Here is a 57671-nt window from a genome sequence, read left to right as displayed (position 1 = left end):
TCTAGAAAACGTTTTATCTAATATTAAAAATGGCTCTATTATCATTTTTCATGATAATATCAAAGCCATTCCCCGTGTCAAATATGCCCTACCTAAAACGATAGAGTTTTTGTTAAAAAACAACTATCAGCTTGCGAGAATAGATTAAGATTTACCTCGGGCAAAAGTGACTTCGGATTCGTAATACTTACCAACACTAACACTAAAATAACCCAGCGCATTATTGTTCAGATTTGAAATAGGATTGGACGGTGAAGCCGCACCAGGATTAATCATCTGAAAGCTATTCCAGTAATTGTAGGCCCCTACATCGATACACTGACGGAGAATACGCACCCGATCACCAACTTTTAGATCCCTATCGCGGTCTATAATATCATGCTGTATTTCAAGCCCGTTATTAAATTTATCGCTAAAAACATCAATAAACCGTAATTTACCACTATTTACCGACATTTTATACTTATAATAATTACCTTTTTCTGGTGGGTCAATGAATACAAGCGTTGGGTAATAAATTGTGTCTGTAAATATAACCCGCTCCGATAGCCCTATAGAATCTACATCTACATAACTTGGCACCTTTGATGTTCCAACGATTTCCCTTCCATCGGCTGTCCGTACCTGCAACTGGTATGTGACCTTCTCTTGTAAACGCAAGCTCTTATTGGTATAAACGCCATCTTTCCCCGCTAAAAAGGTGTAAGTGCGATTATTCTGCATATTTGTAATGATCACCTCCGCGTCAGTTATCGGTGAAAACAGAGAGTCTTTGATGCTTACGACCTTTTGAATACTAATTTCATGCTGTTGATCCGAGACCATTAGGTCGGCTGTGATAACCAACTGACCTGTATTTTCTGGCAACTCCAGATCGATCTTATCTTCGCATCCCCATAGTGTGACTAGTGCAACAACGATGGCACCCAATATCTTCTTCATTCTTTTTTAAAATTTAAAGTTCCAAGTAATCGATGGTATAGTCCCAAATAATGCTATTCGATAAATCTCAGTGACATTGGATTGCCCTTCTTTTTCTCTGAAGTCAATCAAATAGGCATTTTTTCTATTATATGCATTGTATAACCCAAAAGATAAGCTGGAGTAACTATTCTTTGTTCGCTTGATATCATACGTTGCTGCCAAATCTAGGCGGTGATAAGCAGGCATCCGCTGGCCATTCCTTTTATCATAGTAAAAAATTGCACGGTCGTCAACAAAATATTTACCCGCAGGCATGGTAACGGCATCCCCTGTATAATAAACGAAATTAGCACTAAGGTTCCACTTCGGATTTAGTTGATACTGTCCTACAAGGGCTATATTATGGGTTTTATCCTGACGAGCGTTAAACCATTCACCATTATTGATCTGCTCGAATTGCCTTTCACTTTTCGATAAAGTATAACTAAGCCAACCACTGAATCGTCCTAATCTCTTTTTTAGGAACCATTCGATTCCGTAAGCTCGACCTTTTCCAAACAACAATTCTCCTTCCAACAATTCATTTGCCTGCAAATCGGCTCCGTTTCTATAATCGATCTGATTTTTCAAATCGCGATAATAACCTTCCACAGAGAATTCATATCTGTTGGAGGCGAAATTCCGAAAGTAGCCAAGTGAATACTGGTTGGATAACTGGGGCTTAATTGTATTGTTACTCAATACATATTGATCAGTTGGCAGACTGCTCGTCGTATTACTCAATTGATGCAAATATTGAACATTTGTGTTAAAAGATGCCTTTAAAGTGGCTAAATTGCTGATAGCGTAATTCAGCGATACACGAGGTTCCAGATAAAAGTACTTTTTCGCAATTTTGTTATTACCCACGTAAGTAGAGTCTACCACCTCTCCATTATTATCGAATGCATAGAAAGTTCCTGGCCCCAAAGTGGCATAAGCAGAAGCCCGCAGCCCGTAATTTAATTTTACGCGGTCTGTGACGGACCAGTCATCTGTTAGATAAGCTGCTACATCGGCACCTTTTCGATGTTGAATCTGTAATGAATTCACTTTCGAATCCTCGCCGGCTTCGATACTTGCTGGTCGGACCTCTTGTAATGCTCCCTGTAATCCAAATTTTAAATTGTGACCGTCAGAAAGGCTGTATTGAAAGTCTTGTTTAAAATTGTAATTATAGATATCAGAACGAATTTTAAAATTGCTATCGTCCTCAATTTTAACCTGATAATTAAATTTGCTAAAAATGAGCGTTGTATTGCTGAACAGTCTATTGTTCCAAACATGGTTCCAACGCATTGTGCCGGTAGCATTTCCCCAATTGAAATCAAACAAATCATGATAAGCCATAGCATCCTTGCCAAAATATCCTGAGAGATAAAGGGTATTTTTATCATTGATCCGGTAATTTAGTTTTGCATTGAGGTCGTAAAAAAATAATGCGCTCTTCTTTATGTTTTCATCATTTGAAAGTTTTAAGAAAAGGTCTGCATAAGTACGCCTGCCGGAGATCATAAATGAACTCTTCCCCTTTTGGATTGGCCCCTCCACTTTAAGTCTTGAAGCGATAAGCCCCAAGCCCCCTTCTACATTGAAATGCTGGTTATTTCCATCTAGAGTTGTTATTTCCATTACAGATGATATTTTACCTCCATATTGTGCAGGAACACCTCCTTTATAAAAATTGACATCTTTAATTGCATCTGAATTAAATGTCGAGAAGAAACCAAACAAATGGGAACTGTTGTAAACAGGGGCTTCATCCAGTAAAATGAGATTTTGATCACCACCGCCACCTCGCACATAAAAATTGCTACTTCCTTCTCCACCACCTGTCACTCCTGGAAATAACTGAATAGTTTTTAAAATATCTTTTTCTCCAAAAAGCACAGGAACTTTTTCAATTTCTTTTGGACTGAACTGGGTAAGGCCGGGAGTCAAATCTTTAATTGATTTTCGCCTACTGCCTGTCACTGTTACTTCCGCTAGTTGATTTTCCTCTGGAACCAGCTGAACAATATACGTTGAATCCCTATCAAATTGAACAGAAAAGGCCTTTGTCTTATAACCAACAGACGAAACTTCCAGAGGTCTGCTCCCATCTCGGATCGAGAAACTAAAAAATCCATATTTATTTGAAGCTGTAGATTTCTTTTCCATATCATTCCTTATGACAGCACCAATAATATTTTCACCACTGATACTGTCCCTTACAAATCCGGAAATAGATTTAGATTGTTGACTATACGCTTGCTGTACGCAAAACACAAGGGAGGAAAAACAAAAAACAACCTTTATAGGTCTAAACATAATCAAGTAAAATCAAAAATTTTGCTGAAAATAATAAAAAAGCCTTACAATTCGTAAGGCTTAATAATAAGTTTATAATTTGTTAGTTAAGGTCTCTGTTTAGCAAAAATAGTAATTTATTCATTTAAGCCAAATATTTATTATTTTTTATTCTTATTTTTTTCCGATTCACCAAAATACCCTTTGAAAAAAGCCATCTGATACACTATGGACCTAGACCAGTACTCCCAATTATGCCCACCTTCGCTTGTAACGAAAGTATGATTTATATTATGGTACATCAATTTATCGTGCAGTGCAACATTCACAGCATAGAAAAAATCTTCCTTACCACAATCTATCATTAAACGAAGCTTATTATTAACCAATTTTGGAACCATATTGATAACCACACGGCTATCCCATTCTTGTGGTACATCGGCATAATTCCCAATACGGTCTTTAATTTCCCAGTTCATCGGAAAAGGCCTAAAATCTACTCCGCCGGCTGTGCTGCCTGCTGCACCATATATATCCTGATGCTTAATCGCTAATGACAAAGCACCATGTCCGCCCATACTCAACCCTGTTATTGCCCTTCCATCCCGGGTTTTAATCGTCGAATAATGTTGATCTATGTACTCAACTAACTCCTTAGACACGAAAGTTTCATATTGATAATTCTTGTCGTTCGGCATATCCCAATACCAGCTTCCAAAACCACCGTCAGGACATACCACCACATAACCATATTGATCTACTAATGCACCCATACTCGAGTTCTTAATCCAATTACTATAATTGCCTGAATATCCATGCAACAAATACAGCACTGGGTAATTGATTTCTTTAGAATAATTTTGAGGAAGAATGACCACAGTCTTAATCCCTTTGTTCATGGAATGGCTTGGAACAGATAGGGTATCAACTTTGGCGGCATAACATACCGTAAAGGAACAAAAAAAAAGAATGAGGACCGTGAGCACCGGAGCGCCCCTTCTCTCACGGAAAAACCAATTTTTAGCGACATCGGCGATACGAAATCGATCATTTGAATTTGCAGAAATAGATACAGTGTTTATCATAAATTATAGCGTTTTTTCAAAAAAATAAAGATAGGACTTTAAACCGAATGGGCGTTCACTTATCGTGTAAAATCCGCTTCCCATGCTGTCAAATGTGATTGCTTCTCCCTGCGGTTCCACCTGATAAGGTAAAATAGTGGGCCTTCGCTTAAACACCTGCTCCCAAGATTCCTTAGTTTGCCTCTGCCAGTAGAATATATGTGTAATGTTCTTTACAAGAACTTGAATCCCTGTCGGATCTATAGCCGCTCCTGTTGCAAAGGTTAAGGGTAATTCGACGACTTTATCCAAAGTAAAATATTGCCGTTTAGTATTATTAAATACTGGAGCACTATAAACAGTCGATCGAAATTCACGTTTAGATATAACATACAACATGTTGTCTATGGGATCTATCATCACCGATTCTGCATCCAAGCGTTGGTGATTGGGAAATTTTAGATAAATTACACGAATTGATTTTTTGGGAATAAGTTCGGGATCTTCCGCCTGAGGCTCAGGAAACACGTAAAGACATACCCATGTTCTTTTTCCGAGATTATTGCCGATATCCGCAAGAACAAGGAAATAGGTGTCACCAATCTTCACCCGATCAATATCCTCGCAGTCAACCACAGACATCCCTTCAAGTGTTATTTTTTTTAATAGCTGTGCTTCACGATTAATTAAATAAACATGTGCCCCATCGCCACTATCATTATGTACCCAAAAATTCCCTAGACCTGTGGCCGGTGTAATACCCGACACTTCTTTCAATTGTGGATCGGTTAGTTCTCCAAGGGCTATTTGTGTTTTAAAATAATCCTTCCTATTTTGGCTATAGACCTGCAGAGCTAACAGAAAAAAAATGAAAAGCAGGTATACTTTCACTCGTGCAATATTCATGTTTAAAGATACGTTTTTATTGATATTTACTTTACAGTTTATGAAGAAGTCCTCAATACAGCATTTGTTATTAATGTTTTTAGCGCTCTTATTACCATACCAAAATTTACTTGCCCAACGCTCTTCTTTTCGGTTAAAAGTAAAATCAGGCCTTTCGAAAGCCCCACCTTATCTTGTCAAATACTACAATAGCAATCAGTGGGAGAAATTCTATGCTAAAATTCTCAAGTTTGATTATGACCCAAAATTTGAATACCATATCAAAGTCCTTAAGCACAAAAACCATTCGCATCCACGATATAGCTTGATGAAAATAATCTCCAAATCGCTAATGCAAAATACCGAAGTCCGCATATGGGAGGTTGGAGAAAATTATGTATATGCGCCAAAGCATGAACAAATGAAATGCCTTCAAATAAAATCGGACAAATCGAATAAGTGGGAATATCTAAGTGCACCAATTCATGGTTTTGATTATCAGGAAGGCTACCGCTATCGTGTTCGAGTAAAGAAAACGAAACGAGGAGATACTGACTCTTTTAATTACAGTTTAATTGACATCCTTTCCAAAGAACGTACAAATGAATTGCCCAGTGTAGCGGCCTTTCTAGCTCGGTTTAAATGGAATTTACTTCAATTGAATGGAAAGGATGTCAGCTCAAGTAAGGCGAGTATGGGCTTCGATGCCAAGAATGGTACGATCGAAGGCACGACGGGCTGTAACATTTTTTGGGGCGAATTTCACATTAATGGCAATAAAATCACCTTTAACCACATAGCAAGTACTATGCGTTCCTGTAATACCATACATATAGAAAATGAGTTCTTCCAAATATTCGAACAAAATAAAATCCAATTCGATATCGCAGAACAGACTCTAAATTTGTATTATAACGGTAAACTAGTGATGATATTTGGGTTGGAGCGGGAATAAAAAACACCCAAAATCTGGGAAACTTTGGGTGTCTTAGCCATATTATTAACCTATTTTATGAAAAGTATTTATGCCATTCGGAAACGACATAAACAAATATGTGAAATAAATCGGAAACAATCGAAAGCAAAACTTTGTTTTAACAAAATTTTAACAAATAGATAGCTCGTGAGACAAATGAGCATAAAATTGATTCATTTTGCTACGCCACCAACAATTGGATACCGTATATTATCAATTTAAAACCATACAATGATTAAAACAATTTTAACATCAACAGCACTACTTTTATCCGCTACAGTTTTTGCTCAAAAGAATCCCGTTATAACTGGAAATTACGCTGATCCTGAAGGTATTGTGTACGGGGATAAATATTGGATATTCCCAACCTATTCGGCGCCTTATGAAGAACAGATATTCTTCGATGCCTTTTCATCTTCAGATTTAGCTACCTGGACAAAGCACAGCCGCATCCTGGATAACAGTAACGTAAAATGGGCAAAAAAAGCCATGTGGGCACCCGCAGTATTGGAAAATAAAGGAAAATATTATTTATTTTTTGGAGCAAACGATGTTCATCAGGGAGAGATTGGCGGGATTGGAGTAGCTGTAGCCGACAAGCCAGATGGCCCTTACACTGATCTTTTAGGTAAACCCTTAATCAATGACATTATCAATGGTGCACAACCCATAGATCAGTTTGTTTTCAAAGACAAAGATGGAACTTTTTATATGTATTATGGCGGTTGGAAGCACTGCAATTTGGTTAAGTTAAAACCAGATTTCACGGGTTTGGTCCCTTTCGAAGACGGCAGCCTTTATAAAGAAATCACTCCTAAAGATTATGTTGAAGGCCCATTTATGTTTATGAAAGATGGGAAATATTATTTTATGTGGTCTGAAGGTGGCTGGACTGGCCCCGACTACAAAGTCGCTTATGCCATCGCCAACTCCCCTTTTGGCCCTTTTGAGCGGATAGGAACGATACTGGAGCGGGATCCCGAAGTAGCGGTTGGAGCCGGGCATCACTCGGTCATCAAAATACCAAACAAAGAAAAATATTTTATTGTATATCACCGAAGACCGCTTGGCAAAGAGGGAGCTAACGAGCGGGTAACTTGTATTGAAGAAATGAAATTTGACAAAAACGGGCATATCATACCTGTTAAAATGACCTTTACAGGTGTCAAATATTCACTAAAATAGCAGATATTTTGTTTCATAGAAGGGTAATATAAAAGCCCGTATCGTTTGATACAGGCTTTTATATTTATTTAAAAAACTACCGTTTATATGTTAGCAACAACCTGATTCAATGTTTCCGATGGACGCATTGCTTGCGCTGCCAATTCATCGTTCGGAAAATAATACCCACCGATGTTCTGAGCACTACCTTGCGCAGCAATCAACTCCTCATTGATCTTAGCTTCATTTTCTGTAAGAACCTTCGCAACGGAAGCGAATTTATCAGCCAATTCAGCATCTTTTGTCTGTGCTGCCAAAGCCTGAGCCCAGTATAACGTCAAATAGAAATGCGACCCTCGGTTATCAATCTGGCCAACCCTACGGGCTGGAGATTTGTCATTTGCCAAGAATTTCTCCGTAGCTTCATCCAAAGTCTCCGCCAATACCAGCGCTTTCGGATTACTTTGCGTTTGAGACAAGTGTTCCAACGAAGCACCTAGTGCCAAGAATTCGCCTAATGAATCCCAGCGCAAGTAACCTTCTTGAAGAAATTGCTCCACGTGTTTTGGAGCAGAACCACCAGCACCCGTTTCAAATAGACCGCCGCCATTCATCAACGGAACAATAGATAACATTTTAGCAGATGTACCAACTTCCAAAATTGGGAATAAATCTGTCAAATAATCACGCAATACGTTGCCGGTTACGGAAATCGTATCTTCTCCCTTGCGGATGCGCTCCAAAGTCAGTTTCGTTGCTTCAATAGGCGATAAAATGCGAATGTCTAAACCTGTTGTATCAAAATCAGGCATGTATTTCTCTACTTTTTTGATGATCTCTCTATCATGAGCACGGTTTTTATCCAACCAGAAAACAGCAGGTGTTTCCGACAAACGTGCACGATTTACAGCCAATTTCACCCAGTCCTGAATCGGAGCATCTTTGGTCTGACACATACGGAAGATATCACCTGCCTCTACTTTTTGCTCCATGAAAACATCACCTGAAGCATCTACTACGCGGATGACACCGTTTCCTGCAGCCTGGAAAGTTTTGTCATGTGACCCATACTCCTCCGCTTTCTGCGCCATCAAACCAACATTGGGAACAGAACCCATTGTTTTAGGGTCCAATGCACCATGCTCTTTACAGTCTTCAATAGTTGCTTCATAAACACCGGCATAACAGCGGTCAGGAACCATGGCAATTGTATCTTCTTCTTGACCATCTTTATTCCACATTTTACCACCGATACGGATCATCGCTGGCATAGAAGCGTCAATAATGACATCAGAAGGAACATGGAAGTTGGTGATTCCTTTATCCGAATTTACCATCGCTAAAGCAGGTCCGTTTTTAATAGCAACATCAATAGCAGCCTTAACCTCAGTCTCTTTTGCATGACCAGCGATTTTAGCATACACTTCGCCTAATCCGTTGTTTTTGTTGATACCCAACTCTTTAAACAAGTCACCATACTTCGCAAAAACATCAGCAAAGTAAGTTTCTACAACAGCACCAAATATAATCGGGTCAGAAACCTTCATCATTGTCGCCTTTAGGTGCGCAGACAACAATACACCTGCCGCCTTAGCTTCTGCGATAGCATCTACTACAAACCCTTTCAAAGCCGTTAAACTCAAGGTTGAAGAATCAATGACCTCACCAGCCTTTAATGGTGAAAGCCCCTTTAATTCCGTTACTGCACCTTGTTCATCCACAAACTCAATTTTGAATTGACCATCATTTTCAACAGTTACAGATTGCTCGGAACCATAGAAATCACCTGACGTCATCGAAGCAACCTTTGTTTTGGAATCTTTCGCCCAAGCACCCATTTTATGAGGATTTGCTTTTGCATAATTCTTAACTGCTTTAGGCGCGCGACGATCGGAGTTTCCTTCCCGTAATACGGGATTCACAGCAGAACCTAATACTTTCGCATATTTAGCTTTTGCTGATTTTTCCTCTTCTGTTGTGGCTTCATCCGGATAATTGGGAACAGCGTACCCTGCTTGCTGTAGTTCAGCGATAGCACCTTTCAACTGAGGAATTGAAGCGGAGATATTTGGTAATTTAATGATGTTTGCCTCAGGAGTTGTTGCCAACTGCCCTAACTCGGCCAACGCATCACCAATTTTTTGATCTTCTTTTAAAAATTCTGGAAAGCTAGCAAGAATACGGCCCGCTAAGGAGATATCCCTCAATTCAACATCGATACCAGCTGTAGCTGTAATCGCCTGAACAATAGGCAAAAACGAATAAGTCGCCAATAAAGGAGCTTCATCTGTTTTTGTCCAAACAATTTTTGATTTGTTTGACATAGTAATCTATTAGAAATATGTTTAATTTTTAATGCTATGTGAACTCATTGAAAAATCTGAATTTCTCAAAAATTCGCCTAAAGATAAGAATTAATGCCATAATTTACGAGGAATCGGACCCATTTTGACAATAAAATTGTCAAAATAAATATATTTTGGCTATACCGAATAAACACTATCGCATTAGCTTAAAAGTATTCCTCTTGACATTTCAGTGACTAGAGGCATCAACCGAAACCCTATTTTAGCTCAAATCAAAAAACAACTGACAATGAAATCAATTCAATTGAACAATGGAACTGAAATTCCATCCATTGGGTTTGGAACATGGCAAATTCCCGATGGAAACGAAGCTTATCAGGCAGTTAGAGAAGCACTTCACGCCGGCTATACCCATATTGACACAGCAGCTATTTATGGAAATGAAAAGAGTATTGGAAAGGCCATAAAAGACAGTGGAATCGACCGCCATTCATTATTTGTTACCACAAAGCTCTGGAACACCGAGCGCGGATACGACAAAACGACCGCAGCTTTCGAAAAATCGCTAAATGATCTACAAATGGATTATGTTGACCTTTACTTAATCCACTGGCCTGCCAACGAGACGCAATTTGAGCACTGGGCCAAAATCAATGCCGATACATGGCGAGCCTTTGAAGATTTATATGAGCAGGGAAAGGTAAAAGCCGTTGGCGTGAGTAATTTCCCAAAAGAGTACCTTGAAAAATTATTGGAGACAGCCAAAGTAGTACCTGCCGTGAATCAAATTGAATTTCATCCGGGTTATCTTCAGAAGGATACTGTGGCGCTATGTCAGTCCAATGGCATTCTTGTTCAGGCTTGGTCGCCGCTTGGTTCTGGAAGAATATTACGCGATGAGACACTCCTTAAACTGGCAAAAGAAAAAAATACAAGTGTTGGGCAAATCTGTATTAAATTTGCGCTGTCTCAAGGAATCTTACCCCTGCCGAAATCGACCAATCCAGATAATATAAAGAGAAATTTAGCCATTGACAGTTTCGAGCTGACAGAAGACGACATCAAAACTATTCAATCATTGCCAGAAATGGGATTTTCTGGATCGAATCCTAAAACAGTTGCCTTTTAGCTTAAAAAAAAAGGACCCTTGCTGGAATAGCTACATGCAGCGTCTAGTAAGGGTTTATACGATTATTTACTAATCTCAACAATCTGGAAGGGCACTTTTTGAAGTGGATAATCTTGATTGTCCGTTTTTAGCCGGCTAATTTTCATAATTACCTCAAAACCTTCATAAATTTCACCAAAAACAGTATAATCATGATCCAGTCTTGGCTGCCCACCGTTGTTTAGGTACTCTTTCCTTTGTGTAGCAGTATATTTTATACCTTTCTTTAATTCCAAATTATCTAGTTCCGTTGCTGTAATTTTCTTCCCAACAACAAAATAGATCTGATTCAAAAAAGACGCCTTTTCGGGATTGCCGTCTCGTCCGGCGCCAAGTGCGCCCATTTTATGAAAAGCACGATCGTCGAACTCTGCCGCCAGTCGTGGTTGTTGATGAAGAGGATCTGCAGCCTCACGTTTTGCAATATCTATATCATGCTCTCCACCCTGAACAACAAAATTTTCGATAATCCGATTAAATAAAGCGTCGTGATAAACATGATCTCGAATTGAACGCAACATCAAATCACGATGATGAGGCGTATAGTCATAAAGCACAGCTTTAAAATTACCGAATTCGGTCTTAAAAAGCAGGTGTTTTGACTGTGCATAACAATTGACTACAGTAATTAAGACAAACCATAGTGTGATCTGAACTTTCCTTATCACTTCCATAAAACAATTTTTTAATGTGTATAAAAATACATTAAATTTAGCTTTGCCAAAGCCAAACTCGAACAGTTTTCTTTATATTTCGCACTACACTAAAAATAGTTCAAGATTTATCCTAAAATTTCCTCACTCTAAAAATTTTCGAGCATAGCTTGCAATTAAAATTTGCAAATAAGCCAAAATTTATCTTAGTTTATAGGAAACTTATCAAAAATTATGCAGTATACAGCAAATCCAGACCGATACCAAAATATGATCTATAACCGCTGCGGCCAATCCGGCCTTTTATTGCCCGCAATATCTTTAGGCATGTGGCATAATTTCGGAGACGACACGCCTCATCAAACCAAAGTAGATATCTGTACAACGGCATTTGACCTTGGCATTACGCATTTCGATCTTGCAAACAATTATGGACCACCTGCTGGAAGTGCCGAAAAAGCCTTTGGACAAATATTAAATGAACAATTGCACGGCTTACGGGACGAAATAATCATTTCATCAAAAGCAGGTTATCACATGTGGAATGGGCCATATGGAGAATGGGGCAGCCGTAAATATTTGATCTCAAGCTGTGAGCAATCACTTAAGAGACTGGGTATCGACTACGTCGATATTTTCTATTCCCATCGTTTCGACCCCAATACCCCCTTAGAAGAAACCATGTTGGCGCTGGATCATTTGGTCCGTAGCGGAAAAGCGCTTTATATAGGTATTTCATCTTATAATTCGCAAAGGACTAAGGAAGCTTATACGATCCTTAAATCATTAGGGACACCCTTTATTATTCACCAGCCAAGCTATTCCATGCTTAATAGATGGGTAGAAACTGACGGCTTGCTTGACACCTTGGAGTCGATAGGAATTGGCTCTATTGTATTTTCCCCGCTGGCGCAGGGCATGCTCACCGACAAGTACTTGCATGACGTCCCTCAAGACAGCCGCGCTTCGCAATCTAAATCACTTCAGAAAAAATTCCTAAACGAAGAGAATCAGAAAAATATCCTTTCTTTACATGCTATCGCACAGCGTAGAGGACAATCTCTGGCGCAGATGGCTATCGCTTGGGTCCTACGTAAGAAACAGGTAACATCGGCGCTGATCGGTGCATCAAAACCGCAGCAAGTTAGTGATTGTGTAGATGCGCTAAGAAATCTGTCTTTTAGTCAAGAGGAGATTCAAGAAATAGATCTCTATGCAAAAGACGGTCATATTAACATCTGGGCTAAATCCGCTGAGATTGATCAAGAACAATAAATCAGTGCTGAGAAAAGTATTGAAAAGACAAAGAGCCCAAATAGAAATGGGATCATTTTATGATTCGCCCATTTTTTTCAATACCTTCCCAAACGTATTTATATTACGGCTCGTCATTTTATTTTTCAAATTCTTTTTCGCTAACACATTTCCAAACGCAGAATCCAAGGTATTTCCTTTGGGCACTTGCCAATAAAAAATAGCGTTGACTATTTCAGCGTTCTCCCCTGACAAATGCATTGAATTGTTGAATTCGTCCATCAATATTGTTTCGACTCCATCTACTCCCACAAATGCATATACATTAAAATCCTCATGCTTATCGAAAGGATTATTTTTCTCCAGTAAACACACTTCTTCCTTTGACCGGATAAACAGAGATGCATCATAGAAAAAATGTGTCGACATGCATTCTTCGATTAGGCGCTTCAGCAGTTCTGCCGGCTGGTCAGATGAGAAGATAATATTTCCAGAAGCGAGTATCGAACTTACATCCGCCACACCTGCATTTTTAAAGACCTGGCAAACATCTGCCATTTTCATATTAGTTCCTTTTACATTGACTCCACGTAGAAAAGCACAGTATTTCATTTCTTTAAATTAATCAATTAATTCCTTCATTGGATCCCAAAACAACTGTTTAAAATCCTTGACTCGAAAGTTCTTCACAACAAGCCCCTCTGCTTCCAAACGTTCCTGAAATCCAGGCACTGCTAACAATCCACCACTTGAAATCACTCGGTGGGCCGGAACATCGGCCGGACATCCACCCATTGCCTTGCCAACATGCCGCGAATGATTGGGATAACCTAAGGCCTTGGCAATCGCCCCATAGGTCGTCACCCGTCCCTGTGGGATCAGTTTAGCTACCTCACATATTTGTTTTTTGAATCTCTCCTCCATATTAACTCTCTTTTTTGTAACCCAAATTATTAATATGGAGATTCAGCCGACAGCTCTCTCCGGCAATTTGGGTAATCACTATTACTCATCCAATTATTTCTTTGGCCAGATCGTCTCAATGTACTCGCAGACAAGTTCCATTTCAATAGTTGGCTTTAAATTATGCTTGCTCAATTCGCGCATTTAATAAGTCCAATGTACTTCTTTCCAATAAATCTCCTTCACCTTCGATAAAAGCATACTCAGCTGTCATATCTTTAAACCTTACAATCTCCACTTTAACGGTCTTGGTGACCGCTTTGGGAATTCCATGCCAATCGGTGATGATAGCTAGGTCTCTAATTGCAGGTAACTTTCTTTGTTGATTTGCAATGCTGTTAAAGAATGTGTAGTGGCCTGTTTGATACCTTTCCGTACAATTTCGGCACATTCGTCTGCATCCATCTTGTTATCACAAAAGTGGTAAGAAACCGGAACTTCTAATCATTAAATACTGGATTTCCATTTGAATTTCTTTCCATATAGCTACCTATCATATTGCAATTTACAAAATAAAGTTAGGAAGTATGTGTCCATATTGATCCATTATTGCCATTTAGTAAACCTGTCCTTATAAGTTGGTTTAATTATCGCAATTTTTGACCTGTAATCGCTGATAGCTGTCGGAAAATATGCTACAAAATAGAATTTTTGAAAATTATAAAAACAATAAATCGGATCATATCCAAACTTTACCCCCAAACTTCCCGTATGATCCAGAAAATGCCGTTAAATCGTTAACACAGGCCTCAATCTGACTAGTTACAAAACTAGTAAAATGAAAAATCGGCCTTAATAATGTTATTAAGGCCGATTTTTAACACTTTTGGTACGCCAATCAGGATTCGAACCTGAGACCGTCGGTTTAGAAAACCGATGCTCTATCCAGCTGAGCTATTGGCGCGTTTCTTTCGGTAATGCAAAAGTAGGCATTTGCATCATATTTCCAAAATATCACTTCTATTTTTTTGTGGTTTTTCAATAACTAGTTGCATTTCAACAAGATTATTTTATTGATGTAGGTCAAACAAAATGAATAAAACAGCTGTTACCTTTGTGTTATTAAACAAATAATAAAAACATACAATTATGGCACAAGGAAAATGGGAATTAGACGCCGCACATAGCGAGATAGAATTCAAAGTAAAACACATGATGATCACAAACGTTAAAGGAAACTTTGACATTTTTAAAATAGATATTGATGCAGAGGGAGAAGATTTTAAAAATGCGCTTGCGAAAGTGGTTATTGATACGTCATCTATCAACACCCGTAATGAACAACGTGATGGCCACCTAAAAAGCGCAGAGTTCTTTGATGTAGAAAAATATCCTGAGATTACTTTCGAAGCAACGAGTTTAGAAAATGATGAGATTAAAGGAAATCTGACGATACGTGATGTTACTAAACCCGTATCATTCGACTTAGAGTTTGCAGGTATACAGAAAGATCCTTGGGGAAATACCAAAGCTGGATTTATTGTAGAAGGTAAAATAAAACGTTCGGAATTTGGACTTAGTTGGAATGCTGCACTGGAAACGGGTGGCGTGATGGTAAGTGATGAAGTAAAATTTAGTGCTGATATTCAGCTTATAAAAGCTCAATAAGTTCGATTTATAAAATAAAATTTGGTGGAAGAGTAAAAATTCGTACTTTTGTCGCGGAGAGTTGGCAGAGTGGTCGAATGCGGCGGTCTTGAAAACCGTTAACTGTCACAGGTTCGGGGGTTCGAATCCCTCACTCTCCGCAGAAAAAGCCTTTCATTTCTGAAAGGCTTTTTTTATTGTAGTTTTAGAGAGTACAAAAAAAGGGATCATTCCGAAACTCTTCGAGCAGATACGCACACCAATTTTGTTAAGTGATATATTTATTTACAATATTTTCTAGATCTTCCAAATCAAATGGTTTGGATAGAAAATCATCTGCTCCAGCACGATCAGCCAGCGATTGAATATCGTTGTTGGCCGAAACATAAATTACGGGAATATGATTAAATCGAGCATCGGCTTTCAGCAATCTAGTCGCTTCCACACCTCCTATATTGGGAATCCAATTGTCCATCAAGATGAGATCTGGCTTAGAAGATTCGACCCGTGGGATAATGTCATGTGAAGTTTCGGAAACTTCAACATTCAACCCTAAATCAATTAATACAACAGTTATGACTTCCAAAATAATGGTATCGTCATCAAATATCAATACAGTTTTTGTTTTACTCATAAAATAGTTAAAATACTTTGCTCGCTACGTTTAATATTGGGCAGAAAATCATATCTAAAAGTATACGGCTACAATGTATAAAGTTTTTTCCAAATTTTTTGATTCCCAACAGCCGTAAAGTTATGCTGAATGCTAGAAAATCGTATCGTTTCTTTACTACCTAAACCCAAATATCCTAAATTTTCAAGACTCAAGTCAAACAATTTAAAAACTCGTTCCTGCAATTCCTTATTGAAATAAATCAACACATTGCGGCACAAAATCAATTGAAAACTGTTAAACGAAGTATCCGACACCAAATTATGCGTTGATATAATCATTTTTCTTTTCAATTCATCATCAAATTTTGCCCACTCATAATTAGCAGTATAATAGTTCGAAAAATCCTGCTTCCCGCCTGATTCCATATAATTTTCGGAGAAAGTCTTGACCAAGCTCAACGGGTAAACGCCATTACGCGCAATTTCAAGAACCCTAGGGTTAATGTCTGTCGCATAAATCAATGACTTATGATATAGATTAGCTTCTTTTAACAAAATGGCCATAGAATACGCCTCTTCACCTGTAGAGCAGCCAGCAACCCAGATCCGTATTAAAGGATAGGTTCCCAATTGAGGAAGAATTTCTTCTCGAAGTTCCCGAAAAAACAGCGGGTCCCGAAACATCTCTGTCAAATTTACAGTAATCTCTTCAACGAAGTGTTGTAGAAATTCGACATTGTCTTTCAAAGCAAATCTGAGTTCAGCAAAGCTTGCCAATCGATCGTTGGTCATAATTCGATTGATTCTTCTCTTGATGGAAGCTCTACTGTACTGCAAAAAATCATAGCCATATTGACGGTATATATCCTCAAGCAAGATATCGACCTCATCGTCTCTTATAATATTATAGCCCAACATCTAAATCAATCTTTCAATTTCAAGCGCCAATTTATCAACGTCAATAGGTTTCGAAACATAAGCTTGCGCCCCAGCATTTAAACATTTTTCTTTATCCCCACTCATCGCTTGTGCCGTCACAGCTATAATAGGTAACCGACTATTGGAATTCAACTTTCGGATTAACTGGATTGCTTCATAACCATCTACCTCAGGCATCATCATATCCAACAAAACCAAGTCAATCTGATCTTCAGTTTCCAATAGTCGGATCGCATCAAGAGCAGAATTACTGCTCAAAACCCGATATCCCTTGGCCTTTAGAGTCAAACGCAGTGCAAAGATATTTCGTTGATCGTCGTCTACAATTAATATCACTTTATTTTTATCCATATATCCAACCTTCCTTAATTTTCATATAACCACACACGCAATAAAGACAACAATTGATCAATATCCACCGGTTTGGAAATATAATCAGACGCACCAGCCTGAATGCATTTCTCCCGATCACCAATCATCGACTTTGCCGTAACAGCAATAATTGGTAGTGCGACGTATTGGGAATCCTGACGGATATTTTTGATTGTCTCATAGCCATCCATCTCTGGCATCATCATATCCATCAGCACGATATCGACGGATTCCCCCGAAGCAAGGACATCTAGGGCCTCTTTGCCATCCATGGCCGGAAGGACCTTTACCTGAAATTTCTCCAAAGCTTTGGTCAAGGAAAAGATATTGCGAACATCATCATCAGCTACTAGTACCTTCTTTCCTTTCAATACATCGGTTAATGACCCTAATCCATTATTTTTCCTTTTTATATCATCTGCATTATTGACCTCTATTAAATGCAAAAACAATCCGACTTCATCAAGAATACGCTGATAGGAATGTGCAGTCTTCACCACAACTGAATCTGCATATTTCTTTATCTTAAGTTCCTCAGACTTGGACAGATTTTTTCCGGTAAAGATGATGATAGGTAAGTTTTCAAGACCTTCATGCTGCTTAATAGCCTCCAAGGTATTGTACCCCATTTCATCTGGCACCCCCATATCCAAAATTACACAATCAACGTCTGCCGTTCGCAAAGCTGTAATACTGTCTTCAACGTTATTTTTTACTTCGAGGGAGATATTAAAACTACTTAAAAAATAAGATAGTGCACTTGCATGTTTGGGATTTTCCTCCACAATAAGTACCTTCTTCGGCGAGGACTTTAGAGCCAATTCAATCTTTTGAAATATGTTTGTCATTTGCTCTAAGGCAACAGGCTTATTTATGAAATCAATCGCTCCTTTTAATAAACTTTCTTTTTTTACCGCTAGGGAGGACATGATATGCACGGGGATATGACGTATTTCCTTATTCCCCTTCAATCGATCCATCACTGCCCATCCATCCATCACGGGCAATTGTATATCCAATAAAACAGCAGCAGGTTTGTATTTTAATGCTGCCGGCAAAGCGTGGTCACCACGCACCACCACCACTCCCTTATACTTTTGTGTGCGTGTGTACTTCAATAGGGCCTTAGCAAAATTAACGTCGTCCTCAACAATCAATATTACCTTATCACCCTCTTTAATCGTATCCCGGTCATCAGGTATTTCCTCGGGGATAGGAATTGTTAATGGATCATAACCATCTTCTTTAATTAGCTCAATGACGTCCTCCACCTCTGAAGATATCTCATCAACAAGCTGCTCTTCCTTTGTCAGTACCTCACTAACCTCAATTTTATATGTTGGAATAACAAACAAAAATGTACTGCCTTTCCCCTCCTCACTCTCCAACCGAATCTCTCCACCCAAAAGACGAGCAATCTCACGGCTAATAGACAGCCCTAAACCTGTACCTCCATACTTTCTTCTTGTCGATCCATCTGCCTGTTGAAAAGCTTCAAAAATGACTTTTTGCTTATCAAGAGGTATACCGATACCAGAATCAATAACGGCAAAAACCAACTTATCCTTATCCTGGGAATCTTCGTAAATATCCAGGCGTATCTCACCTTCCTTGGTAAATTTTATTGCGTTCGAAATCAAATTGCGAAGGACTTGGTCTATTCTAAGACGATCCCCCTCAAATCTTGTAGCCACCTTATCGCTGATATTCGTTTTGAAAACCAATCCCTTTTCTTGTACAATTGGCAAAAACAGACTATCTAAATCTGATAAGATATCGTTCAGATCCAACGTTGTATATTCCAAAGTCATCTTGCCGGATTCAATTTTAGAAAGGTCTAAGATTTCATCAATAAGTGTTAACAAGCTTGATCCCGAACTCTGAATGACTTTGGCAGACTCAATCTGATCTGAATTCAGATTTTCATCGACGTTCTCTGACAGTAACCGCGAAAGTAGCAAGATTGAATTGAGCGGCGTACGGAGTTCGTGCGACATATTGGCTAAAAATTCCGATTTATATTTCGTGCTCATCGCCAGCTCCTCCGCCTTCAGTTGGATTTCCTTATTGCGTTCCGCAATCATTAGATTTTTATCTTCAAGCAATCGAGAACGCTCTTCCAGTTCTTGATTGGATTGTATCAGTTCCTCCTGTTGAACTTTCAATTCCTCTTCCGAAGATTGAAGACGTAGGGTTTGGGCCTCCAGTTCTGCATTTAAACTCTCAAGTTCCGCATGTTGTGTCAACAGCTCTTCAGATTGCACTTGGGTCTCTTCCAATAATGTCTGAATCTTTGCACGTGCCTTGGCAGACATCAGCGCAATGCTGATCTGTCTGGCACATTCATGTAGAAATGTCAGTTCAACCGCAGTAAAATTATTCATTTGGCCTATTTCTAATACTCCTAGCACTTTATCCTCAACCAATAAAGGTAAGAATTGAATATATGGCACATTAATTTTTCCGTTAGCAAAACTTACTACATAATCCGCCGTATTAATATTATTTAGTGTCTTTGTTTGCCGGTCGCTATATACCTGACCGATATAGCCTTCGCCAGGTAAAAAAGATTTTTGCACCTGACTATCCAGTCCATAGGTACCCATTAAGATCAATCTCTCTTCATTAAGAATATAAATTGCACCACTAACCGCTTCCATATAGCTCACAAGGGTTTTAATGGAGTCCGCAGCAATAGCATCTTGGTTTTTATTCCCCATTAGTCCTATATAGAGTTGAGCATAACCCGTATGCAGCCAGTCATTATCCGTAAGTTGGCCAAAGGATTTCTGCAGCGCTTTAGACATCCTATTAACAGATTTCGCTATCGCTCCTAGATCGTCATCCTCCACCTCTTCCACCCTTACATCGTATTCCCCCAATGCGATACGATTAGTAATCCTTTGGATTAAATTTAAACGTTTTGAAATTACTTCATCTTTTTCCCGAAGTGATTTTTCAAGCGTCAGGCGTTTTTTGAAATCTACCCGTAACCGAACATAAAAATAACTGGTAATGATAAGTGAAAGTAAAGCACTGATTACAATAAATAATGTCGTAATTGAAGAGGAATTATCCACTTTTGCCGATTTGCGGTCAATATTCTCTTCCTCATATTGAATAATTTCATCGATAATCTGACGGCATCTGTCCATCACCATTTTACTGCGATCCAACTGCGCTACGCTAACCACCCCACCCTTTCTTTTGGTAGCTACCGATTCCTTTAAAATTTCCAACCTCAAGTTTGCTGCTGTTAGAAAGCTATCCACCTTAACCCCTTGTACCGGGTCCTGATGAGTTAGCATATCCATTTCCTTTAATTCGGCAGGTAAGTTCGCTAATGCATTATTAAAAGGCTCTAGATAGCTCTCCTTTCCGGTTAATAGAAACCCTCGATCCCCAGTTTCAGCTCCTTGCAAAGAATTAAGCGCGCTATTCGATATATTGATAATCTTTCTTGTCACGGCAAGCTCCCGACGATGCCTGTTTTGTTCCTGAATTCCGATATAGGAAGCCGTAGAACTCATGAGCAGCACAATCAAAGAAAACCCGATTCCCCAAGTTATATTACTGAGCATCTTAGTATTTGGCATCTTCGGGTATAGTTACAGGTAAAGTAAAAGAAAATGTAGCTCCTTGTCCACCCGAACTTTCAACAGAAATAGTTCCTTGGTGGGCACGAATAATTTCAGCGCAGATATAAAGTCCTATACCTAGTCCCTGAAAATCAAATGACGTTTCTTCTACACGGTAAAATTTCTCAAAGACATCGGCCTGCTTTTCCACAGGTATTCCTATTCCGAAATCAATTACACTGATTTTTACGGTATCACCAATAACAGTACAGTCAACAATTACTTTTTCCGTACCAGCAGCATATTTGTAAGCATTGGTCAAAAAATTAACCAGCACCTGTTCAAGGCGGATCTCATCACCATAAATCTGTACATCTGTAACATCACCTGTCCTTAGCAGTTTCATATTGCTTTGGTCATGCGTCTGGACAATGGAGTCTATCGCACTTTTCACCATATGCTCAAGCGGAAATACTTTTTTATTAATCAACAACTTCCCGTTATCGATCTTTGAAAGGTCCAAAAGGTCAGAAATCAGGCTATTAAGTTTATCTACCTGCCCCTGCACCCGTGTTACATATTTTGCTTCGGCGCTCTCTTCATCCAATTTTAGCTTTCGATCCAGTAATTGCATGTATGCCTTTATGCTTGTCAATGGTGTTTTCAACTCGTGGCTCGCGATACTAAGAAACTCATCTTTTTCCTTTTCTGCCTTTTTCTGTGCGTCAATATCTGTAAATGTTCCTACCCATTTACTTTCGCCTTTTTCTAAAATGGGCCACACACGCAAAAGTTGATACAGATATTCACCACAAGCCCGCCTTTGAATACGAACCTCCATTTCGAGTGGTTTTCCCGAATGAAGACTGGCATGAAGCTCCCTCTCAATAGATGGATCGCCAGGATATGTCTGCGGAAACTTTACAGCATCATCAGAAAACTGAAACCAGCGGCCATTCACAAAATCAATAGTCCCCTCATGATTACATGTAAAAGCGATTTGTGGCAGAGACTCCAGAAGTGTATGCAAATAGTCTACTTTCGAACTTAATTCTTTCTGTGCCTGCTTTCGCCGTTCCACTTCCAGTTCCAACGTTTGCTGAACATCTTTAAGTGCTTGCGTCTGTTCATATAACCGATAGAATGTCTTGACTTTCAACAGGAGAATATCAGGATCAACAGGCTTGGTTACATAATCCAAACCGCCCGAATTGTACCCTTTCGTGATAAAACGCTTATCCGTATTTACAGCCGACAAAAATATTATCGGAGTTTCTTTCGTTTTGCTAAACCCTGCAATATTTTCAGCCACTTCAAAGCCATCCATATCCGGCATCTGAACATCCAGTATAATTAATGCATAATTATATTTTAAAATCTTCTTTAAAGCTTCCTCCCCAGAATGAGCGGTATCAACTTCAAAATTTTTGGATTCAAGTAACTTTTGTAACGAGTAAATATTATCCGGATTATCATCAACAATTAATATCATAGTGTATTTGAACTTAGCATCAAGGTTAACAAATCTAAAAAAATTTAACTGAATACCACTAATCGAATTGAGGAATACCAAAAGCTAGATCTATAGGAATGAAATAAGTAAAACTTTAGTGTGTCAAAGGCTGTTTTATTGCTATATGATACGTTTTACATCGAAAGGTATATACTGTATTCCGGGCAAGTTTTATCTTGACCCTTGGAAACCTGTTGATCTGGCAGTTATCTCCCATGGTCATGCAGATCATGCTCACTGGGGAATGAAAAAATACCTCTGTCATCATTTTACAGTAAATATCCTTCGAAGCCGCATAGGTCCTGATATTCAAGTTCAGGGACTGGCTTACAATGAACCAATACAGATTAATGGTGTACGTGTTTCTTTGCATCCCGCGGGGCACATCATTGGCTCCGCCCAGATCAGACTCGAATATAAAGGGAAGGTGGTTGTATTTACAGGAGATTATAAAATACAGGACGACGGCTTATCTACGCCATTTGAACCAATTAAGTGTCATGAACTTATTACAGAAAGCACTTTTGGTCTACCCATTTATCGTTGGGAATCAGTTGCTACGCAAAATGAACGCTTGCAGTCGTGGATCAAAAACAATCAGAGCAATAAAAAAACGTCTGTATTTATAGGATATTCACTCGGAAAATCGCAGCGCATTCTAAATGCAGTCCATGAGATGGGTCCAGTATTTGTGCATTATAGTATTGCTAAACTGAATGGAGCTTATCGTCAAGAAGGGATAGGATTACCGCCCTATCAAATTGTAGATCTAAAGGATGGCGTCAAAGTACTGGACAACCAGATTGTATTGCTTCCCCCTGCCTTATTGGATAGCCAGACCCTTCAGAAGATACCTAATATGGCTTATGCGATCTGTTCGGGATGGATGCAAATTCGAGGTGCACGAAGATGGCGTAGTGCTGATGCAGGATTTGCGATCAGTGACCACGCCGACTGGGCTGGTTTACTGCAAGCTGTACGTGAAAGCGCGGCCGAAAAAGTATATGTCACACACGGGCAGACGGCAACATTCGCCAAATACCTCAATGAAATCGGTATCGAAGCCGAAGAAGTCACGACTCAGTACGGTGACGAAGAAGATCCTCAGCCCCAAACGACTTAAGATAGCCCATGAAAGAATTTGCGAACTTAATCAATGCATTGGATAGCAGCAATAAGACGAACTTGAAAAAAGAAGCTATCTTGGAGTTTTTCAATCGAGCCTCTGAAAAAGACAAACTTTGGTTTTTAGCACTGATGACAGGAAAAAGACCTAAACGTAGCATTGCAGTAAAGGACCTCAAGACTTGGACATTAGAAATAACAGAAATTCCTGAATGGTTATTTGTCGAATCTTACGCAGCTGTAGGAGATTTGTCTGAGACCTTATCCTTACTTTTACCACCTGCATCGCAACTGATAGAAAAAAGCTTAAGCGAGTGGATGGATGAAATTATCTCCCTGCAACATGCCTCAGTTACGGAAAAGAAAACTTTTGTTCTACATTCCTGGAATGTATTGACGACAGTCGAGCGTTTTATTTTTAACAAACTTCTTGGCGGAAGCTTCCGTTTGGGGGTTTCCGCAAAAGGCCTTATCAATACCATAGCGCAATATACAGGTACCGAAGCCAGTGCTGTAGCACATAGCATCATGGGCGAGTGGAATCCGAATGAAGTCGAGTTCGAAAAGCTTGTTCGCGGTGCATATAGTGATACAAAACTGTCCAAACCTTATCCTTTTTGCCTCGCTTATCCCGTTGAAAAAGATCCTGAGCAGCTAGGACAGATTACCTCATGGCAAGCTGAATATAAATGGGATGGCATCCGCGGACAGCTGATCAAACGCAGTGAAGATATCCACATCTGGTCTCGTGGCGAAGAGCTCGTCACCGCCCAGTTTCCGGAAATTACGGCAGCACTTGGTCAGTGGAAAGGAGATTTCGTGCTGGATGGAGAAATTCTTGCTGTCAAAGACGGACAGGTACTCAACTTTTCCGAACTTCAAAAACGGATCAATCGCAAAACGATTCCGAAAGCGCTTCGAGACGAAGTCCCTATTTCAGTTTACCTTTATGATCTATTGGAACTCGATGGCAACGATCTCCGCAATGAGCCTCTAGCCTATAGGCGTTCTTTACTAGAAAAACTCCATGCCGAAAATCGGGATACTATTTTAGAATTGTCCCCCTTGATACATGCTCAGGACTGGACAGCACTCCAGCATATTCAGGCGGCAGCACGCGAAATTAACAGTGAGGGAATTATGCTTAAAAGAATAGATTCCACCTATCATGCAGGCCGCAAAAAAGGAGATTGGTGGAAGTGGAAAGTAAATCCGATGAGCATCGATGCTGTACTCATTTACGCGCAAAAAGGAAGCGGCCGCCGCAGTGCTCATTACACAGATTATACCTTTGCCGTAAAAGATGGAGATCATTTAGTCACTATCGCCAAGGCTTATTCAGGACTTACCGACAAGGAAATCCTTGAGGTGAGCCGATTTGTGAAAAAGAATTCAATCGAAAAGTTTGGCCCGGTGAGAACGGTTAAACCCGAACTTGTTTTTGAGATTGCCTTTGAAGGAATAGGATACAGTAAACGCCACAAATCTGGTGTAGCATTGCGATTTCCGAGGATATTGCGCTGGCGAAAAGATAAAACTGCTGCGGAAATCGACGAATTGGATAACGTTAAAAAATTGATACAATAAAAGTTTGATAGCATACAGTGAGCGATAAAATAGTACAAAGTGAGGGATTCCGAATTGTAAACAATTATTTTGAATCTCAAGGAAATAGTCCCTTTAGCTTTCAGACAAAGGCCTGGGAGAAATACGCACAGGGCTACAGTGGTTTGGTCATCGCTCCCACAGGATTTGGAAAGACTTTTTCGCTATTTATGGCGGTATTGATAGATTTTCTAAATAAGCCAGAGCGCTACCAAAAGGGGTTAAAACTACTGTGGATAACTCCATTACGCTCTTTAGCAAAAGATCTTGCCCGTGCCATGCAAAAAGCCATAGACGATATCGGACTGGATTGGGTAGTCGAGGTTCGCAACGGGGATACCGATGCCAAGGTGAAAGCCAGACAGACACGATCGATGCCTGATATCCTCCTCGTTACACCAGAAAGTTTGCATTTGCTACTCGCGCACAAACAACGCGAAAAGTATTTTAAGAATCTCCAATGTGTCACGGTCGATGAATGGCATGAACTTATGGGCAATAAACGCGGTGTTATGGTCGAACTTGCTCTCGCTTTCCTCAAATCACAATATAGAACAATGCGTGTTTGGGGTATTACAGCAACAATTGGCAATCTTAACGAAGCGATGGAGGTTCTATTACCAACAGAAAAAAAACGCATTCAAATTGTTGCCAAAGAAAAAAAGAGGATTGCAATCAAACCAATTTACCCCAGCAAAGTGGAACTACTGCCCTGGGCAGGTCACTTAGGAGGAAACCTCGCCGATCAAGTCGTTCCTATTATACTCAACAGTAAAAGCACGATTCTCTTCACGAATACACGCAGCCAAAGTGAAATGTGGTACCAGCTCCTTTTACAGGCTAACCCCGACTTTGCTGGACAAATCGCCCTCCACCACAGCTCTATAGATGCGCACATACGTGAATGGATCGAGGAGAATCTCAGCAGCGGTAAACTTAAGGCTGTCGTATCCACCTCTTCATTGGATTTAGGTGTAGATTTCAAGCCTGTGGATACGGTTATTCAAGTTGGATCAAGCAAAGGTGTAGCCCGATTTATGCAACGTACTGGTAGAAGTGGACATAGTCCTTTCGAAACATCAACCATCTACTTCGTTCCAACACATTCACTGGAACTTATTGAGGTTGCAGCATTGAAAGATGCAGTGAAAACGCAAACCATCGAAAACCGCGATCCGATGGTGCAGACTTTTGATGTGCTTGTTCAATTCATGGTAACGATCGCCTTGGGCGGAGGATTTCGTTCGGAAGAACTGCATGCGACTGTCGCTAATACCCATGCTTTTAGATATATGGAAGAGCAAGAATGGCAATGGTGCATGTATTTTATTACCTCAGGCGGAAAAATCGGTAAGCGCTACGAAGAATTCCACAAAGTTATACAGGATGAAGAGGGAAATTGGATTATCAAAAACCGTCGTTTGGCTCTGCTGCATCGGCTGAATATCGGTGCCATTGTAGGCGATGCCATGATGCGTGTCAAATTTCTTTCGGGCGGCTACATCGGAATGATCGAAGAATACTTCATAAGCAAACTCAAAAAAGGCGAACGGTTCATACTCGCAGGACGAATCTTAGAACTTATTATGGTTAAGGACATGACTGTATTTGTAAAAAATTCATCCGGAAAAGCCATAACGCCAAGCTGGCTTGGCGGCAGACTACCGCTCTCGTCCAATCTCAGTCACTTTCTTCGCAAAAAGCTCTCGGAATCCCAAAATCCCCCATCAAACGAAAAAGAACTGCAATTCCTAGCTCCCCTTATAGCAAAGCAATCCTCCCTTTCTGCAGTACCGAGCGAATCGGAATTCTTGGTTGAGCATATCAAAACCAGAGAAGGTTATCACCTCTTCTTCTATCCTTTGGAAGGCAGGCTAATACATGAAGTGATGGCTGCCCTCGTCGCTTATCGTATCAGCAAATTGTATCCCATCAGTTTTTCCATGGCCATGAATGATTATGGGTTTGAGCTCTATTCCGATAAAGAAATTCAACTGACCCAAACACAGCTCGAAGAAGTATTGAGCCGTAAAAATCTAATGGAAGATGTAATAAGCAGCATAAATTCCGCAGAAATGGCTAGCCGCAAATTTAGAGATATCGCTGTAATTTCAGGATTGGTTGTCCAAAACTATCCGGGCACCCAGCAAAATAACAAATCTTTACAAGCTTCATCTGGAATTATTTTCCGGGTACTGATGGAACACGATCCCGACAATTTACTCCTCAAACAAGCTTTTAGCGAAGTATTCAATCAGCAATTGGAAGAATATCGTTTAGTAAAAGCATTCGATAGGATTAATAATAGCAAAATACGTTATACCTTTGTCGAAGAATATACGCCACTAAGCTTTCCCATTAAGGTGGACAGTCTTCGGCAGTCGTTGTCGAGTGAGGTACTGATTGAACGTATTCAACGAATGGAAAAGACCAACGCGCAAAAAAAGAAACGTAGAAGATGAAGCTTTTTGAACAAACAATCACATTCAATAAACAACAATTAACACTTAACAATCAAAGGTCTATATTTTGGAAAGCAGAAAAAGCATTGATCCTATCAGACCTCCATCTTGGCAAAGCTGCACATTTCAGAAAAAACGGCATTGCCATCCCCACTGATACAGCTATTGCCGATCTGAAACGACTTGAAGAATTAGTAGATCACTATAAACCCGATCAAGTTATTGTCGTCGGTGATCTCGTTCATGCAAGCATCAATCGTGAAGTTCTGTTATTGGAAGAGTTTAGAAAAAAATATACTGGGCTCCAGCTCCACCTGGTCAAAGGAAATCATGATCGGCTATCGAAAAATATCACCGAGCAATTTGCTATCCAACACCATGACGAAGTTTTTGCTCTACAGCAAATACAATTTAAACATCATCCTTCCGAAGCAATCGATCCATCATCCTTCCGGATTAGCGGACACCTACATCCTGGCGTGAGTATCGTTATACCACCAAAGCGGCAACTTCGCCTACCCTGTTTTTTAGTCTCTGAGCATCAGATCATCCTACCTGCATTTAGCAAATTTACAGGAATTGACAGCAGGGAACTATCGATTAAATATCAATGTTACGCAATCTCAGAAGATCTCATTTTTCCTATTCAAAAAGGCAGGTAGCAAGAAAAATTTAATTAGATTTTGAGCTCGCCGGGCGAGATCCCGTAATATTTTTTAAAAGCACTGCTAAAGTTATTCTGATGGCCATAGCCAGTTAACAATGCAACCTCGTAAACTGTCATCTTATCTTCGAGCAGATAGCTTTTGGCTTTTTCCATGCGCACCCGCGTGAGGTAGTCGTGAATGGTCACAGAAAAATATTCCTTAAAGTCCTTACGCAGTTTACTTTCACTGGTCAGCACCTCCGCTGCCAGTTCTTTTTGGGTCGGTGGATTGGCAATACGCTGTTCAAGAATCTGTCTTGCCATCTCCAATCGCTGTACGTCCTCCTCATGAAAGAGCGAATCACTGCTTTCAGTTTTCTCATTGTATTGCTCAAACTGATACATCAGCAGCTCAACAATTCGCGACTCGGTATGAAGCCTACGGATTTCACCCTTCTTTTTGGATTCGATCAGCTCGGTTATGGTATGCTGCATCTCGTAGGTCGCCATCAGATCTTCTTCAGAGAAAGAGACGTATTCACCTTTTTCAATCTCGTGTACAAATTGCTGATGCAATAACGAATCGCGTTTGATCAGATTGAGGTAATACTCCTTGGAAATAACGGCTATAAAATACGTATATTCAATACCGGGTTCCACTTCATGGATGGATTTGACCGAAGGAATGTAGCGTATATTATGCCGGCTCATGCCATAAGGCAGTTTGCTGTCCGTCGGCTTAAAGAAAATAAACTGGCTGGTTATGGTCTCTCCCTCGATCTCTGTAAGCACCTGTACTGGCAGATCAAACTGCATTTTCGAATGCAAGATAAACAATCCTGAAGTCGATAGCTGAAAATTCTCCATATGGACGGGATCCTTGGATATGGATATCCTATTTTCGACCAAAGGTTTGTCGGGAACATAGCCGTCCGGAATTTCTTCTTCAAAAAGCCAATCTGCCAACTCTACTATTTTACTTTTCACCAACATGATTACAAATCCTAAATAAGCCTGAAGCAGTTAAAATTAACGAAATAAGATGGTATTCTAAAATTATTATAATCTTTCTAAATAACATGATTAATCCAAGTCAATATCCATTTCCTCCAACTGAACATAAGGTTTCAATGTTCTTGGATTCATAATGACATTGGACTCGACCGAAAAGATGGTATAAATCTCTTTTTGGGCCAATACTTCAACTGGAGTACCATGAAAGAGCTTTCGACCATTTTTGAGCATCAGAATACGATCGGCATACATGGCGGCAAAATTGACGTCGTGCACAATCAGCACCACCATAAATCCTTTTCGGGCAAGCGCACGTGCAATGGCAAGTACTTTCTGCTGATAGTGCAGATCCAATGCAGAAATAGGTTCATCCAATAACAACAGCGCATCCGGATTATCCCATATCTGCGCTAGGATACGTGCAAGATGAACACGCTGCTGCTCACCGCCGGAGAGGCTCAAAAAATCCCGTTCAGCAAAAGCAGATACCCCACAAAGTTCCATGGTTTCGGCCACGATCTTATAGTCCTGTTGTTTGGGCGTATTCTTATAATGCGGATAGCGCCCCATCAGCACAATCTCTTCTACGTTAAAACTCAATGTCGTCTGCTGCTGTTGGCTCAGTAAAGCCCTGCATTTGGCCAAAGCCGCAGGCTCGTATGCCGACAGCGCCTTGCCATTGAGATGAACAGCCCCCGAATCCGGTTTCTTTTCACCACAAAGCACCCCCATCAGCGTCGATTTACCAGCGCCATTAGCTCCGAGGATTGCCAGAATTTCACCTTTGCGCACCTGAAAGGTAATGTCTTTCAAGAGCTTTCGTCCGTTCACTTCGTAGTTGATCTTCTCTACACGTAGCATAATGCAATTATTTTTAAAGCCTCTGCCAAAAGACTATTTATCTTTGATTAAAATATACAAAAATACCGGTGTGCCCAGTAAAGCTGTAATCACGCCGATGGGCAATTCAATAGGTGCAACAGCAACCCGGGCAATTACATCTGCCAATGTCAACACCAGTGCTCCCAATAACAATGAACCAGGAAGCACAAATCGGTGATCCGCTCCGCCCATCAGGCGAACAGTATGTGGAACAATCAATCCCACAAAACCAATGATACCCGATACCGCAACTGATGCTCCCACAGCAAGTGTGGATAAGACAACCACCCAGCGTTTGACGCGATCGGTACGCATACCCAAAAGATCCGCCTGCAGCTCCCCAAGGGAAAAAGCATTCAGCGACTTTCCAAAAAAAGGCAAGATCAGTACCGGAATCAAAATAAATGGCGCCAAAGCCCTAAGGTTATCCCAGGTAGCCCCGCCAAGACTGCCCAGCATCCAAAAAGTGATGGTACGTAACTGTTGCTCCGTCGACATATAGGTCATCAGACCCGTTAGCGCACCTGCAAAAGCATTGATAGCAATACCCGCCAACAACATCGTTGTCACATTGGGACGCCCATTTTTACTCGCAATACGGTAAACCAAAAAAGCGGTTAAACCAGCGCCCACAAAAGCGCCAAAAGCCAATATATAATACCCAATCCAAGCAGCCAAAGAGGTAAAGAGAAAAGTCTCAAAGGCAATGATCAATACCGCAAAAAGAGAAGCTCCAGATGAGATTCCGATCAATCCGGGCTCCGCTAAAGGGTTGCGGAATATACCCTGGATCGCAGCACCGGATATACCAAGTGCTGCTCCCACCAAAAGTCCGAGCAAAAGACGCGGCATACGAATCTCAAAAAGAACATCTTCCTGCATATTATGTACACCTTCGGCACTCCCCAAGTGCAATTTTTGCGTCAACATCGTTAAGATATCGGCGGACGGAATATGGTAGGCCCCCATCCCCAAGGCAACAATACTTACAACACCTAATACCAGGCCCAAAGCCAATAGGATAAATTTCTGTTTCTTTTGCACCGGCTTTATTTTGAATCCATCACTTTTCCAAATCCACGGTGCAATTCTAAGATTGCGTCTGGCAGCCGGTTACTGAAATTGACCAGCAGCGAGGCATTCATCACCAAGATACGTTCGTTTTTACCTGCATTCGTAATACGCATGCCCGGCAATTTGAGGATAGCGTCCTCACCGCCAAGACTACTTGCGCCAAAATCAAATAGCAATACAATATCTGGATTGGCCTGTACCAGCGCTTCAGTGGTATAGGGTTTGAAATCCGAAAATTCCTGAACCGCATTTTTACCACCAGCCAAATTAATCATCGCGTCCAGACTGCTGCCTTTACCCGCCACACTCATGGTACCTGTACCACGGGCATATAAAAACAATACTTTGGGCACTGCTTTACCTTGATTTTCCTTTTTCACCAATTCTAGGGTATGATCCAGGCTTAATTTTGTTCGGGTAACCAAATTTTTACCGGCAGCGGATTCACCGACGGCATCTGCGACCTCCTGGATGTAACGAAGTGCACCCGGAACAGAATAGTTGGGTTTAATGGAGACAAACTTCACGCCGGCTGCGCGAATTTGCTGAATGACCGCTTTGGATACGTCACCTTCATTCGCAATGACAATGCTTGGTTTAAAAGATAATAAACCTTCGGCCGACACCGAACGATTCTTGCTTACCCTCGGTAAGGCCGCCGCCGCTTTGGGTGATATACTTGTCACATCGGTAGCGACCATGTGCTCGCCTATTCCCAGTCCGTAGACCGTTTCGGTCAACGAACTGTTTAACGTAATAATTCTCTGCTGTGCCCTCGCCCATCCACCGATTTGCATCAAAAAACACAGTATAATAACATAAAATCTACTCATCGTAATTCTTTATCTCCAGGATGACAATGGCGGATTTCCAAGTATGGATTTTGAATCTCGCCGTTCAACTTGAGCACAAAACAAATCAATAATCAGTCTAAATACAAATTATATCCAATCTATTTGAATAGCGTGTTATACCACAAAAAAGGCAATAACAAACTAATTAACAACAAAATAACTCCAAAAACAAACTACTTTTCAGTCTATAAAAAACGGATAAAATAGAATTTATGACATTTTGCATAGAGAAAAATTGAGTTGGATTACCGTTTTTTGTAACATTATTTAGAATTAGTAAAAATAAAAATAGTGTTTAAAAGCATCTCATCTATTCGAACAAGCACCCTGATAGCCCTATGCGCCTGCCAGATCTACACTGTGCAAGCACAGGAAAAATGGAAAATCTCGGGTGTATTAAAGAACGAATCCAATAAAGGCGTCGCCAATGCGACCGTTTATCTTTATCCAGATAAATATGCTTTTAAAACAGATACTGCAGGGAGGTTTCAGTTCAATCAGCTTTACGCGGGTCGCTATGAACTCCAAGTACAAGCTTTGGGTTATCAGCAGCAACGGCAGGTCATCGATTTAGAAGATAAAAATCAGCAATTAACCCTAGTTTTAAAAGCCGAGGACCGTCAGATGGATATCGTTGATGTGCAGGGAAAAGCGCAGGCTGTCGACAATCTTATCAAGGCCGAAAATGCGGCTATGCCCGTCAAGGTCATCACCAAGCGCGAGATTGAACTTATGGGCAGCCGTCGGCTCGATGAGGTGCTCAAAGAGCAGACCGGTATTGCCATTGTGAACGATATTGCCGGAGGATCCAGAGCGGTAGGTGTGCAGATTCAGGGCTTCAGCAGCAACTATGTGATGGTGCTGGTGGACGGACAGCCCATGCTGGGCCGCAATAGTGGAAACTTTGACCTATCCCGTATTTCGGTGACCAACATAGAGCGCATCGAGATCATCAAGGGAGCTTCCTCCTGTTTATATGGAAGTGATGCGCTGGGTGGATCCATCAATATCATCACCCGTCATGGTGCTATCACACCACAGGCACAGGCATCGATTCTTTATGGCAGTCTCAATACCGTTGATGCAACACTGGAAGCAGAAACACCTTTTGCTAATCAACGTGGGAGCGCCGTCTTTTCGGGCAATTACTACCGCACAGATGGTTTTAATACCGACAAGCAGTATCTGGACTCCAAGAGTACCACTTTCCCCCCCTATACCAACTATAGTTTCCAGGGTCGAGTACGTTATCGTACAAGCAAAAATGGGACTTTAGGTGTGACAGGGCGCTATGCAGCCCGGGAATCTGAAATGATCAATGCCTGGTCTGAATCGGCTACACTACAAGATAAACAAAAAGATCAGGACATCAATCTTTCGGCAAGTTACGACCATAATTTTGAATCGGGACTGCGCAGCATGACGCGTTATTATTTCTCGCGTTTCCATTCTCAGATTGCCGCACAATGGTTACAGCAGGGTATTGTAGCCAGTGCCGAGCAGTTCGGTCAGAATGTACACCGTATCGAACAGCAATTTGCGTATAGCCCTGCACAACAGGTCAAACTCACCGGCGGTATAGGCGGTAGCCTCGAACTCATGGACAACCAAGATCTGGATGCCAAACGATCTTTGAATAGTGCCTTTGCCTATTTGCAGACTGAGTGGAAACCAATAGACCGATTGCTAACTACGCTGGGCTTACGCTACGATCAGACCAACGTCTACAATGGTCATCTCAGCCCGAGTTTGGGTCTGCAATACCATGTCAGTCCTACCCTCTTAATAAAAGGCGGTATTGGCGCAGGATTCAAAGCACCCGACTATAAGATGCGCTATCAGGTCTTTTTCAATCCAGCAGCCAACTATTTGGTCGTCGGTTCAGAACGCGTAGCCGATGTGATTGCAGCCATGGATCAAGCCGGAGAACTGAGTTATAAAAACAGCTATATGCTCAATTTGGTGGCGGGTAACCTCAAAGCCGAAACCAGCATTTCAAATAATCTTGGACTGACCTGGAGTCCGTCCAATAGATTTCAGGCCGATTTCTCGGTCTTCTACCATCGGATCAACAATGAGATCAACACGGTTAGTGTAGGTAATGGTACCAAAGTCGCACAGATCTATAGCTACCGCAACCTGCCCAAAGCCATGAATAAAGGTTTTGAAGTTTCATTGACTTATCAGGCAACCAAAGATCTGCAATTGTCTATGGGCTATCAATATCTGATTGCCAAAGACCTGAGTGTATTGGACAGTATTGCCAAAGGCAGTTATCCCTACAACCAGATCAACGATCCCGCTACAGGCGAATATCGCCAGAGCAAAAAATCGGATTATTGGGGTATTGAGGACCGTTCGAGACACATGTTCAACGCAAAAGCCCAATATGAATATAAACCCTGGGGTGTCAACGTCAATGCGCGGGTTAATTTCAGAAGTGCCACACCTTTTCAGGAATACAATGGCAACCAGTTTATCGACAAATACGACATCTTTATCCCCTATCACACACTGGTTAATATGACAGTAGAAAAGAGTCTGATGAACAGAAGGTTGACCTTCCGTCTGATCGGTGACAATCTCTTCAATTTTACCAGCCGTTATTTACTCGGGCAACCTGGACGTGTTATTATGGGCGGCGTCAGCTACCGTTGGATAAAAGAATAATAAGGACTAATGAACAAGAATTTAGCACACCAAGTACAAGATAAAAGATGAGAACGATTCGAATGATTATTGGAGAATGTAGCATCTGGCTTTCCTTTCAGAAGATTGGCCGTTGTATTTTTTCAGCACTATTGTTATTGACAGTGGTATCCTGTGGGAAAGACAAAGACTATACTATCGGATTAGAAGATGGCAAAAGTACCTTGATCAAAGATCTTGCTGGCGATACCGATGCAGCCATGGGTGAAGGTACTGAAGGAAAAGAGCAAAGACCATTTTTTACGTTTCTTTTTCGTTTTAAAGACCAAAAGCAAATATGGATTAAAACCAAAGCTGATTCAGCGCAGTGGCTTAAAACAAAAGATTGGGATATTGCCTTTACAGGTCCTTACAATTCGGAGATCTATGTGAACAATGCCCAGCATGAATACAATCCAGGTTATGGCGGTCAAGTCAACAATACCGCTGTGGTTTTACTACGACAAGCCTATCAGAGTGTCACTGTAGCCCCTTCGGATGAAGAGTTTAACAAAAGTGAAGTCAACAAAATTGGCTGGGCAGCAACCGATGGTTCGGATGGCTGGTTTCGTTATAGTTTGAGCACCCATATTATGCAGGCGCTCCCCAATCGTACCTATGCGATTCGCTTACCCGATGGCAAATATGCCAAATTACAGCTGATCAATGCCTATAAAGGAAATCCAGCGGCGGTAACCAACCTGAACTGGCCTGCCCCATACTACACATTTAAATATTATGTACAGCAGGATGGCAGTAAAGATTTAAATACAAACACATTATAATAAGGAAAAATTACACAATTAAATTAAAGATGAATAGATTATTTACAACAGCAGCACTGCTATGTGCATTGAGTTTAGGTTTTACTTCTTGTAGTAAGGATGATGATAAGGTGGAGCAAGTCGAGCCGGAATACCAAGCTAAGGTTATGGTCAAAGACGGTGAAACTGTTGATTTAACAAAGGTTTCCAAAACCATCAATACACAAGGAACAATCAAGCGTACAGGCAATACCTATTCACTTCGTAACTTTAAACAATTTACAATCGGTGAAGATGGAAAAGCAACAACAACTGCAGCGCAAACCTATTATTTCGACTTTAAGGAGAACGATGGGCTACAAACTGCTGATGCCCCATTAACCCTAATCGCACAACAACGCGTCATGGATGTGATCGCAAACACTGCAAAATCATTTACACTGTCTTATATAGATAAAGCTTATGAGACTGTCAATTCAGCGGATCAATTTGCAACATTGACTGACAACAAAGCTGGTATTGCATTAACTCCTACTGCTATTGGATGGGCTGGTTACGATATGACAACACACCATGTTATAGCTGTTAAAGACCGTACGTTTATTCTTTCAAAAGATGGAAAGCCTTATTTTAAATTTAAAGTCAACAGCGTATATTCCAATGAGACACCAAATAAAGCAATGGCGTCAGATAACTATGTTTTCTACTCCATCGATTACCAAGAATTTAAATAGCATTAACAAAAGCAGCTGGTTAAAATTCCAGCTGCTTTTGTTAACCAACAATCAAAAACCGAAAAAAATATATTAAATACCAATTTTCATACACACTTTATCAGCAAAAGATTTTATCTTTACTATTATTTAGAATAAATTTAAATAAAAATAACATACTAACAGCCCTACTGCATGTATAGAAAAGGGACAAAGTATTGACTAACAAAAAAAACTAGTAACAATGAAAATAAAGAAACACAGCAACCTATTAAAATTCATACCGGTACTGGCATTTTTAATTGTGTTGGGGTCTTGTAGCAAAAGCGACCCCACAGTAGTAGAGCCTGAACCAGATCCTGTTGCACCAGAAGCTATGTTCAACCGCTTGATTACTGTTAAGAATTTTGGAGAAGACTTACCTGCTGGAAGTGCACCAACCACGGCGCAATCACCAATATATTACAGCCTGGAACAGAACAAAGCTGTGACGTCGGATTATAAACTAACTGCACGATGGGACATTTCTTGCTCAGAAATATATCGCAGTTTTATCAATTGCAACAATACAGCAAACGGATTTGGTAAAGGTGGCCCAGGCAAAGGCGGAATCCTGATTGTCGAGAAAAAGTTTGAAGATGTAATCGATATCCCTTCAGACGCCGAGTTTCGCAAAGGTGAAAAAGCATATGGTACTGATAACTCCGGTGATTTTGGAGAAGGCTTGGGCTGGTATCTGTATGATTTTAACGGTACGTTCAAAGGCGGGGGTGCTGAAAACAAAAAACACGTCTGCTGGCCTATAGAAGGGCATACCCTAGTTGTCCGTACGGCGAATGGAAACTACGCCAAGATCAAAATGCAGAGTATCTACAAAGATCTGCTCGATTCGAAGGATTGGTATACAAATTCGCCTACACCCTACTTTTCTTTCCAATATGTACTTGCCAAAGCTGGCAGTACCAAATTTACAATTGCTAACTAAAAAAATAAGTATAGCGTACTTATTAGATACTAAACTAACATGAAAAGATTATACAGCATCTTAAGCTTCCTTTTTGTAGGATTGCTGCTAACCCGCTGCACCAAAACGGAAGAATTAGCCTTACTTCCAGCAGACAAAATACTGGAATACAAAGTCACCAACCTCCCCAATGACGAAGTTATTTATGGAGCCGTCGACAATGAGGCCAATACCATTACCGTATATGTCCCCTACTACTATGGTTTATTGGTGATAGATCCGAGCATTACACTCTCCAATGGAGCCAGTATTGCAGAAGAAATTTTACCTGTTAAAACAGATGAAAAGAACCAGACGTATACCGTAAAGTCCGCTACAGGTACCACTAGAACTTATAGCTTAAAGATTGAATTACAAAGCACACCGACTTTTGAGGCTCAGTTTTATACAACTTCGTCTCTTATCCTTACAAAAGGTCCTGGCACTGGTTTCCCGGCGATTAATGGAACCTTTATGCATACCAATCCTTCATTGGTAAGTATTGCACTTATTAATCAAGAAACTAAAGTACGCTATAAGATGTCTACGCCCAATAGCTTGAAAGTATCGGGTAGTACTTATCAACTATCCTACACGGGAACTGAGCGAGAAAATCGCATTCCATCCGATATTTTGGCAGGCACCTATGATGTTGAGGTAACCAATCTAAATCATACTGTTACATTGGCCAATCCGCTCAAGATTACATATCGCCAACCCGATGTAATTGTTAGCTTATTGGGACTAAATTTGGCAAAAAATAAGGATTGGACTATTAAAGCCAACTTAGATAAAGTGATTTTAGATCCTACAGCCGTTATTATGACACTCAATGGCAAAGATTATCCATTGATTATCAAGTCGCACACGAGAACAGAAATGACAGTTTCATTACCTGCAGATCTTCCGACGGGAACATTTGAAAACGTACAGGTTAAGTTCCAATTTAAAGACTGGGCCGATGTTGTAAAGACACAGTTATCTCCAAGTACAATAACGGAATCATAAGCAAGCATCCACAGTATGCCATAGTGGCATCAAAATTAAATAAATTAAAACAAGAGGAGATCTCAACATGAACTCAAACATCAAAACTATCTTAAAATCTGCTATGGCCGTGACTGTGCTATCGGCAGCAGTATATGCTGTATTGCCAAAACAACTTCCGTTAACGGAATCTTTACCACTCTCACATGCTAAAGCATCCAATAATATAACTGTAGTTGGTCAATGGGCTAATATTGTAGGTGTAAATAATTGGCCAGCTGTTTATGTAAATCTTACAACGGGTAGCCAAAGTTTGAATTATAATGGTCAAGTCGTATTCTCTCGATTTGCTAATGCAACGTTGAGTGCTAATCCAGGTTTTGAACTTAGAACGGTTATGCAAGATATTTCTTCTGTATCGGCAAACGACTGGCTATCTGGAACGCCGGTATCTTCATTAGGAAATAATGAATGGTATGAGTTTGACCTATCGACTATAAGTATTTGGCCAATACAACCAATTACTGTATTAGTTGGAAACCCTTCTGGCGCACTGTATGCATTAAAACTTAACAACTTTTCCGATATACAGCAAAGGGTAATTAATGGTGAAACTCAGATGAAGGCAGATGCTATTATTGAAGTTAAAGCACTGTAATAAAATTTGAGCCTGTTACTATAGGATATTATACGATAGGCTTAAATATAAACAAGCATCCACAGTATGCCATAGTGGCATCAAAATTAAATAAATTAAAACAAGAGGAGATCTCAACATGAACTCAAACATCAAAACTATCTTAAAATCAGCGATGGCCGTGACTGTGCTATCGGCAGCAGTATGGGCAGCAGCTCCAACAACAGAATCAGCAACAGCTCCTTTGGCTTTAAAGCAAGCTAAAGCAAACAGCAACTACACAGTAGTTGGCCAATGGTGGAGTCCTGCCGCAGCATCAACTTGGCCAGCAGTTTATTTAAATCTTGCTACAGGAGCACAAAGCTTAAGCGCCTCCGGCCAGGTCGCATTCTTTAGCCATGTAAATGGTTCAATCAAAGCAAATCCAGGCTATTCAATCAGAACTATAACACAAGACATCTCTTCCGTTACAGCGGCAGATTGGGCAACTGCGACTTCAGTATCATCGCAAGGTAATAACGAATGGTATGCCTACGATCCAGTTACTCATGGAAACGAAGCTGTCCAACCATTAACTGTATTAGTTAATGATGGAACAGGCGCTAAATATGCAGTCAAACTGCTTAACTTCAGCAATGTCAGCCAAAGAAATATTACTGGCTTAGAGGTAAAAGCAGATATCAATATCGAAGTTAAGGCACTATAGTCTTTCCTATTTTAATGAATAGAAGATCCCGCAACCTGGTGGATGGGTTGCGGATCTTTATAACCTAATCATCATCCGCATAACGATTTTTTAACCAAAAAAAATTATGCAACATTCATTTTTGAAAAAACAAATACATAACTTTCAATTTCTAGCTATTTTTATGCTAGCATTAACATGCTGGTCCTGTAAAACCGAATACCCCAGCTTACCCTACAATGACATCGAATCCTTTAGCATTCAGGACGCTGATGGTAAAACCTTATCAGCTAGCATCGTGAATGACCAGATTATCTTATATTGGCCACCCCTGGTGGAGCAGCCCGAAAGCATTACGCCTACGATTAAAATTTCGGAATTAGCGACAATTATTCCTGCATCTGGGACAGCAATACAGTTACAATCCGACAAACCAATTACCTATACTGTGCGGGCACAGGACGGATCCAGCAAAAATTATACATTGGTATTCCAGTACAACCAGCCTCTGATACAGGCAAAAATGAATCTGGCCGAAGGTAAATATTACCTTAGTTACCCAAAAAATGAGAATTTTGTAGTACGAGGAGAAAATATCCTGCCAGACGAGGCGCAAACCAAGGGCTATCTGGTCGATAAGGATGGAAAAGAAACCTTACTTTCTTTTTCTCAACCTCCAACATCTTTTATCGCACAATTCAACACTCCAGAAGATCTTAGACCTGGCATCTACCACATCAAACTGATCTCTGGACGCTACACGGTGCTCACCGATGCTTTTGAAGTATTCTTACCAACATTATACAACGTCATACAATGGCAAGGTATGTTTTATACTGGCAAAAAGGGCGGCGACCTGGTGCTGAACATAAATAGTAAAGAGACTTATGAACTTTATTTCAAGGCAGATTTTGACCATTTTATAGCGATTGATAACCTCAATAACGAATATACTATCAACAATGTAGTCTTTGATGTTGCAGCGATGACGATAAAGCTACCCATTCCCGTATCTGTACAGGGAAACGCAATTAAATCCTTGAAGATGATGGATAAAAACGGGAAGTTATTGTCAGAAGGTGATTTTAGTATCACTTTAAATTAATTAACGCCTTGCCTACGATATTTTTGCCCGCGTATTTTCGCTATCACGGAATGCAATTGATCGCAGCATGCTTCGTGGCACTGGTACTATGCAATTGCAGCAAGAGCGCTTCTGTCCCAGAAGAGCCTACAGCTCCGACTTTGCCAGAAGAAACCTTACGCCAACAATATAGTAAGTCGGCAGCACAATGGCCAGCCGCCGCTTGGTACAACAATATCAAGGTACGTGAACTGGCCGCTATACCCGAAAACCCATCGAAAGATAAGGCCGAGCTTGTAGCACTTGGCAAAGCCTTATTTTTCGACCCCCGCACCGGTAATGGCATGAAGACTTGCGCTTCATGTCATAATCCGGACACCTACTGGATCGACCAAAAAACAACGGCAGATGGCATGGCCCTGCATCACCGCAATACACCTTCCATGGAAAATGTCTGGTACCTGGAAGGCAAACTCTTCCACGATAGCCGCGCAAAGACTTATCGAGAGCAGATCACCGAAGCCATCAACTCCCCGATCGAAATGGGCGGAAATACGACTGCTTTACCCGCTAAGCTGCAAGCTATACCTGGATACCTTCGTTTATATGAAGCGGCTTATACTACGCAAACGATGACCGTCGAAGGATTGCTGGATGCTATAGCAGCATATTCAAAATCAATTAGCAGTGGTGAAACCGCCTTCGACCGTTTTATCAAAGGAGATTACCAGGCATTAAATGATGTACAGCTTGAAGGTCTCCATCTCTTTCGCACAAAAGGGAAATGTATCAACTGCCATAATGGTGCCTTCTTTACCGATCTCGATTTTCATAACCTGGGTTATGCTGTTACCAGCAAAGGTGCCTTGGACAATGGTCGCTTTGAGGCAACAGGACTGGAAACAGACAAAGGTAAATTTCGTACGCCGGGCCTGCGCAATGTAGTCCATACTGCACCCTACCTGCACAATGGTAGTATTGCAAGCTTAAGTGAACTGATCAACCTGCTGAGTCAGGGCATGCCCCAAAAATCAGGACAACAGATCAATGGCACCTTATCGCCGCATATTCAAAACGTCCGATTGAGCAGTAAAGAACAGGAAAATATCGTGGCTTTTTTGGAGAGCTTATCGAGCGTACCGACCAAGACCGAGCGGCCAGTATTGCCCTAAAATAAAAAATCCCAAAGGGACTAGCTTTGGGACATTTGAGTACTCCACAGCAGCGGAGGTATCAAAAATTAAATAAATTGGCACAAAATTAGGCTTTTATATTAAATAAAAAAGCAAAAAAGTATTAAATTTCAGATAATTATATAATTTGTATCCGATCAGCTACAAGTGTAAAGGATAAAACGCGCATCAAATAATGAGTCTACTCCGCCAAATAATTGGTCTATTTTTTATTACAGCCGTTATCTCGGCTTGCCAGCAAAACAGCAGAACAGCGACTTCACCCGATGAACTTATTAGTCCAAAAACAGGAACAAAAAAAGAACTCACACTCGATTCTATATACCTGTATGCCAAACAGCTCTACCGTTGGCAGGAATCTCTCCCTTCGTATACCACTTTTGATCCGCGGGCAAAATATGCCCAAATAGAACCTGAGCAAACAGCCTACGAACGTGAACTTTTTGCGCTCAGCCAATACGCCTTGCGCAAGAATGATAAGCCCTATGAATGGTCAACCATTCCCAATAAGCCCAAATATTCGTATCTGGAACGCCGTCGGACTGAAAAGAAAAGTAGCGGTCACATGGCAAGTACCACCACCCCCTATCGGTATGCGACACACCTGTCTTACTGGACCGCAGGTAATAAACGGATTGCTTATGTATACATCCCCTCTTTTCCAGAGCTCCAGACAGTGAAGGCCGAACTGGATCAACTTGCGGCCGAACTCGCACAGCAGCAAGTTACTCATCTAATCCTCGATCTACGTCATAACGGTGGCGGTTATGTGGAAACAGCCGAATATCTAGCCAACCTCATTAGCCCGGCCAGACTGGATAAAAAAGTTATGTTCAGCGAGCAATTTCATCCGAATGTGCAGCAAGGCAGAGCAAAACTACTCCTTAAACAACCCTATCTGGATGCCAGTGGCAAAGTGGTCCAATATAAAGGACGCCCCGCGACAATGGCTGATGTAGATTATAGTGAAAAAGCCAATACACATTACTTTATCAAAAAGGGGCATTTCAATTCTTTGCAGCAGTTATCCTGTATTGTCTCTGATCGTACAGCTTCGGCTAGTGAGCTTTTGATTAGCAGTTTCAAACCCTATCTTCCGCTGCGACTCATCGGCCAGCAAACCTTTGGCAAACCCGTCGGATTTTTTTCCATACGTGTAGGAGCCTTCGATATTTACCTGGCTTCATTTCTTATCCGAAATGCCGATGGCTGGTCGGATTATTTTGACGGCATACCCGTAGACCTGAATTTAGCTCCGGTCGATACCTCCCGCCATCCCGGGGATCCAAAGGAAGCCTGGCTTGGAGCGGCATTAAAAGATATTGCCAGAGACCAACGTATCAAGGCAATTTCATCCGCTACTTATTTTCCCTTGCCAGCAGAAGAAAATTTGCTACTCAAAACAAATTTCAAATTAAAGTAAGAAACTATTACAGCTGAATTTTGTCATACTCTTGTTTAAATTAAAACCATTTTTCATAGATGATAAAGCAGAAAACAGCATAAATTTGTGAAAATAAATACAAATCTTTGTATAGAATCGTTATAAATAAAAACAGAAACATGTTAAGTCAACATATCAAAGAGCAAACGCACGCAGCTCACCAAAACGTAGAAGGAACGATCGTGCGCCAATTGAAAAATATTCGTTCTGAAGCAGATTATGCTGAAGTATTAAAAGGCTTTTATGCTTATTTCCGCGCTGTAGAAGATAGCATCGCTCCTTTTGTAACCGCAGAAGTATTGCCAGATTTGGCCGAACGCCGTAATTCATCGTACATCAAAAGTGATATTGAAGCCTTGGGTGGTAATGTAGATAACCTGCCTGAAGCAAATGCTCCAGCAGTAGCAAATGTACAGGAAGCACTTGCATCATTATATGTTTTGGAAGGTTCAATCATGGGTGGTCCGTACATCGTACAGATGCTCAATAAATATGGCGTTACCAAAGGAACTTCTTTCTTTGAAGGTTATGGCGAAAATAGCCGTGACATGTGGGCTGGTTTTACAACAGTATTAAACAAATATTCCGAAGATCCGTCAACTTATGACCGCGCAGTAGAGATTGCTAACCAAACTTTTTATAACTTTGGCGAAGTATTCACTCCTATTGCCAGTGCAAACTAAAACAAGTGCGATAGTGTTTAATTCCTTAAATGGAGCAAAAAGATAAAAAATCAAAATGGCTTAAGCGTGCCGGAATTGGAGCATTCCTCTTCTTTCTGGCCAAAGGACTTGTATGGCTCGCTGTGTTCTTTTTCGCAGCTAAGTCCTGCAGCATATCTATTTAACACAAAAATATGAAGCCTTCATCTAACGCTCAAAAAAGGCGTCCGATGAAGGCTTCTTTTTTAACGCAGGCTAGCCTGTGTGTTTTTTATCTCGAACGCTAATGTCTTCATATTGTCTTCGTATTGTGTTCGTACCACCTTCGGAGATGGACAGACTTGCAACCATTATTGACCAGCTTCCGAACAGATAATTCCTGTTCAGGGTCTGGACGATATCTGTTCAGTACCTGTACAATATCTGTATCGCATCCGAATAAGGTACGAAGCAGGTACGAATCTGGGTTATACTTTTGTAACCACCGTCCGATACAGCTCTATACCCTCATGACTGATAACCTGACAAGCAATTTCTCCACTATTGACCGAGAAATAGAAAAACCCGTATTGATCTTTCGCAAAACGGCCATACGGTAAATCTGTTTTCACCGGGGTTATTTCGGATCCTGCTCCCGAGATAAACTGATGAAACTTCTTGCCTTCAACTTTCAAATGCTGCAGGGAATGCTCATGTCCAGAAAGGTATATATCAACTTCCCGCTTTTCAAAAATAGATTCCAGGACCTTTCGCACGGCCAGCGTGTCATAATTCGTTGTACGCGGTCCTGCCGTATACAAGGGATGGTGGCCGATAACAATTTTCCAATGTGCATCCGAATTTTCCAGTAGCTGATCCAGCCAGGCGAGCTGTTTCTCGGGTTGCTGTCCCGCAACATGTGGCCCATACTCGCTGTTACTGTAAAATTCAGGAATCATCGGGTTGGTATCGATAAAAGCCATCAGGACCTTTTCCCCATCCTTGAGCGCAAATGTCTTGCTGTAATAACGCGAAGGCATCTTCCAGCGCCTGCTGATACCGCTATAGCGCACCTGCGCATCGGGATCTGATTTATAATCGTGGTTTCCCAAAATGGGATACCAGTCCCATTGCAGCGAAAATGCGGTATAGATATTTTCAAACGAATAATGCCACAAGGGATCATGCTCACTGACCACGCCGGAGGGGTAAAAATTATCACCGGTAGAAATGATAAAGTCATTGGGGTGCTGATCGGCCCATTGGCCCATCTGTCCTGCTACGGCCAACTGATGGTCAGCACCGTTGCGTCCCCAGTCGCCTACAGCCATAAAATGAAGATCATAAGCATCTTTGGGCTTTAAATGCTGTCGTATATCTTCGCTTTCAAGTTGCGTGGGTTTTGTCAGGCCGAAGCTGCTGAGCGTAATTCCGCCCAGGCCGGCTGTAATCGCCGTGCCCAGGGAATTTTTCATAAAAGTTCTGCGTTTCATCAATAGATTTTAATAACCAGGATTCTGTTGCCAGTGGGTGTTTACGTTTAATACAGTTGTTGGTACGGGAAAAATACGACGGAACTTCTCGCTCATCCCGGCAGGATACAGCGATCGGAATCCCCAGTTATCTTCAAATTTTCCGTAACGGATCAGATCATTTCTACGCCAGGACTCGTCGGCAAACTCCCTTGCACGCTCATCCAATACATCTTGCAGATCTGGGGCTGCCGTGAGTACAGGTGCATTGACATAGGTACGGATCTGATTAACCAGGGATTGTGCAGTCTGACCACTGGTGGCAGCAGCCCCACGGAGTATAGCCTCCGCTTTCATCAACAGGATATCGGCATAGCGAAATACCGGTACATCGTTGCTCTGATTCCGCTGATTGGCTGAGGTAACGGCTACGTCCATATAAAACTTAATGGATCTGTACCCCATCGAGCGCCCCTTTTGGTCATTACCCACATTGAGCGTGGCCGCGCCATCCGAACGCAACGTAATTTCTTTCGTGGTCTCCAGCTGCCAATCAAACTGCGCATCTGCATCTGCAGCATTATAATCCTGATCTATGCCGCGTTTGGAAGTTCTGATCAGAAAAGGACGAGTCTTATCTTCTACATAATTTGACCAATAATATTGCTTACCACCGATATATGAAGCATTCCTTTCGTCGCCTTCCAGATTAAATTTCTCCAAATAGCTTGGTAATACACGAAAAGTTCCCCCAACACTTTGAGGTAGTGTGGCAAACTGATTCTGCGCACTGCGATGTATCCAAAAGCGTGAATAGGTCATACCCTGTTGTTTTTCGCGATCGTAAGGTATGGCGAAAATAAAATCCTTTACCTGATAACCATTATCGGGGCGAAATTTGGCCATAAACTTGTGACTTGTCAGATTAAACTGTCCCGAGGAAATAATCTGATCGCACATCGCAACTACATCATTTAATTTTTCATTTTGTGCACTTGGATTGTAATTGGCTACATCCGCAGCCGTATAAACAGCCCAGTTGAGATACAACTTGGCCAGTAATGCTTCGGCCATATATTTCGTTGCTTTTCCATAGGTTGCTACAGAAACTGTGGTCGGCAGCAAGTCCTTCACCGCAAGCAATTCGGTCTCAATAAAACGGCAAATTTCAGCACGGCTTGAACGTGCAGGAACGGCATCAACAGGCCCTGTGATCAACGGTGCAGCACCAAAATTATCCATCAGTATAAAATAATAATAAGCACGGATGGCACGGGCGGGTGCCGTCAGCTTTTCTTTATCTTCCCCAAATAATTCAATGGCATTATTGGCTAAGGTTATTCCAGTGGAAGCATCGTTCCAGATACTTGGTAAGAGGCCGTTGTCGGCATTCCAATTGTGCACATGAAATTCACGGTATCGGCCGCCATCAAACCAGTCTGTCCCCATGGAAACACTCACGGCCTCATCTGCTGAGAGTGTTTGGGCCATCCAATGATCGCGCCCCATTGCGCCACGGTAAGCTGCATATACATCAGCAAGAATTGCCTCAGCTGCACGTTCCGAATCTGGAAATTCCGTCAGCTGTGATTTTATATCAACATCCAGATCGGTACAAGATCCCAGCGAAAAACTCAATGCTGATAAAGTAAATAAGCGAATAAATAGTGTTGGTTTCATATAAATTATTTCTTGTTCTATAGGCCGTGTGGCATACTCCATTTATGTCAACAGGATTGTTTCGATAAGAAGTTTTCCATCCCACAGCGCTGTCTTATAAATTAAAATTAAGGCCAAACATAAACGTACGTGTGCGTGGGTAGGTCTGGCGGTTATCGATTCCCGGTGTCAAGCCTCCCAAGCCCACCTCGGGATCAATTCCTTTATACTTCGTCAGTACAAACACGTTATTCATCGTTGCATATACCCTTAGATTTTTAATCGGTATATTTTTCATCGGTATCGTATAGGCCAACGTAACATAAGCCAAACGCAGGTAGCTTCCATTTTCCAGGTAACGATCGGATAGGTAATGCGCATTGATATCCGTCATGCGCTCGGTTTCCACGACACTCGCAAGCACGTTTTTCTGTCCTGCGTTACCGACAACGTTGGAATTACGCGCTCGGGTAGCATTCATAATTTTCTGTCCAAAAGCACCTTGAAACATTCCGTTTAAAGAAAAATTCTTATACGAAAACTATTGTTCCAACCCAATGTCAACTTGGGTTGTGGACTTCCCGTCACAGCCTGATCTTTCTTCTGTGGTGTGGTGGTCGTTTCGCCGGTACGTTCTCCAGTCTTCTCATCATGAACATAAAATACCGACACGCCTTCATCGTTGTAGCCTGCCCATTCCCAGGTATAAAACTGACCGATAGGCGCTCCTGGTGTCAGCCTCTGCTGAAAAACATTGGTCTGTCCAGCCCCACCTAGATCCGACAATTCGATATAATCCTGGGTAAACTGCTCGTTAGCAATGCTCACCACCTTATTGGTATTGTGCGATAGCACCAAGCCGGTATTCCATTTGAAATGTTCTTTATCGATCGCCTTTGCATTTAAAGTAAGCTCGATCCCGCGGTTTTCAATTTCCCCGACGTTGGCCGTCAATGTCGGATAGATATATTTCGATTTGCTTACCTGATAATCATAAATCAGGTCACTTGTTTTCTTTTTATAGACCTCCAAAGATCCTGTCAGGCGATTTTTGAGAAATCCGAAATCCAAGCCAAGATTGATCATGCTGGTGGTTTCCCATTTGAGGTTTGGATTGCTATTGCGAAGCACCATTAAAGTACGTAATAGACTTACCTGACCATCGGCACTCACATAATCAAAAAACTTAGATGAAGCACCACGTACAGACTGCGCAGTAAAAGCATCAAAACCCAGCGAGTTGCCGCTCACACCATAACCCGCACGTAACTTCAAATCATCAAAAATTCCGCTTTCACGGATGAATGATTCCTCCGACAGGCGCCATGCTGCAGACACCGAAGGGAATGTCGCCCAACGATTGTTGGACCCAAAAGCCGAAGATCCATCACGTCTTACGGTCGCCTGTAGCAGATATTTACTGTTATAAGCATAATTCACCCGGCCATAAACAGATATCATACGCAAGGTGGAAAGATAATAGTTCCCAAAACCCAACAAATCAACTACATTCGCCATCCCAGGGTTATAGTAACTTAAATCATCGTTATAATAATCGGAGGTCGTCAATTGAAAGCCATCGTTATTGTTGTTCTCCTCCCATGAATAACCGGCCAGTGCAGCTACTTTGTGCTTTCCGGCAAATGTCTTTTCATAGCTCAGGTTCATTTCCATCACTTTCCGTTCATCTTCTACTGCGGCACGGATAGATTTGCCATTTTGGCCACGTGCAGCCATTGAAGACATCGCGTAGTATTGCGCGTTGTTGAACTGCCTATTTTGCATCGAAAGATCAATATTATAGGTCAGCCCGGGCAAGATCTCATAGCCCAGTTTGGCATGTGCCTGAAGGACCTTTGTTTTAGAAAAATTTGTATTCTCCTCAATTAAGGAAAGTGGATTGGCATATTGCGAACGGTCGGGTTTTTCAAACCAGGAGCCATCGGCATTTCGGATCGGCGATACAGGCAGGTAATAATACATTGCATCATATACACTGAGTCCCTGATCCAAAGCGAGTACATCATTCTGCTTGGTGATACTTGCGTTGATATTGAAAGACGCCGTCAACCGGTCATTAAGTGCCTTGGTCTGCAAAAATGCTCGAGCAATCTGACGCCCCATATCTGTCCCTTTGATAACCCCATTGTTTTTGATGGTATTGAGACTAATGCTATACTGTGTTTTTTCTGCACCGCCAAGAATGGATATATTATGGTTGTTCGATACCCCTGTCCGCTCCACCGTTCTTTGCCAATCGGTATCTGCCCCCAGGTCGTCCGTTGGTTCCATCGAAAACCCATTATCATTGACATAGGACCTATATTGCGCAGCATTCATCATCTCATAATGCTTAGCCACCTTATCGATCGCCAGATAACCGTTGTAATTGATGTTGGTCTGCCCTGATTTCCCGCGCTTAGTTGTGACAATAATAACGCCATTGGCCGCTTTTGAGCCATAAATTGCGGTCGCTGAGGCATCGCGCAGCACGTCGATCGAGGCAATATCATCTGGCGCCACCAAGGCCAGCGATGCGCCCGGGACACCATCGATTACATAATAAGGTTCCATCGCTTCACCGCTGCGTAAGGTTGAAGCACCTCTTAGGCTAATAGAAGGCGTGGCATTGGGTTACTGTTATTTGTCGAAATGGTTAGCCCCGCAACTTTACCCTGCAGCATCTGTGCTGGTGAGGTAAATACACCAACATTCGCATCTTCCGCTTTAACACTGGTGATCGAGCTTGTCAGATCTTTTCTGGACACACGACCATAACCAATCACAACTTCATCCAATTTAACCAAGCCTCGCTGAAGCTTTACATTCAGGGACAACGGTTTTCTCGCTTCAATGACATAACCCGAAAGCGTATCGGACTGAAATCCGACAGCCGAAAACACAAATTGATAACCAACATGTTCCACTAAATTCTGAAAATGGAATAGTCCCTGGCTATTCGTACTGGTGATCACACTAGAGCCTCCATTGACCTGAATAGCTTTTACGCTGACACCAGGGAGGAACTCGCCCTTTTCATTTTGAACAGCGCCTTTCACCTGTTGCTGCTGTGCATGAAGTTGGGTAAGTCCAGCTGTAAGCAATGCAAAAATAAGCAGATTCCTTTTTTGCGGATTTGTTTTTCTGAGCATATTTGTTAATTGTTTAGATGTTCGGTAATCGTATTTTCCTGCTTGTAAAGCGTGTAGCTGCCGTCCGCATTGGCGACAAAGCGCAATTCATTGATTAGACAGATGGTTGTCAAGATATCTTTCAAGGAATTTTGCTGTACATCAATCTCACCAGTATAGTGAATAGCCGCTATACTCTTGTCCCCCAAATGAATCTGCTTCTTGAATGCTGTTTCTAAACCCAATATCAAAGCGGACATTGGCGTGTTTTTAAGATTTAATAAATCAGGTACAGCGAAGTCTGGTACTTTTATTGGTTTTTCTTTATGCACGGCGTCCAATCGGGTTGTTCCGCCTTTATAAACGGTCAGATTTTGACCTGGGCCATCCAGAAACACGTTTTTGAAATGATCGCTCAGGGACGAAACAAGCACCTTACCGGTATGCAGTGCAACAGTCACAGTTTGATGTTTTAATTTGGTATTAATCGTAAAGGATGTACCGAGCGCCGTCGTTTTAGTACCATTGGCAAGTACTGAAAATGGACGTTTTGGATCTGAAGCCACATCAAAGTATGCTTTACCCACAAGTTCAATGTCGCGGGCATTGTCAGCAAAATCTTTCACATAGCGAATTTGACTTTGTGCGAATAAACGCACATGAGATCCATCAGGTAGATCTAGAACTATACTCTGGAGATTTCTATTTTCTTTCGAAATCCACGCCATATCTGTAGCTTCTACAACCGGATTAGCTGCAGACAGCTGTTCAAAAGGCTGCGGAACTGAATCTTGCGTCCACCATGTGACAAAATGGAAGGGAAAGAAAACGATAATTGCCGCCGCAGCACTGTATCGAAGCATCTTGATCAACCGATACCGCCGTAAAACCTTGCGACCCTGTGCATCTTCCTCGTCTTGAATGGCATCTTGAATCTGCGATTTCATCGCATCTGTGGGTACAACGTCCTCCATCGCTGTACTATCAAATTGCCCCCATTCCTCGTCCTTGAAAATTTCGTCTACCAGGAAGGGCATTTTCCAGATCTGCTTTTTAATCTGATGCTGCTTTTCGTCATGCTTCATACTACTATTACGCAGGTCGGCACGACATCCCTTAGTGCTTAACAATTATTTAATATAGGAAAGCGACATTTAAAGTTGCCGAACCTAGAGCATGATGGAATAAAGATGTTGTTTGAGCTGAAGAAGTGCTTTACTGATATGCTGTTCCACCGTCTTTGTGGAAATAGAAAATTGGACCGCAATCTCTTTATGGGAAAGACCTTCCTTACGGCTCATTTCAAAAACTTTACGACGCATTTTGGGCATGTTCTGAATATCCTTTTCCATCATACGCAAAAGTTCTTTGTTTTCTATCGCACGGATCAAACTGTCTGTAAAAGGAGTTGCAGCGGCCTGTCCCTCATATTTAAACCTTGTTGCCTCTTTACGCAATAAGTCGATCATCACCTGCCGCGCCATCCCAAATAACTGTACCAAGATACTAAGCTGATCGTCAAGTCGCTCTCTTTGGTTCCAGAGTTTAATAAAGGTCAGCTGTGTGACCTCCTGTGCGATATAGTCCGATTGCGTACGCTTGAGTACAAAACCGAAGATCTGTCGATGGTACTTATCGTATACGATATTAAAACTTTTCTGATTGGAAGATTTGATTGGCTGAACATGTTCCATTGCGATGTCAAAATTAAAAGCACAAGATTTCTTCAATATTAAGTTAAAATCAATATTAAATTAAAAAAACCAGATACACAAGCACTCCACATCGCGCAATTCATTCTTACTTGAACAAATTTTATTTAAAAGACAGCAGAAATCTCCCTATAATTGCATGGTGGAATATTTCATATAATAATGAGAATCCATAATTGTTTACAACTCCGCCGGGCATATAAAGGCTGAAGCATGGAAGGTATACCGTCAATAATCGTGTAAAAGCAACAATACAATGAAAAGAAATCTAATTTTAGTTTTAACAAGTTTTATCTTAACCTGGAATCTGGCCCAATGTCAACAACGCGAGGTGGATTTTAGCAATGCCTATATTGCGCATAACGATGGCAAGACAACTGTGGAAATCAATGAAACACAGGAACTCGTTTATATTATCTTTTCAATAACGGACTTTGGAAAAGAAAATCCAAACATGACCAAACAGAATACCGAATATTTTGAAGAGGTCAAATCACATTTTACGGCATTTTCGGATCTACCTATAGTGAAGAAATTTGACCAACAACTGCGAGAGAATTTAACGAATTATTTTCTTTTAGCAGCAAATGTTTATGGCTTCAAGTTCAAAGACGATGAACTAATACCGACGAACATCTATATTTTTCCGGCAAAAGGAGTTGGAAATTACCAGATCAAATCAAACCCCATTCCGGCTTATAAAAAAGAACTGGAAGAGTTTATTAGAAAATCTGGATACCGGGCATTTTATAAACAGCATAAACCCTACTACGATAGTCTTCGCGCCGCCTATGAAGAATATGCTTCCATTGCCGAACAGAAAGAATGGTTAGAAAAAAGATTCAATTACAAAATCAACAGTTATCGTATATTGACATCGCCCCTCATTGCCGGGATGAATGCAACACACACCTTCAAATATAAAGGATTCAAAGAAATATTACTTTTTCTGCCCACGCTTCGTGAAGACGAATCTTGGAGTCCCAAATTTAAGAAAGCAATAAATACCCGGATCATTTTCACAGAAATAGACCATAACTACGTCGGACCTCTGAGTGAAAAAAATAAAAAACAGATTGATACCATATTTAACAACCGGGAATTCTGGATAGATGCATCGAATAAAAGTACAGTCCATTACCCAAGTCCGGTCAAAGTGTTCGACGAATACCTAACTTGGGGACTATTCATTTTGTATTGTTATGACAAATTTGGCGAAGATTATGATCTATTTGGACAGATTGTCGAAAACGTCAATGATATGATGGTGAACAAAAAAGGATTTCCTAAAGCAGATGAATTTAACGCCGAATTGTTTAGCCGCTATAAAGACAATAAAAACAAAGATATGGAATCTTTATACAAGCCCCTATTAGAATGGTGTTCAAGACAAAATTAGTCCCATTCCGACAATATTTAGTATATTAATAACGATAAAAAATAAAACGTTAGCAATATGCCTGTAGCGATCACAAGAAATCAGCGTAGTTAACAGTATTTAAATCCGTTCAAGGCCTACAAAGGAAAATATTATGAATATTAAGATCATCGGATCGGGCAGCTTCGTCCCATCAAATCGCATTAAAAACGATTACTTTAAAAATCATCTTTTTTTGGATGAGAACGGGCTACCATTTAAACAGTCTCAACTAGTCATCGAAAAATTCAAAGCAATTACCGGAATTGAAGAGCGTCGCTACGCCGATGCTAACCAAGTCGCTTCCGATCTAGCTTTTAAAGCCGGTCAACTTGCCATTGATGATGCGGGTATTGATGCAGAAACACTAGACTATATTATCTTAGCCCACAATTATGGTGATATTCCATATGGTAAAATCCAGTCAGATACAGTACCATGCCTAGCGAGCAGAGTGAAGAAAAAACTTGGTATCAGCAATCCCAAATGCGTCGCTTATGATTTATTATTTGGTTGCCCCGGCTGGAATGAGGGTGTTCTGCATGCCAATGCTTTTATCAAATCAGGGATGGCAAAGCGCTGTCTCGTTATTGGTGCAGAAACGCTATCACGTGTGACTGATCCTTTTGATCGAGATTCTATGATTTACGCAGACGGTGCCGGCGCGGTAATTGTCGAAGCAACCCATGACAGCCGTGGCCTCTTGGCCTTTGAAAGTGCAACGTACGCCATTGAGGAATCCGACTACCTTAATTTTGGACCTTCATACCAGCATGAGCAACATACGGAAACGCGATATATTAAGATGAAAGGACGTAAGATTTATGAGTTTGCCCTCAGCAAAGTTCCTTTGGCCATGCAAGCTTGTCTTCAAAATGCTAGTATCGATATCAGAGCGATAAAAAAAGTACTGATCCACCAAGCCAATGAAAAAATGGATGAAGCCATTCTCAAAAGATTTTACGCATTGTACAATATGAAGGTCCCAGCCGATGTCATGCCAATGACTATCCATAGCTTGGGAAACAGTAGCGTCGCAACCATCCCGACACTATATGATCTCATCAAACGAGGCGAGATTGAAGATCAATCGATACATGAAGGCGATATCATCCTATTTGCTTCGGTAGGTGCTGGAATGAATATAAATGCTTTCCTATATCAAGTTTAAAAAAATGGATGTGCAAATTTATTTTGTCTGTAAAACCTACTTTAGAATGGCCTAATCGCGGAATTACTCATTCATTTTAATAATAGGCTCATAAATACTATGTTTAATAATATTTTATAGTTATATTTGGAAGATAATCGGCTCAATTTGCTTCTCTGAAATCGAAAAGTTATAACACTTCCCGCTCAGTTTCGCATCTTCAGAAGCAATTTTTGTTGTCAAAATAATAGGTGAAGTACCTTTTTGAACTTGAATATACCCAAGCACATTAAACTACAAACATCATTTCTTGCAAACAAATCGATTGAATAGGGTTAAGATATCCGTATCGTAACGCGAATTTATTTATAGAATACTTTAATATAATATATAAAACAATGCAAGAAGGAACTATTAAATTCTTCAACCAAACAAAAGGATTTGGTTTTATTACTCCAGCTGCTGGTGGAGATGACATTTTCGTACACGTATCAGGATTAATCAACGAAGTACGCGAAAATGACAGTGTAACATTTGATGTAGAAAACGGTAAAAAAGGTGTTAACGCAGTTAACGTACGTATCGCATAATTAAGTAAACACACAAGGAGATATCTATTTATCTTCTTGCGAAGTGCACCGGGCAACCGTTGCACTTTTTTTATATATCCGCCATACATCAACTACATTTAATCCGTCAGAAAGACGTTATGATGTCTTTTTTAAATTAGCCCCCAACTTCAACCCCTTGGCCGCTTGTCCACTTGCCTTGTCACGTAATACAGAAGGTCTTTATGTTTAGGAATAATTTTTATTCTCAATAACCCAACAGCTTAATTCACATATTACACCTTTAGTATATATAAAAAACACATATCACTGCACATCAATACAATATGATATTTATAAAGAAATATTCCCTTCAATTTATTTGCTGTACGGCTCATGTTTTAGATAATTTTTCAAATAGGATTGCTCATAAAACGAATATAACACGATAACAACACTCTGGCAGTGCATGACAAAGGTCTCCAAGAGGTTTTCGACATTCCTAGACCGACAATAAGGAAATAGAATTAAAATTATCAACGGTTAAAATCAAAAATATTTTTAAACATAAAAAACTAAAAATAAACAATTTAACAAAACTCATATAAACTTATTAAATATCATAAATCTACTCAGCCCCGCCCATCGGTTATGTTAAATTTCAAGTTTACTCTGCAGTGCCAATACGAACTTTGTCGTCACCCGCATTTATACGGTATTTCAAATTAGTTATTGCAGTTTTCCATTTAATTTCGAATTTTAAAATTAAATTCGCGCACCATGGTTAAGCATGGTATACTATAGTATATGAGAAAAAATCCTTCCGGAAACAGCAATGCAAAGCAACGTAGTGAGAACAAGAACAATGATATAGATCTTTATCTAAAAGCATTGAATTCAGCCTATTCGGGAATTATTATTACAGACAATTTGCAGCATGACAACCCTATTATTTATTGTAACAAAGCTTTCGAAACCATCAGTGGCTATGCACAAGAGGAAATAATAGGTCACAACTGCCGCTTTTTACAAGCGCAAGATCGTTCGCAAGAAGAACGTAGAATTATCAAAGAAGCGATTCTGCGGGGTGAAGAGTGCAAAATCGAAATTCGTAATTACCGCAAAGACGGAACCCTTTTTTGGAACGAACTTTTTATTTCCCCCGTGAAAAACGAAGACGGACAGGTGACACATTTTATCGGTGTTCAAAATGATATCAGTGATCGAAAAAAAGCAGAACACGATCTTCGTGAAGAAAAGTCACATGTCGAGCTCAAAATACAGCAGAGGACGAAAGAACTTCAGGACAAAGAAAGTTTTTTATCCAGTATTATTGAAACAGTTAGAGAGAGTCTCTTGGTATTAGACGCGAATTATGATGTTCTGAGCGCAAATAAGCATTTCTTAAACTCTTTTAAAGTCACTACAGAGGAAACTGTAGGAAAGCAGTTATTTGACTTGGGTAACCAGCAATGGGATATTGCATCGTTAAAGGAAATGCTTACACAGATACTGCCTACCAATAATCCAGTGATCGATTATGAAGTGGATCATACGTTCCCTTATATTGGGCGAAAAGTGATGTTGCTGAATGCCTACCGCATTGAATTTGAAGGCAAATACAAAGACCGGATCCTCATCGCGATCGAAGATATCACTGAAAAGAAAGAGCAAGACCGACGTAAAGATGATTTCTTGTCTATCGCAAGCCACGAGCTCAAAACGCCACTGACAACGATTAAGGGGCTTTTTCAGATTGTACAGCGGCTCAGTGTCGAAAATACAGATCCAAAGTATATTTCTACATTAGATAAAATAGCATCCTATATCGACCGGCTAAACCTGCTTATAGCCAAACTCTTGGATACTTCTAAAATTCAATCTGGAAATTTGGAACTGCACATGGAACCATTTGAGATCGATAAGACGATTCAAGACGCCGTAGAGAGTATGCGACTGGCCGTGCCTGACGCTGATATTCATTTTTCAGGCAGTTCGGATAGTATCGTGGAGGGTGATGAACTACAGATTATCCAAGTACTCAATAATCTGCTATCAAACGCTATTAAATATTCGCCAGAATCTAAGAAAATTGAAGTTAGTATTCATAGGGTTGCTAACTTTGTAAAGGTCTCTGTGCGAGATTACGGTATGGGAATAAGCTATCAGGACAGATTAAAGATTTTCGAAAGATTTTTCCGCGTCAGCCATATACAAAAAAAGTTTCCGGGTTTGGGCATTGGTCTCTACGTTTCGCACGAGATCATTGTCAATCACAACGGTACATTGTGGGTAGAAAGTGAGCTGGGGGAAGGATCTACTTTTAATTTTACATTACCCATTGTAAACAATAACTAACAAATATGCAGACTAAAAAGATAATGATCTGTGATGATGACCGAGGGATACTCGAAATGCTCGAACTTTTTTTAGATATGGAAGGATTTAATGTCATATGCGAATCAAATAGTACCAACCTGACGAAGCAATTAATTTCTCATCAGCCGGACCTATTGTTATTGGATCTTTGGATGCCAATAATTTCCGGCGATCAACTGATCAAGATGATCCGAAGCACACCCGAAATTAAAGATACCCCCATCATCGTGCTTTCGGCGAGCGTGGATGGACCAGAGATCGCAAGCGGCTTAGGGGCCAATGGTTTTATCGCAAAACCCTTTGATCTGGTAGATATCACCCAAAAAATTGATAATATACTGAAGAATTAGTCCCTAAATAGGCCGTTGAAATATGCTCATTAAAATTTATAGAAGAAGCTGTCTCAAATTTAT

Annotated in this window: 51 protein-coding genes and 2 tRNA genes (1 of these 53 running past the window's edge); 27 read left to right on the top strand and 26 right to left on the bottom strand. The window is 40.8% G+C overall.

Going from position 1 to position 57671, the window contains the following annotated elements; all coding sequences use genetic code 11:
- On the top strand, window positions 1-148 hold the end of the coding sequence (locus B3139_RS07360; RefSeq protein WP_293881394.1) for a polysaccharide deacetylase family protein. It extends 464 nt beyond the left edge of the window; the window shows 148 of its 612 coding nt (coding positions 465-612); its start codon lies off the left edge, out of view; the stop codon is at window positions 146-148.
- On the opposite strand, the gene B3139_RS07355 is transcribed toward B3139_RS07360, so the two are convergent.
- The 4 genes from B3139_RS07355 to B3139_RS07340 all read right to left on the bottom strand — a co-directional run bounded on the left by B3139_RS07355 (window position 145) and on the right by B3139_RS07340 (window position 5222).
- Window positions 145-942, bottom strand: a complete 798-nt coding sequence (locus B3139_RS07355) for a DUF4249 family protein (protein ID WP_293881392.1) — start codon at window positions 940-942, stop codon at window positions 145-147. The two genes, B3139_RS07360 and B3139_RS07355, sit on opposite strands and share 4 nt — an antisense overlap.
- 6 nt (window positions 943-948) lie before the next feature.
- On the bottom strand, window positions 949-3273 hold the full coding sequence (locus B3139_RS07350; RefSeq protein WP_293881390.1) for a TonB-dependent receptor: 2325 nt from the start codon (window positions 3271-3273) through the stop codon (window positions 949-951).
- Between the two features lie 140 nt (window positions 3274-3413).
- On the bottom strand, window positions 3414-4337 hold the full coding sequence (locus tag B3139_RS07345; protein ID WP_293881388.1) for an alpha/beta hydrolase: 924 nt from the start codon (window positions 4335-4337) through the stop codon (window positions 3414-3416).
- 3 nt (window positions 4338-4340) lie between these two features.
- Window positions 4341-5222, bottom strand: a complete 882-nt coding sequence (locus tag B3139_RS07340; RefSeq protein WP_293881386.1) for a hypothetical protein — start codon at window positions 5220-5222, stop codon at window positions 4341-4343.
- A 40-nt stretch (window positions 5223-5262) separates the two neighbouring features.
- Here B3139_RS07340 and B3139_RS07335 point away from each other — a divergent pair, with 40 nt between their 5' ends.
- Both B3139_RS07335 and B3139_RS07330 read left to right on the top strand, forming a co-directional pair.
- Window positions 5263-6156, top strand: coding sequence for a DUF4377 domain-containing protein (locus B3139_RS07335; RefSeq protein ID WP_293881384.1), 894 nt, complete (start codon window positions 5263-5265; stop codon window positions 6154-6156).
- Window positions 6157-6408: 252 nt separating this feature from the next.
- Window positions 6409-7362 carry a glycoside hydrolase family 43 protein gene (locus B3139_RS07330; protein WP_293881382.1) on the top strand — a complete coding sequence of 318 codons (954 nt, stop codon included), beginning with the start codon at window positions 6409-6411 and terminating at the stop codon, window positions 7360-7362.
- A gap of 83 nt (window positions 7363-7445) precedes the next feature.
- Here B3139_RS07330 and B3139_RS07325 read toward each other — a convergent pair whose 3' ends face one another.
- The gene (locus tag B3139_RS07325) at window positions 7446-9665 is read right to left on the bottom strand and encodes an NADP-dependent isocitrate dehydrogenase (RefSeq protein WP_293881380.1); all 2220 of its coding nucleotides are present in this window, start codon (window positions 9663-9665) and stop codon (window positions 7446-7448) included.
- 271 nt (window positions 9666-9936) lie between these two features.
- Between B3139_RS07325 and B3139_RS07320 the strand changes: the two genes are divergently transcribed.
- On the top strand, window positions 9937-10776 hold the full coding sequence (locus tag B3139_RS07320; RefSeq protein WP_293881378.1) for an aldo/keto reductase: 840 nt from the start codon (window positions 9937-9939) through the stop codon (window positions 10774-10776).
- A 62-nt stretch (window positions 10777-10838) separates the two neighbouring features.
- On the opposite strand, the gene B3139_RS07315 is transcribed toward B3139_RS07320, so the two are convergent.
- Window positions 10839-11489 carry a peptidylprolyl isomerase gene (locus B3139_RS07315; protein WP_209579950.1) on the bottom strand — a complete coding sequence of 217 codons (651 nt, stop codon included), beginning with the start codon at window positions 11487-11489 and terminating at the stop codon, window positions 10839-10841.
- 213 nt (window positions 11490-11702) lie between these two features.
- On the opposite strand from B3139_RS07315, the gene mgrA reads away from it, so the two are divergent.
- Window positions 11703-12743 carry an L-glyceraldehyde 3-phosphate reductase gene (gene mgrA, locus B3139_RS07310; protein WP_293881375.1) on the top strand — a complete coding sequence of 347 codons (1041 nt, stop codon included), beginning with the start codon at window positions 11703-11705 and terminating at the stop codon, window positions 12741-12743.
- A 57-nt stretch (window positions 12744-12800) separates the two neighbouring features.
- Here the strand turns inward: mgrA and B3139_RS07305 are convergent, their stop codons facing one another.
- The 4 genes from B3139_RS07305 to B3139_RS07290 all read right to left on the bottom strand — a co-directional run bounded on the left by B3139_RS07305 (window position 12801) and on the right by B3139_RS07290 (window position 14589).
- Window positions 12801-13334 (bottom strand): DUF1697 domain-containing protein, encoded by a 534-nt coding sequence (locus tag B3139_RS07305; protein WP_293881373.1) that lies wholly within the window; start codon window positions 13332-13334, stop codon window positions 12801-12803.
- Between the two features lie 9 nt (window positions 13335-13343).
- Window positions 13344-13646: an MGMT family protein gene (locus B3139_RS07300; protein WP_293881371.1), complete on the bottom strand. Its 303-nt coding sequence runs from the start codon at window positions 13644-13646 to the stop codon at window positions 13344-13346.
- Window positions 13647-13806: 160 nt separating this feature from the next.
- Window positions 13807-14076 carry an ASCH domain-containing protein gene (locus tag B3139_RS07295; protein WP_293881369.1) on the bottom strand — a complete coding sequence of 90 codons (270 nt, stop codon included), beginning with the start codon at window positions 14074-14076 and terminating at the stop codon, window positions 13807-13809.
- Between the two features lie 436 nt (window positions 14077-14512).
- Window positions 14513-14589: transfer RNA gene (locus tag B3139_RS07290), tRNA-Arg, on the bottom strand.
- Between the two features lie 185 nt (window positions 14590-14774).
- On the opposite strand from B3139_RS07290, the gene B3139_RS07285 reads away from it, so the two are divergent.
- A complete protein-coding gene (locus B3139_RS07285; protein WP_293881367.1) occupies window positions 14775-15293 on the top strand; it encodes a YceI family protein in 519 nt (172 codons plus the stop codon).
- 55 nt (window positions 15294-15348) lie between these two features.
- A tRNA-Ser gene (locus B3139_RS07280) sits at window positions 15349-15433 on the top strand.
- A 107-nt stretch (window positions 15434-15540) separates the two neighbouring features.
- On the opposite strand, the gene B3139_RS07275 is transcribed toward B3139_RS07280, so the two are convergent.
- From B3139_RS07275 to B3139_RS07255, 5 genes are all read right to left on the bottom strand, one after another.
- Window positions 15541-15906 (bottom strand): response regulator, encoded by a 366-nt coding sequence (locus B3139_RS07275; RefSeq protein WP_293881365.1) that lies wholly within the window; start codon window positions 15904-15906, stop codon window positions 15541-15543.
- A 68-nt stretch (window positions 15907-15974) separates the two neighbouring features.
- Window positions 15975-16805, bottom strand: coding sequence for a CheR family methyltransferase (locus tag B3139_RS07270; RefSeq protein ID WP_293881363.1), 831 nt, complete (start codon window positions 16803-16805; stop codon window positions 15975-15977).
- Window positions 16806-17177 (bottom strand): response regulator, encoded by a 372-nt coding sequence (locus B3139_RS07265; RefSeq protein WP_293881361.1) that lies wholly within the window; start codon window positions 17175-17177, stop codon window positions 16806-16808. It abuts the gene before it with no gap.
- 14 nt (window positions 17178-17191) lie between these two features.
- Window positions 17192-20794 carry a response regulator gene (locus B3139_RS07260; protein WP_293881359.1) on the bottom strand — a complete coding sequence of 1201 codons (3603 nt, stop codon included), beginning with the start codon at window positions 20792-20794 and terminating at the stop codon, window positions 17192-17194.
- Window positions 20781-22268: an ATP-binding protein gene (locus B3139_RS07255; protein WP_293881357.1), complete on the bottom strand. Its 1488-nt coding sequence runs from the start codon at window positions 22266-22268 to the stop codon at window positions 20781-20783. Before B3139_RS07255 ends, B3139_RS07260 begins: the two co-directional genes overlap by 14 nt.
- A 145-nt stretch (window positions 22269-22413) precedes the next feature.
- Between B3139_RS07255 and B3139_RS07250 the strand changes: the two genes are divergently transcribed.
- Genes B3139_RS07250 through pdeM form a run of 4 tightly spaced genes read left to right on the top strand, consistent with a single transcriptional unit; the run spans window position 22414 to window position 28143 of the window.
- Window positions 22414-23412: a ligase-associated DNA damage response exonuclease gene (locus B3139_RS07250; protein ID WP_293881355.1), complete on the top strand. Its 999-nt coding sequence runs from the start codon at window positions 22414-22416 to the stop codon at window positions 23410-23412.
- An 8-nt stretch (window positions 23413-23420) separates the two neighbouring features.
- Window positions 23421-25001 carry an ATP-dependent DNA ligase gene (locus B3139_RS07245; RefSeq protein ID WP_293881353.1) on the top strand — a complete coding sequence of 527 codons (1581 nt, stop codon included), beginning with the start codon at window positions 23421-23423 and terminating at the stop codon, window positions 24999-25001.
- A gap of 17 nt (window positions 25002-25018) precedes the next feature.
- Entirely contained in the window at window positions 25019-27481 is a 2463-nt protein-coding gene (locus B3139_RS07240) for a ligase-associated DNA damage response DEXH box helicase (RefSeq protein ID WP_293881351.1), read from the top strand.
- Entirely contained in the window at window positions 27478-28143 is a 666-nt protein-coding gene (gene pdeM / locus B3139_RS07235; protein WP_209579914.1) for a ligase-associated DNA damage response endonuclease PdeM, read from the top strand. Before B3139_RS07240 ends, pdeM begins: the two co-directional genes overlap by 4 nt.
- A gap of 14 nt (window positions 28144-28157) precedes the next feature.
- Here the strand turns inward: pdeM and B3139_RS07230 are convergent, their stop codons facing one another.
- From B3139_RS07230 to B3139_RS07215, 4 genes are all read right to left on the bottom strand, one after another.
- A complete protein-coding gene (locus B3139_RS07230) occupies window positions 28158-29120 on the bottom strand; it encodes a helix-turn-helix transcriptional regulator (RefSeq protein ID WP_293881348.1) in 963 nt (320 codons plus the stop codon).
- Window positions 29121-29210: 90 nt separating this feature from the next.
- Complete coding sequence (locus tag B3139_RS07225; protein ID WP_293881346.1) at window positions 29211-30002, bottom strand: heme ABC transporter ATP-binding protein; 792 nt, start codon at window positions 30000-30002, stop codon at window positions 29211-29213.
- A 33-nt stretch (window positions 30003-30035) separates the two neighbouring features.
- On the bottom strand, window positions 30036-31067 hold the full coding sequence (locus B3139_RS07220; RefSeq protein WP_293881344.1) for a FecCD family ABC transporter permease: 1032 nt from the start codon (window positions 31065-31067) through the stop codon (window positions 30036-30038).
- A gap of 5 nt (window positions 31068-31072) precedes the next feature.
- Entirely contained in the window at window positions 31073-31930 is an 858-nt protein-coding gene (locus tag B3139_RS07215; RefSeq protein ID WP_293881342.1) for a heme/hemin ABC transporter substrate-binding protein, read from the bottom strand.
- Window positions 31931-32242: 312 nt separating this feature from the next.
- Between B3139_RS07215 and B3139_RS07210 the strand changes: the two genes are divergently transcribed.
- From B3139_RS07210 to B3139_RS07160, 11 genes are all read left to right on the top strand, one after another.
- Complete coding sequence (locus B3139_RS07210) at window positions 32243-34621, top strand: TonB-dependent receptor (protein ID WP_293881340.1); 2379 nt, start codon at window positions 32243-32245, stop codon at window positions 34619-34621.
- A 47-nt stretch (window positions 34622-34668) separates the two neighbouring features.
- Window positions 34669-35424, top strand: coding sequence for an HmuY family protein (locus tag B3139_RS07205; RefSeq protein ID WP_293881338.1), 756 nt, complete (start codon window positions 34669-34671; stop codon window positions 35422-35424).
- Between the two features lie 29 nt (window positions 35425-35453).
- A complete protein-coding gene (locus B3139_RS07200; RefSeq protein WP_293881336.1) occupies window positions 35454-36137 on the top strand; it encodes a hypothetical protein in 684 nt (227 codons plus the stop codon).
- A gap of 223 nt (window positions 36138-36360) precedes the next feature.
- Entirely contained in the window at window positions 36361-37101 is a 741-nt protein-coding gene (locus B3139_RS07195; RefSeq protein WP_293881334.1) for an HmuY family protein, read from the top strand.
- A 39-nt stretch (window positions 37102-37140) separates the two neighbouring features.
- On the top strand, window positions 37141-38127 hold the full coding sequence (locus tag B3139_RS07190; protein ID WP_293881332.1) for a hypothetical protein: 987 nt from the start codon (window positions 37141-37143) through the stop codon (window positions 38125-38127).
- A 67-nt stretch (window positions 38128-38194) separates the two neighbouring features.
- The gene (locus tag B3139_RS07185) at window positions 38195-38764 is read left to right on the top strand and encodes a hypothetical protein (protein WP_293881330.1); all 570 of its coding nucleotides are present in this window, start codon (window positions 38195-38197) and stop codon (window positions 38762-38764) included.
- A 118-nt stretch (window positions 38765-38882) separates the two neighbouring features.
- Window positions 38883-39449, top strand: a complete 567-nt coding sequence (locus tag B3139_RS07180) for a hypothetical protein (protein WP_293881328.1) — start codon at window positions 38883-38885, stop codon at window positions 39447-39449.
- A 163-nt stretch (window positions 39450-39612) separates the two neighbouring features.
- A complete protein-coding gene (locus tag B3139_RS07175) occupies window positions 39613-40533 on the top strand; it encodes a hypothetical protein (protein WP_293881326.1) in 921 nt (306 codons plus the stop codon).
- 8 nt (window positions 40534-40541) lie between these two features.
- A complete protein-coding gene (locus tag B3139_RS07170) occupies window positions 40542-41684 on the top strand; it encodes a cytochrome-c peroxidase (RefSeq protein WP_293881324.1) in 1143 nt (380 codons plus the stop codon).
- A 196-nt stretch (window positions 41685-41880) separates the two neighbouring features.
- The gene (locus tag B3139_RS07165; protein ID WP_293881322.1) at window positions 41881-43128 is read left to right on the top strand and encodes a S41 family peptidase; all 1248 of its coding nucleotides are present in this window, start codon (window positions 41881-41883) and stop codon (window positions 43126-43128) included.
- A gap of 140 nt (window positions 43129-43268) precedes the next feature.
- The gene (locus B3139_RS07160) at window positions 43269-43832 is read left to right on the top strand and encodes a biliverdin-producing heme oxygenase (protein ID WP_293881320.1); all 564 of its coding nucleotides are present in this window, start codon (window positions 43269-43271) and stop codon (window positions 43830-43832) included.
- A gap of 446 nt (window positions 43833-44278) precedes the next feature.
- Here the strand turns inward: B3139_RS07160 and B3139_RS07155 are convergent, their stop codons facing one another.
- The 7 genes from B3139_RS07155 to B3139_RS07125 form a co-directional block, all read right to left on the bottom strand.
- Entirely contained in the window at window positions 44279-45283 is a 1005-nt protein-coding gene (locus tag B3139_RS07155) for a metallophosphoesterase (RefSeq protein WP_293881318.1), read from the bottom strand.
- Between the two features lie 9 nt (window positions 45284-45292).
- Window positions 45293-46942, bottom strand: coding sequence for a RagB/SusD family nutrient uptake outer membrane protein (locus B3139_RS07150; protein ID WP_293881316.1), 1650 nt, complete (start codon window positions 46940-46942; stop codon window positions 45293-45295).
- A 94-nt stretch (window positions 46943-47036) separates the two neighbouring features.
- Window positions 47037-47432 carry a TonB-dependent receptor gene (locus B3139_RS07145; protein ID WP_293881314.1) on the bottom strand — a complete coding sequence of 132 codons (396 nt, stop codon included), beginning with the start codon at window positions 47430-47432 and terminating at the stop codon, window positions 47037-47039.
- 5 nt (window positions 47433-47437) lie between these two features.
- Window positions 47438-49495: a SusC/RagA family TonB-linked outer membrane protein gene (locus tag B3139_RS07140; RefSeq protein ID WP_293881312.1), complete on the bottom strand. Its 2058-nt coding sequence runs from the start codon at window positions 49493-49495 to the stop codon at window positions 47438-47440.
- A 32-nt stretch (window positions 49496-49527) separates the two neighbouring features.
- Window positions 49528-50073 carry a carboxypeptidase regulatory-like domain-containing protein gene (locus tag B3139_RS07135; protein ID WP_293881310.1) on the bottom strand — a complete coding sequence of 182 codons (546 nt, stop codon included), beginning with the start codon at window positions 50071-50073 and terminating at the stop codon, window positions 49528-49530.
- A 5-nt stretch (window positions 50074-50078) separates the two neighbouring features.
- On the bottom strand, window positions 50079-51137 hold the full coding sequence (locus tag B3139_RS07130; RefSeq protein WP_293881308.1) for a FecR family protein: 1059 nt from the start codon (window positions 51135-51137) through the stop codon (window positions 50079-50081).
- 84 nt (window positions 51138-51221) lie between these two features.
- Complete coding sequence (locus B3139_RS07125; protein ID WP_293881306.1) at window positions 51222-51746, bottom strand: sigma-70 family RNA polymerase sigma factor; 525 nt, start codon at window positions 51744-51746, stop codon at window positions 51222-51224.
- Between the two features lie 274 nt (window positions 51747-52020).
- Here B3139_RS07125 and B3139_RS07120 point away from each other — a divergent pair, with 274 nt between their 5' ends.
- From B3139_RS07120 to B3139_RS07100, 5 genes are all read left to right on the top strand, one after another.
- Complete coding sequence (locus B3139_RS07120; RefSeq protein ID WP_293881304.1) at window positions 52021-53163, top strand: DUF4932 domain-containing protein; 1143 nt, start codon at window positions 52021-52023, stop codon at window positions 53161-53163.
- 133 nt (window positions 53164-53296) lie between these two features.
- Window positions 53297-54352 (top strand): 3-oxoacyl-ACP synthase III family protein, encoded by a 1056-nt coding sequence (locus tag B3139_RS07115; protein WP_293881302.1) that lies wholly within the window; start codon window positions 53297-53299, stop codon window positions 54350-54352.
- Between the two features lie 377 nt (window positions 54353-54729).
- The gene (locus B3139_RS07110; protein ID WP_046676064.1) at window positions 54730-54921 is read left to right on the top strand and encodes a cold-shock protein; all 192 of its coding nucleotides are present in this window, start codon (window positions 54730-54732) and stop codon (window positions 54919-54921) included.
- A gap of 765 nt (window positions 54922-55686) precedes the next feature.
- Window positions 55687-57237, top strand: a complete 1551-nt coding sequence (locus tag B3139_RS07105; protein ID WP_293881294.1) for a PAS domain-containing sensor histidine kinase — start codon at window positions 55687-55689, stop codon at window positions 57235-57237.
- A gap of 5 nt (window positions 57238-57242) precedes the next feature.
- Window positions 57243-57608, top strand: coding sequence for a response regulator (locus tag B3139_RS07100; RefSeq protein WP_209579874.1), 366 nt, complete (start codon window positions 57243-57245; stop codon window positions 57606-57608).
- Window positions 57609-57671: the final 63 nt, after the last annotated feature.

It is taken from the genome of Sphingobacterium sp. UBA1498 (assembly GCF_002325125.1).
Taxonomy (GTDB): Bacteria; Bacteroidota; Bacteroidia; order Sphingobacteriales; family Sphingobacteriaceae; genus Sphingobacterium.
The sequence above is the reverse complement of the archived record's forward strand: the minus strand, read 5'-3'. Positions and strand labels throughout refer to the sequence as shown.

Bases quoted from the DNA above. Each gene is read 5' to 3' on its own strand.
- B3139_RS07205 (WP_293881338.1), top strand. From the start codon at position 34,669: ATGAGAACGATTCGAATGATTATTGGAGAATGTAGCATCTGGCTTTCC.
- B3139_RS07200 (WP_293881336.1), top strand. From the start codon at position 35,454: ATGAATAGATTATTTACAACAGCAGCACTGCTATGTGCATTGAGTTTA.
- B3139_RS07165 (WP_293881322.1), top strand. From the start codon at position 41,881: ATGAGTCTACTCCGCCAAATAATTGGTCTATTTTTTATTACAGCCGTT.
- B3139_RS07215 (WP_293881342.1), bottom strand. From the start codon at position 31,930: ATGAGTAGATTTTATGTTATTATACTGTGTTTTTTGATGCAAATCGGT.
- B3139_RS07245 (WP_293881353.1), top strand. From the start codon at position 23,421: ATGAAAGAATTTGCGAACTTAATCAATGCATTGGATAGCAGCAATAAG.
- B3139_RS07250 (WP_293881355.1), top strand. From the start codon at position 22,414: ATGATACGTTTTACATCGAAAGGTATATACTGTATTCCGGGCAAGTTT.
- B3139_RS07120 (WP_293881304.1), top strand. From the start codon at position 52,021: ATGAAAAGAAATCTAATTTTAGTTTTAACAAGTTTTATCTTAACCTGG.
- B3139_RS07130 (WP_293881308.1), bottom strand. From the start codon at position 51,137: ATGAAGCATGACGAAAAGCAGCATCAGATTAAAAAGCAGATCTGGAAA.
- B3139_RS07100 (WP_209579874.1), top strand. From the start codon at position 57,243: ATGCAGACTAAAAAGATAATGATCTGTGATGATGACCGAGGGATACTC.
- B3139_RS07105 (WP_293881294.1), top strand. From the start codon at position 55,687: ATGAGAAAAAATCCTTCCGGAAACAGCAATGCAAAGCAACGTAGTGAG.
- B3139_RS07125 (WP_293881306.1), bottom strand. From the start codon at position 51,746: ATGGAACATGTTCAGCCAATCAAATCTTCCAATCAGAAAAGTTTTAAT.
- B3139_RS07175 (WP_293881326.1), top strand. From the start codon at position 39,613: ATGCTAGCATTAACATGCTGGTCCTGTAAAACCGAATACCCCAGCTTA.
- B3139_RS07190 (WP_293881332.1), top strand. From the start codon at position 37,141: ATGAAAAGATTATACAGCATCTTAAGCTTCCTTTTTGTAGGATTGCTG.
- B3139_RS07155 (WP_293881318.1), bottom strand. From the start codon at position 45,283: ATGAAACGCAGAACTTTTATGAAAAATTCCCTGGGCACGGCGATTACA.
- mgrA (WP_293881375.1), top strand. From the start codon at position 11,703: ATGCAGTATACAGCAAATCCAGACCGATACCAAAATATGATCTATAAC.
- B3139_RS07225 (WP_293881346.1), bottom strand. From the start codon at position 30,002: ATGCTACGTGTAGAGAAGATCAACTACGAAGTGAACGGACGAAAGCTC.
- B3139_RS07255 (WP_293881357.1), bottom strand. From the start codon at position 22,268: ATGATATTAATTGTTGATGATAATCCGGATAATATTTACTCGTTACAA.
- B3139_RS07150 (WP_293881316.1), bottom strand. From the start codon at position 46,942: ATGAAACCAACACTATTTATTCGCTTATTTACTTTATCAGCATTGAGT.
- pdeM (WP_209579914.1), top strand. From the start codon at position 27,478: ATGAAGCTTTTTGAACAAACAATCACATTCAATAAACAACAATTAACA.
- B3139_RS07135 (WP_293881310.1), bottom strand. From the start codon at position 50,073: ATGCTCAGAAAAACAAATCCGCAAAAAAGGAATCTGCTTATTTTTGCA.
- B3139_RS07350 (WP_293881390.1), bottom strand. From the start codon at position 3,273: ATGTTTAGACCTATAAAGGTTGTTTTTTGTTTTTCCTCCCTTGTGTTT.
- B3139_RS07185 (WP_293881330.1), top strand. From the start codon at position 38,195: ATGAACTCAAACATCAAAACTATCTTAAAATCTGCTATGGCCGTGACT.
- B3139_RS07270 (WP_293881363.1), bottom strand. From the start codon at position 16,805: ATGTTGGGCTATAATATTATAAGAGACGATGAGGTCGATATCTTGCTT.
- B3139_RS07285 (WP_293881367.1), top strand. From the start codon at position 14,775: ATGGCACAAGGAAAATGGGAATTAGACGCCGCACATAGCGAGATAGAA.
- B3139_RS07180 (WP_293881328.1), top strand. From the start codon at position 38,883: ATGAACTCAAACATCAAAACTATCTTAAAATCAGCGATGGCCGTGACT.
- B3139_RS07260 (WP_293881359.1), bottom strand. From the start codon at position 20,794: ATGCCAAATACTAAGATGCTCAGTAATATAACTTGGGGAATCGGGTTT.
- B3139_RS07115 (WP_293881302.1), top strand. From the start codon at position 53,297: ATGAATATTAAGATCATCGGATCGGGCAGCTTCGTCCCATCAAATCGC.
- B3139_RS07340 (WP_293881386.1), bottom strand. From the start codon at position 5,222: ATGAATATTGCACGAGTGAAAGTATACCTGCTTTTCATTTTTTTTCTG.
- B3139_RS07140 (WP_293881312.1), bottom strand. From the start codon at position 49,495: ATGGAACCTTATTATGTAATCGATGGTGTCCCGGGCGCATCGCTGGCC.
- B3139_RS07330 (WP_293881382.1), top strand. From the start codon at position 6,409: ATGATTAAAACAATTTTAACATCAACAGCACTACTTTTATCCGCTACA.
- B3139_RS07305 (WP_293881373.1), bottom strand. From the start codon at position 13,334: ATGAAATACTGTGCTTTTCTACGTGGAGTCAATGTAAAAGGAACTAAT.
- B3139_RS07320 (WP_293881378.1), top strand. From the start codon at position 9,937: ATGAAATCAATTCAATTGAACAATGGAACTGAAATTCCATCCATTGGG.
- B3139_RS07275 (WP_293881365.1), bottom strand. From the start codon at position 15,906: ATGAGTAAAACAAAAACTGTATTGATATTTGATGACGATACCATTATT.
- B3139_RS07145 (WP_293881314.1), bottom strand. From the start codon at position 47,432: ATGTTTCAAGGTGCTTTTGGACAGAAAATTATGAATGCTACCCGAGCG.
- B3139_RS07335 (WP_293881384.1), top strand. From the start codon at position 5,263: ATGAAGAAGTCCTCAATACAGCATTTGTTATTAATGTTTTTAGCGCTC.
- B3139_RS07300 (WP_293881371.1), bottom strand. From the start codon at position 13,646: ATGGAGGAGAGATTCAAAAAACAAATATGTGAGGTAGCTAAACTGATC.
- B3139_RS07345 (WP_293881388.1), bottom strand. From the start codon at position 4,337: ATGATAAACACTGTATCTATTTCTGCAAATTCAAATGATCGATTTCGT.
- B3139_RS07110 (WP_046676064.1), top strand. From the start codon at position 54,730: ATGCAAGAAGGAACTATTAAATTCTTCAACCAAACAAAAGGATTTGGT.
- B3139_RS07230 (WP_293881348.1), bottom strand. From the start codon at position 29,120: ATGTTGGTGAAAAGTAAAATAGTAGAGTTGGCAGATTGGCTTTTTGAA.
- B3139_RS07195 (WP_293881334.1), top strand. From the start codon at position 36,361: ATGAAAATAAAGAAACACAGCAACCTATTAAAATTCATACCGGTACTG.
- B3139_RS07160 (WP_293881320.1), top strand. From the start codon at position 43,269: ATGTTAAGTCAACATATCAAAGAGCAAACGCACGCAGCTCACCAAAAC.
- B3139_RS07295 (WP_293881369.1), bottom strand. From the start codon at position 14,076: ATGTGCCGAAATTGTACGGAAAGGTATCAAACAGGCCACTACACATTC.
- B3139_RS07315 (WP_209579950.1), bottom strand. From the start codon at position 11,489: ATGGAAGTGATAAGGAAAGTTCAGATCACACTATGGTTTGTCTTAATT.
- B3139_RS07355 (WP_293881392.1), bottom strand. From the start codon at position 942: ATGAAGAAGATATTGGGTGCCATCGTTGTTGCACTAGTCACACTATGG.
- B3139_RS07265 (WP_293881361.1), bottom strand. From the start codon at position 17,177: ATGGATAAAAATAAAGTGATATTAATTGTAGACGACGATCAACGAAAT.
- B3139_RS07325 (WP_293881380.1), bottom strand. From the start codon at position 9,665: ATGTCAAACAAATCAAAAATTGTTTGGACAAAAACAGATGAAGCTCCT.